Origin of the sequence: Haloplanus vescus (genome assembly GCF_900107665.1) — an archaeon.
GTDB classification, from domain to species: domain Archaea; phylum Halobacteriota; class Halobacteria; order Halobacteriales; family Haloferacaceae; genus Haloplanus; species Haloplanus vescus.
Map to the genome: position 1 here is coordinate 1 of NZ_FNQT01000007.1, position 56,827 is coordinate 56,827.

Below are 56,827 nucleotides of genomic sequence, written 5' to 3' on the forward strand. Positions count from 1 at the left end.
TAGAAGACGAGTTCGATAGACTCGGGGTGTACGCGCCGAGGCAACGAGGCGTTCAGCCCGCGAGCACTAACAGTCCAAGCCACATTCATCTGATTTCGCACTGTGACCTGATCTGACTGATTGGGTCCAGGCGTTAACTGGATCGCACGTATCATACGGTCGTTACCGACCCTGGTGTGACGACGGTTCGATTCCGTCGGTCGGCATGAAGGCGGCCAGAGCGGCAGGGACACACCCGTACCCATCCCGAACACGGACGTTAAGCCTGCCTGCGTATCGGTCAGTACTGGAGTGGGCGACCCTCTGGGAGATCCGATTCGCCGCCTCACCATTCATACTTCATTCATTGTTCGAGAGCGAGTGCTGTCTCGCTCTCCATTTTCATCATCCGCAGAGATACGTCTGTACGACTCACTAGCCGTCAGCGAGGCTGTCTCGTCGCCGACCGCTAGGCTTAAGCGACAGACACCGATAGTAGCGGACGCGCCAAGGTGGCAGAGTTCGGCCTAACGCAGCGGCCTGCAGAGCCGCCCATCGCCGGTTCAAATCCGGCCCTTGGCTTGACACGAACCCTCAGAATCCGATTTCTGAGGGCTTTTTCGCTATATTCAGCGGCCCTCGGATATCTCTCCCGGTAGTGGAGACACTACTGGTGGTATCGGGTAATTCCCCGATAGCGGACAGTTGACATCGTTTCTAAGGGCGTACACTCGATTCAGTAGACAGAACGCGATTGCTGACGTTCGAGCGAAAACTGTTAACCGCCATAATCGAGAACCGTGAACCAATGCCGACGGACGCTACCCTCGTCACCGCGGTCAGAGCCGATCTGATGTGGTTACTGACCGCGTGGCGCCAGCTCCTGTTCTCGAGTGAGTCGAACCGGCATCCCGTTCGGGCTCGCTGGAGTCCACAGACGACCCGCGAACGCGTCGGATTCTGGGTGTGGAGTGCGCTCGGGGCCGTCCTCATCGGGGTCACGTACCCGTTCGTGGTGGCTGGCTTCTGGGTCCGGTACGTGACACACCGACTCAATCAAGTCGCGACCGGACTGGGACTGCTCGCGCTCCTGGCCGCCGTCGGCGTCGCCTGGAGTGCGCTGACGGCGTTGGCGTGGGGCCAACTCCCGGCCGCGGGGTTCAAGGCCGTCCTCACCGCCAGCGTCGTCGCGACGGGGTCGGCGGGACTCGCGTGGGCAGCTGCGCGGACCGGCGGCCGACGGGTGACGTTCGTCGTCGCGTACCCCTTCGCCGTCGCGGCCATCTTCCTGCCGCCCGTGACGGCCGCGCTGTTCTCGCCCACGCTCGGCGAAATCATCCTCCCGCGGAGCACGTCGCTGGCGGCGTGGATTCTCGATAACCTCCTCGTCGTCGGCAACCTCAGTACGGTGATCCGACAGCAGTTCGACCTGTCCGGACTCGCGTTCGTCGCGATGTGGTCCGGGCTCGCCGCCCCAATCGGGTGGCTACTGGGACTGCTCGTCACCCTCGCGAACGCGGTTCGCCCGCGTGACGGCGGGCGATGAGAATGGCTGATTAACTCGCGTCGTCCTCGGTGGCCGTCGGCACCGCCTCGGCGTCGACTTCGTGTTCGACGGCGCGTCGCTGCATCGCGTCTATCTGTGGCACCTCGGTGACGTTCGAGAGCAACACCACGGCGGCGATGGTCGATGACCCACTCCGCGGGTCGTCGCCGGCGAGCACTTCGACGGTTTCCGTCTCCTCTTCGAGCCACTGGCGGGCGCTCTCGAACCCGCGGCGAGAGAGCTCTTCTGGAGGTCCGGACAGGACGACGAGTGCGCGTTCGGCGCTCGACACCTCACAGGGGAGCGTCAGCCGCGAGTTGAGCGACTGCTGGACGAGACTCTGAATCCGGCCGGCGTCGGTCCGCTGGGAGGATTCCTCGTCGTCATCGCCGGTGAAAAGCGAGAGGAGCCACGACAGGAGGCCGCCACCGGTTTCGAGTTCGGTCGCGGCGTAGCCGATGGACGCGACGCCGCCCGGCGAGAGCGTGCGGATGATGTCGCTGGAGTCCAGCGTGTTGGCGCCGATGGCTTCGGGGTCGATTTGGCCTCTGGCGAACAGCGTCAGGACGCGCGAGGCCAGCTCTTGGTTCGGCTGGTCGAACCGGTCCTCTGCGTCGGCGTCGACCCAGCGGTCGTTGTCGAAGAGGATGGTGCTGTCGGCCGCCGGAACGATGGACCTGAGCGAGCGGGCGGCGTTCACAGCCATCGAATCGGGTTCGTCGGCGCCCGGAAGCACGCCGAGGACGTACACCGGTTTGTCGTACAACTCTTGGAGTCGCTCGACGAGGACGGCCCCGGCGCCGCTTCCGGTGCCGCCACCCAGCCCTGCCACGACCAACACGCCGTCGAGTTTGCGCATCCGAATCTCGTCGAGTTCGCGCTGAATCTCGGGGAAGTCGGTCCGGGTGACTTCGACCGCGAGGTCCTGATCGCCGGCGACGCCGTCGTCGACCTCGCGGTGCGTGTCGCCGATGGTGACGTGTTGGTCACGCGGGACGTGGTCGAAGTCGTCGTCGTCGGTCCGCGAGATGTCTATCGTCAGTAGGTTCCCGTAGCACAGCTGTCGGTCGCCGTTGCTCTCGAGGCCGCGAATCGTATCGACGAGGCGGCACCCGGCGCCACCGACACCGACTAATGCGAGTTTCATCGCTGCCCTCGTCGCGTGGCTGGGTCGCGTGCAGTTCGAAACACGGTTCAGACGACGGGGTCGAGGTCGTCGTTTTCGTCCGTAATCAGGTTGTTAATCTTCTCTTCGCGCTCGGCCTGTTGCTCGGCGATCTGTTCCTGCGCGTCGACCGCTTGATTCTGAATCGTGTCGATGCGCGGGGCGTCCGAGACGTTCGAGAGGAGCACCGCCGCGGAGAGTCGCGAGGAGTTCTCCCGAGGGTCGTCGCCGACGAGTACTTCGACCGTCTCGGCTTCCTGTTCGAGCCACTGGCGAGCGCTCTCGATGCCTTTCCGAGAGAACTCGCTCGGCGGGCCGGAGATAACGACGAGCACTCGTTCGGCGCTCGACACCTCACACGGCAGCGTCAGCCGTGAGTTAGTGGCGCGGCGGACGAGCGACTTGATTTTCGTTGCCTGACTGGCGTCGTCGAGAGGGTCGTCCTCGCGGCCGCCGCCGCCCCACCTGTCGAGGAGGCCTTCGGGCTGGGCGTCGACTGCCGTGGCGGCGTACCCGATGGAGGACACTCCGTCCGTGGCGAGCGTGCGGATGATGTCGCTGGAGTCCATGGCGTTCTCCGCCACGTCCGTGTCGTCGGTTTCGCCCGCCGCAAGCAGCGTGACGATTCGGGCCGCGAGTTCGCGGTTCATCTCCTCGTAGCCCTCTTCGATGGTCTGGTCGCGGGCGCGCCAGGCGTCGTTGTCGAAGGCGATGAAGTTGTCCACCTTGTTGACGAACGACTGGAGGGAGCGAGCGGCGTTCAGCGCCGGGCGGCCGCCTTCGTATTCGCCGGGGAGGATGCCGAGGGCGTACACCGGTTCGTCGTACATGTCTTGGAGGGCGTCGATGACGACGGGGCCGCCACCGCTGCCGGTGCCGCCGCCGAGGCCCGCAGCGACGAGAATCGCGTCGACGTTGTGAATCTCGATGTCGTCGAACGCACGACGAATCTCGTCGATGTCGGCGGACATGACCTCGGCGCCGATTTCGACGTCGCCGCCGACGCCGTGGCCCTTCGACTTCTGGTTCGTGTCGCCGACCAGAACGCGCTGTTCTTCGGGGATGTATTCGGGCTTGGCGAGGTCCGTTCGGGCGGTGTTGATTGCGTGGACGTGTCGACAGAGGTTCCGGTTGGTCTCGGATTCGAACTCGACCATCCGGTCGATGACCTTGCTGCCGGCGTTGCCCACACCGATAGTAGCGAGTTTCATGACCGTCGGTTCCGTACACTGCACCGAGGGGTATAGTTAATTTGGTTCGATAGTGACACTCTTCAACACACTGCGGCGTCGACGCTCTCGGTTGACTGTCACTCGTCGTGTCCCGCGCCGGCCATCCACCGTTGTCCGTACGACCGGTAGCCGCCCAGATACGTCTCGCTCACCGCGTACCGAACCTGTCGTTTCTCGCCGGGCGCCACGTCGTCGACGTGAAACGAGTCGGGCGTGTCGGACATGGCCCGTCGTTCGCCCGGGGGCGTCGTTAACCTTCGCTCAGGCGCGGTGCTCGGCCGCGGCGCGTTCGATGGCCGTCGCGATGGCCTCGTCCCCGTCGGCGTCCGCCACCGCGTCGTCGAACGCGGCGCTGAACGTCTCCATCACGTCCTTGGCGAGTTCTCGGGCGTCCGTCTCGTTCGGCTGGACGTTCTCGACTCGTGTCGACTCCTCCGCCTCCTCGTCGACGAGCCACACCTCGAAGTTCCCGTCTCGCTCGGGCGTGGGCTGGAACTTCGCTTCGACTTCGACGGTCCGGTGCTCGTACTCGCGACGGCCGACCTTGAGCCAGCCGTCCGGAACTGGAGCCTTCGGCATGGACGCCACTCTGTCGGTGACCGAAATAAGTGTTCGTCGTCAACGCGTGTCGTGGCTGTCCAGACTCAGTCGTCGGCGACGGCGGCGTCCGCCTGTGCGCGCCAGAGGCTGGCGTACTCCCCGCCCGTCGCGAGTAGGTCGTCGTGGGTCCCCGACTCGACGACGTTGCCGTCGTCGAGGACGACGATGCGGTCAGCGTCTTGCAGCGTCGAGAGGCGGTGGGCGATGACGAACGCCGTGCGGTCCTCGACCAGTCGGTTCAGGCTCTCTTGAATCCGCTCTTCGGTCTCGGTGTCGACGTCGCTCGTCGCCTCGTCGAAGATGATTATCGCGGGGTCGTTGAGGAGGGCGCGGGCGATGGCGAGACGCTGACGCTGCCCGCCCGAGAGCTTCACACCCCGTTCGCCGATCAGCGTGTCGTAGCCCGCCGGGAGGTCAGCGACGAACTCGTGGGCTTCCGCAGCTTTCGCGGCTTCGACGACGCGTTCGCTCGCCGCGTCGTCCTCGCGGCGTTCCCCGTCGAGAGTCTCGCGGTCCCCGTACGCGATGTTCTCGGCGACGGTGCCCGAGAACAGGTAGGGCGTCTGTTCGACGACGGCGACTTCCTCCCGGAGCGCCCGGAGGTCGTACGAGCGCACGTCGACGCCGTCGACACACACTGCGCCGTCGTCCACGTCGTGGAATCGCGGAACGAGTTTCACGAGCGTCGACTTGCCGGCGCCGGTCGCACCGGCGAGGCCGATAGTCGCCCCCGCGGGCACGTCGAGCGAAATCCCTTCGAGCACTGGTTCGCGGTCGCCGTAGGCGAAGGTCACGTCGTCGAACGTCACCGCGCCGTCGACTGCCTCGGGGCGGTGCGGGTCGGCCGGCGAAGTTATCGTCGGCTCGCGCCCGAGGAGGCCGAACACGCGTTCGGCGCTCGATTTGGCCAGTTGATACTTGTTGGCCGATTTCCCAACGCGGCGCATCGGCGAGTAGAGGCGCCGGAGATAGAGGAAAAAGAGGGCGAAGCTGCCGGCGCTGAGTGCGCCCTCGACCCCGGTGATGTTGTCGAGGCCGCCGATGTAGAGCACGAGGACGAACACGACGCCGGTCAGCAGGCGGAGGGTGGCGAAAAACGCCCGGCGAATGCGGAGGGCGGCCACCTTCTCGTCGTGGTACGCTTGACTTCGCTCGGCAACGCGTTCGCGTTCGAAGCCGTAGCGGTTGAACGACTTGATGACCGCTGCGCCGCCGAGGTTGTTTTCGAGGCGGGTGTTGAGACGCGCCACGGCCTCCCGAATCGACTTGTAGCGCGGCTCGATCCACCGGAGGAAGAGTGCGCTGGCGACGCCGATGATGGGGACGGGCGCGAGGGCGATGGCGGCGAGTTTCGGCGAGTAACTCCACAGAATCGCCGCGATACCGCCGACGGTGGCGACGACGCGGATTATCTGCCGGAACTCGGTGTTGAGAAACTGCTCCAGTCGGTTGATGTCGCTGTTGAGGATGGACATCATCCCGCCGGTCTGGTGGTCGACGAAGAAGTCCATCGAGAGGGTCTGGATGTGGTCGTACGCGTCGGTCCGGAGGTCACGCTGTATCTTCTGGGCAGCCGACTGGAGCAGATACCGCGAGGCAAAGCGCGTCACCGACCGAATCACGTACGCGAGCGCCGCGATGACCACCAACTGTTCGAGCAGCGCCGTCCGCGCCGCCACGCCGCTGATGGGGTCGCCGGGCAGGAGGCCGACGCGGGCGAGCAGTCCTGGTTCCGCGGAGCCGAGAATGACGCGGTCGATGGCCGTCGCGACGAGCAGCGGTGGGACGAGACGGGCAAAGCGCGTACAGAACGCTGCCAGGATGCCGAGGGTCAGCCGCGGCCAGTACGACTTGGCGTAGGCGAGTAACTCCACCATCGGGTGACCGTCGACCGTCTCACGAACGTCTTCGAATCCGCCGTGGTCGTCGGCCATCGAGGATTAGGGTTCGTCCGGGTTCGCCCGTCGCAGTTCGACACAGACGACGGACCCCGAGGGGTCGTTGTCTTCGATCCATACGCGTCCGCCGTACGTCTGCACGAGGTTGTCGACGAGGTAGAGACCGAGGCCGCTCCCCGGGCTTTCGAGGCCTTTCTCGCCACGACCGAACACTTCGCGCTTGCGCGGGTCGGGAATCCCCGGCCCGTTGTCGGCAACCCGGACCAGGACCGTCTCGGGTCGGACTTCGACGGCGACCGAAATCTCGACCCGGGTCTTGTCGTTGTGGAAGACGGCGTTGTCGAGGAGGTTGCCGAACACCGAGGAGAGAATCGACGTCGCCAGCACGTCCACTGCCGGCAGGTCGTCGTCGCCGCTGATGTTGACGCTCTCGGTGCGGTAGTCGAAGTTCGACCGCACGCGCTCGGTCTCGCGTTCGAGCACCTCGTCGAGGCGGACCGGTTCGAGTTCGGGGTCGACCGGGCCCAGAATCTCGGCCAAGTCGCCGACCGCCTCGGTGAGCTCTTTCGTGTGCGTCGCGGCGGTCATGACGCGTTCGAGGATATCGGCCTCCTCCGGCGGGAGTCGGTCAGCGAGTTCGCTACCCCAGCCGAGTGCGACCGACATGTCGTTGCGGATGTCGTGACGGACAATCTGATTGAGGAGCGCGAGGCGGTCACGCTCGGTTTCGAGGGCCTCTTCGGCCTCCTTTCGATCCGTCACGTCTTGTTGGAAGCCGACGTAATGCGACGGCTCGCCGTTCTCGTCGTATATTGGTGCGATGGTCACTTCGTTCCAAAACTCCTCGCCGTTCCGGCGGTAGTTGCGAACCTCGACGGTCACGGGTTCCCAGTTGTCGACGGCGTGACGCATCCGGTCGACCGTCGCGGGGTCGGTATCCTCACCCTGCAGGAAGCGACAGTTGCGACCCAGCACCTCCGATACCGGGTAGCCCGTAATCCGCTCGAAGGCTGCGTTGGCGTAGATGACTGGGTTGTCCGGCTGGCTCGGGTCCGAGATGGTGATGCCGATTGGTGTGGCGTCCATCGCGCGCTCTTTGAGGTGGAGGTCCGCGTCTGCGTCCGTGCGGCTGTCGGTCGGCGCGTGCGTCAGGACCGCGTGTCGACCGTCGCCGTCGCCCAGGAGCGCGTATCGGACGCGAATCGCCTCTCCACGGGCGTCGTACAGGTACTCGCCGTCCGTCACGTCGGCCTCCGCATCGAGGAGCGCCCGCACTCGGTCGGCGAGTACGGCGGCCTGCTCGTTCGACGACTGCGCCAACGCCTCGAGATACGGCGCGTCGGTCTCCGGCGCGAGCGGATGGTCGTGGTCGTCGGCGAACGCCTCCCAAGCCGCGTTCGACTCGACGATTCGGCCGGTCTCGTCGAGGACAACGGCAGGGGTCGGGAGCGACGCGAACGCCGCCTCGGTCAGTCCGACAGGCATGCTCTCCCCGTCACGGTGCTCTCTTGTCGGCCACGGTAATAGTCCTGTCCGCTCTCGTCCCGTGTGCGACGTGCTGTCTATTCTCCGGAATGCCCGGACTTTTGCCGCCGGCTCCGCTGTATGCTCCTGCATGACCGATACGATGCGTGCAGCCATGGTTCCCGAGGCTGGTGCCGATTTCGAAGTCGTCGAGAAGCCGGTTCCGGACCCCGCCCCCGACGAGGTACGGGTCGCCGTCGACGCCTGCGGCGTCTGTCACAGCGATGTCTTCGTGAAAGAGGGGACGTTCCCCGGCGTCTCCTACCCGCGAACGCCCGGCCACGAAGTCGTCGGCCACGTCGACGCCGTTGGCGACGACGTCTCGATGTGGAGCGAAGGTGACCGCGTGGGTGCCGGGTGGCACGGTGGCCACTGTCACTCCTGTGAGGCCTGTCGCCGCGGCAACTTCCTCCAGTGTGAGAACGCGGAAATCACGGGTCTCACCTTCGACGGCGGCTACGCCGAGTACGCGACGGTCCCCGCCGAAGCGGTGGCGGCCGTCCCCGAGGACCTCGATGCCGTCGACGCCGCGCCCCTCCTCTGTGCCGGTGTGACCACCTACAACGCCCTCCGGAACAGCGACGCCAGCGCCGGCGACGTCGTCGCTGTCGTCGGTGTCGGCGGCCTCGGACATCTCGGGGTCCAGTACGCCCACGCCGCCGGATTCGAGACGGTCGCCATCTCCCGCAGCCCCGAGAAACGTGACCTCGCTCTCGACCTGGGTGCCGACCACTTCGTGGACGCGAGCGAGCGAGACCCCGCCGAGGCCCTGCAGGAACTCGGTGGCGCCAAGGTCGTCCTCTCGACGGCGCCGTCGGCAGACGCCATCGAGTCCGTCGTCGGCGGTATCGGCACCGACGGCGACGTCGTCGTCGTCGGCATCCCCGGCGAACCCGTCCCGGTCGACATCCAGCATCTCGTCGGCACCGCTGGCTCCGTCTCCGGGTGGGGCTCCGGCGACGCCCGCGACTCGCAGGACACCCTCGAGTTCAGCGACCTCCGCGACATCACGCCCGTCGTCGAACGGTTCTCTCTCGACGACGTCGACGAAGCCTACGACCGGATGGTGTCGAACGAGGCGCGTTTCCGCGCTGTCCTCGACATCGCTGGCGACGACTGAGATACTGTAACTGGGTTCGGGTGATGCAGACGGTCCGGCGACCCACCGGTCGTACGGCAAACCGTCTGCGGGCGACGCTCTCGGCCACGTGTGTCACTCGCTATCAGCCGAGATAATTCGCCCCGTAAGTATATGACGTTCTAACTGGTTGTCCGCCATATCCACATGACGGTATCCCAACCCCCCGACCAGCACGTGGCCGATTTCCCCCTCTCGTTCGACCGCATCGTCGGTCGCATCGGCGCCCCGATTTTCATTCTCGATGCCGACCACGAGGTGGTCCTGTGGAACAGCGGGATGGAGGAGTTGACGGGAAGCAGTCAGGCCGACGCGCGGACGGCCGACTCCGTCGGCGAGGCGTGGTATCAGGACGGCCGCCGCGCCAAGACGCTCGCGGACAAGGTCCTCGAAGCGCCCGAGGGCGCCCACGAGGAGTTCGACGTCGAACGCATCGACGACGGCGACCACCCGGAGTATCGCGACCAGAGCGCCTTCACCGACACGCGCGGCGACACCCGCCACATCGTCTTCAGCGCCTCGCCCCTGTACGAGGACGGCGAACTCGTCGGCGTAGTCGAACTCGTCAAGGACCGGACTGAGGAGGTCCGTCGCCGAGAGCGTGTCGAGGACTTGGTCGAGGAAGTCACCACGGCCATGCACGCCATCCAGGGCGGTAACCTCGGTGCCCGCGCCGAATTCGAGGCCGACGAGTACATCGACGAGGAACTGCTGACGGTCGTCGACTCTCTCAACGAGATGGGGTCGACCCTCGACGACCTCGTCGCCGACGTGGACGACCAGACCCGCGAGCTCCGCGAAATCACGCAGGAGGTGGCCGAGAGCGCCACCCGGATGGAGGAGATTGCGGACGAACAGGCCGAACGCACCGAGGAGGTGGCGGGCGAGGTGTCGAACCTCAGCGCGACCATCGAGGAGGTGGCCTCGACCGCCGACTCCGTCGCCGACACCAGTCGACAAGCGCGCGACCACGCCGAGGGTGGGCGCGAACTCAGCCAAGGCGCACGAGACGCCATGTCGTCGGTCCGCGACTCGAGTCAGGACGTGCGCGGCGACGTGGACGAACTCAGCGGCACCGTCGACGAAATCGACGAAGTCATCGACGTCATCAACGACATCGCGGACCAGACGAACCTCCTCGCCCTGAACGCCAACATCGAGGCGGCGCGCGCCGACCGCGACAGCGACGGGTTCGCCGTCGTCGCCAACGAAATCAAGTCACTCGCTCAGCAGGCCCAAGAGCAGGCGGGCGAAATCGAGTCGATGATCGTCGACGTACAGCGCCGAACCGAACGCACGGTCGACAGCCTCGAAGCGACCGAGGACGACATCGACGCCGGCGTCTCGGAGGTCGAAGCCGGGATGGAGAAACTCGACGACATCGTCGACGCCGTCGGCGACGCCGTGGCGGGCATCCAGGAGGTGTCGACGGCGACGGACGAACAGGCCGCGAGCGCCGAGGAAATCGCCGCCATGGTCGACGACGCCCGCGACCGGTCCGAACGGGTCGCAAACGAGGTCCGACAGGTCGCCCGCGCCGCCGAGCAACAGACGGAGAAAGTCGCTGAAATCGAGCGCAGCGTCGGCCAACTCCGCACCGACTCGCGCTGACTGCCGACCCGATTTACTGACGGCAGTCCGTCACGTCCGGCCGACCATGAACCGGAGAGCGACACTCGGTATGTCGTTTGCAGAGCGGGTGATGGTACGGGTCAGCCACGCCGTCGCGGCGCTGTGTCTCCTGTTCCTGTTGCCGATACTGCCCTTCCTCGCCGTCGCGGCCGTCGCCTCGGCGGTGCTTCGACCCGCCCCGGAGACGCCCGCCCCGAGCTATCGGCCGGGCTGGGCGGAATAAGGCTGCAAAACGAGTTCTTCGCCGCGCTCAGTGGTCGTGATCGTGGTCGTGCGAGTGGCCACCGTCGCCAGCGACGAGGGTGTCCGAGTCGCCGTCGATCATGTCCATGTTCTTCAGGTTGTCCCGCTCTTCGAAGTCCTCCACGGCATCGACGATGTCCTTCTGCGTGAGCGTCGTCCGCTCCTCGGTCAGGGCTTCGAGGACCGCCTCCCGCAGGACCATCCGGAGGTCGCTCCCCGTGAGGCCGTCGGTGAGTTCGGCCACTTCGCCGGGGTCGAACTCCGCGATGTCCATCCGTTGGGTGATGACTTCGAGGATGTCGGAGCGCATCTGGCGGTCCGGCTTGGGGAAGTTGACGATTTCGTCGAAGCGACGCCACGCGGCGGCGTCGAGCTGGTCGGGGTGGTTGGTCGCCCCGATGAGGAGCACCTCGTCGCGGATGAGGCTGATGTCGTCGATGCTCTTGAGGAGGGTGTTGACCGCACGCTTGAGCGCGGCGTGTTCGTCCGAGCGACGGGTCTTCGCCACCGAGTCGAACTCGTCGATGAAGAGGATACACGGCGAGAGCCGTTTGGCCACCTCGAAGGTCTTCTCGACGTTTTTCGCCGTCTCGCCGAGGTACTGACTGGTGATCATCGACAGTTTCACCTCGACAAAGGGCTGGCCGAGTTCGTGTGCGAGCGCGCGTGAAGCGGTCGTCTTCCCCGTCCCCGGCGGCCCGACGAAGAGGAGTTTGCCGATTTCGCGCAGGCCGATCTCCGCGAGGTAGTCGCGGTGTTCGATGGCCTTGACGATCTTCTGAATCTCACCCTCTTGGTCTGCGGTGAGCACGAGGTCGTCGAGCGTCATCTCGATTTCCTCGGGGGCGCGCACCTGCACGAGGTCGAGCATCTCGGCGTCCTCTTCCTCGTCGAAGTAGGCGTCGAGGAGGCTGTCGATCCACACGCGGTCGGCGTGGATGGGCCGGGTCTGCTCGCGGGCCTCTTCGAGGGTCACGTCCACGTCGTCGCGGCCGGCGACGACCGACGCGACCGTGGGGTTGGTCGCCAGGCGCTCTCGGTCGGCGCGCTCGACCAGCCAGTCGATGGCCATGTCCAGTTGCGTAATCGAGATGCGTCCGGAGAAGCCCTCCTGTTCGGTGAACAGCAGGTCGGAAATGGCTTCCCAGGGGTGTTCGACGCCCGTCGCCTGCCGAGCGGTCTGTTCGGTGACTATCAGCGGGCGCTCGATGCCGCCAGCGATGGCGTCGTCGTCCGTGTCGTCGTCGTCTTTGTCGGCCCAGAATACACGCCGGTAGCGTGGGGGTAGATCGCTCTCGCCGAGACTCCGGTCGTCCGTGTAGACGTGGGCGGTCAGGAGGAACTCGACGACTTCGAGAGCCGGGTCACTCATCCCTCAGCTATTCTCGTGGCAACCGTTTAAGACCGTCGGATTGCCGGACTGCACCGTCGTCGCCCGAATCGCCGCTCACTCGTCGTCGGGGTGGGCGAAGGACAGCGCCTCGAACACCGATTCGTCGTCGCCGATGAGGGTGATTCGGTCGCCGCGTTCGAGTCGACAGTCACCGTCGGGAACGATGGTCTCCCCGTCGCGGGAGATGAGAGCGATCAGACATCGCGGCGGGAGCTTCGGCCCGATGTCCGAGAGGGTCTTGCCGACGAGTTCGTCGGACGTGACCTCGATTTCCTGCACCTCGCCGTTCTCGCCGATTTCGCTCATCCAGTTGACGAGCGACGGTCGCTCAATGTAGCCGTCGAAGGCCATCGCCGTCGCGTCGACGGCGGAGATGGCGCGCACGCCGAGGTCCTCGAACGCGTCCACGTTGTCGGGGTTGTTCACCCGCGCGAGGATGGTGTCGGGCGAGAACTTCGAGTCGGCCAGCTGGGCCACCAGCAGGTTCACGTCGTCGTCGCCGGTGGTCGTGGCGACGATTTTGGCGTTCTCCGCCCCGGCGGAGCGCAACACCTCGGTGTCGGTGCCGTCGCCGTGGTGGACGGTCAGCCCTTCGTTGCGGGCTTTCTCTACGCTGTTCACGTCCCGTTCGACGAGGACGACGTTCTCTCCACGTTCTTCGAGGCGCCGAGCGAGGGTCCGTCCCACGTCTCCGGCGCCGATGATGATTACACGCATTGGTATCACGTCCAGGAATTCGGCGATCTGTCTGGCGAAACCGGCTTCGAATGCGACCGTGAGGAAGATGACGAGGAAGACGGTGCCCACGAGGGCGTTCGCCACCTCGGGCATCCCTTCGGCGCGGAACTCAACGGCGAACAGCGTCGCGACCGAGGCCGGGATGATGCCGCGCGGCCCGACGAAACTCATGAACAGGCGCTCTCCGCGGGTGAATCGGTCGCCCGCCGTGCTGATGAACACCAGCGCCGGGCGGATGACGAGGGCGACAACGACGGCGACGAGGATGCCCGCCAGCCCCAGAGCAGCGAGATACTCGAACTGGAGCAGCGCCGCCAGCGTGATGAAGACAAAGGAGAGGACGATGAGCGTTATGTCGCCCTTGAAGTCGGTAATCTCCTCCTCGTAGGGCACGTCGGCGTTCCCGAGGAGGATGCCCGCGGTGGCGACGGCAGCGATGCCCGCCTCGGTGGCGACGGCTTCTGCCGCCCCGTAGGCGACGAGTGCCCCGCCGAGCACCAGTAGGCGAGCGTTCTGTGGCGCGTTCCCCGGCGAGAGGTCGATGTATCGCAGCGCGTAGAAGACGATGCCCGCGACGATGACGCCGACGATGAGGCCCGTGCCCAGTCGCTGAGTGAAGAGCGCGAGCAGTTCGGCCGGCGCGCGAACGTCCTGAATGATGGCCTCGAAGATGACGACGGCCAGAATCGCCGCGGTCACGTCGTTGACGATACCCTCCGTCTCCAGCGCGGTGCCGACGCGGTTGCGCACCGGCACCACTTCGAGGATGGGCGCGATGACAGTCGGCCCCGTGGCGACCAGCAACGCCCCGATGAGCGCCGAGACGAACCAGTCGACGCCGAGCAGATAGTGGATTGTGACGGCCGTCCCGACGAGCGCGATGACTGCGCCGAGGGTCACGAGTTTGAACGTCGCCGCCGGCGCTTCGCGCAGGCGACCGATGCGTAGGTGGAAGGCCCCCTCGAAGACGATAATCGCCACCGAGAGGCCGACGATGACCGAGAGCGCGTTCCCGAACGAGTCGGGACCGACGATTCCCAACACCTCGGGGCCGAGAATGACACCCGACGCGAGCAGGAAGACGACACTCGGGATGCGGAACCGATCCGAGAGGATCTGTGCCACGACCCCGACGCCGATTAGCGCCGCGACGAGCGTGATGAGATTGCCACTGCCGGCCGCCATCAGCGCACCTCCATAGTGTGTGACCACACGGCCAATCGGGATAAAACCCGTCGTTTTAGTACCGATTTACGGCGATAAAATTCTGTTAATATCTACTTTCTCGGTGGATAAGCGGACAAAAAAAAACTCTTGCTGGTCGAGGTATCGAAGCACGCCCTTGGTGTTGAGGCGCGCCTCCGCGCGACTCTTGCGCTCTCCCCACGGTTCGATGAGCTCTGCCGTTTCCACGAAGTGCTCGATGACTGCGTCGTCGTCCGCCAGTTCCGCGCGCTTCTCGCACACCGAGTCGACCCACGACGAGAGCACGTCCACGTACTCGTCCATCAGGGCGGGCGTGAACGCCACGGCGCCGAAGTGGCCGAAACAGAGGTAGTCGGGATTTCGCTCGGCGATGGTGTCGGCGTCGTCGAGACAGCCCTCTAGGTCGAAGTTGACGGGCGGTGAGGTGGGAACGAGGCGGTCGGAGTCGTCGGGTCGGATGCCCGCCGCGTCCCCCGAGAAGAGGACGTCGTCGGCCCGGTCGTGAAAGAGGACCTGATGGGGTGCGTGGCCGGGGGCGTGAATCACGTCGACCGTCCGGTCGCCGAGGTCGATTTCGTCGCCGCCTTCGATCCCCTCGATTCGGTCTTCGGGCACCGGTTTCGGGTCATCGTAATACTGCCACTGTTCACCGACGGCGGCTTTCGTCCCCTCGACGAGTCGCGAGGGGTCGATCAGGTGGCGCACGCCGATGTCGTGAATCAGCACCGTCGCCTCGGGGTAGATATCGGCCAGATAGCCCGCACCACCCGCGTGGTCGAGGTGGACGTGCGTCGCCAGGATGTACTCCAGCGAGTCGATTCCGATTTCGTCGAGGGCGTCGACGATGACGTCGACGTTCGTCCCCAGTCCGGTGTCGACGACGGCGGGGCGGTCGGCGTCGAGAATGTAGACCGACCCGTAACCGGGCACGTCGTACGCGCCCACGTCGACGTAGTAGACGTCGGTACCCTCGACTGCGGTGAGGTCGCCAGTAGCCATGGGCACACGCCGACGGCGGCGGTGAAAAACGTTCTGTCGGTCGCAAGTGTCCCGACACGGTTTTGTCGCGCCCACGAGAAGGTCGGCCAAATGCTCAGCAGGCAGTATCTCCGCGAGAATCCGGACGAGGTGCGACAGAACCTCGCCGACCGGGGAATGGCCGATGACGTTGACCTCGACCGACTCCTCGACATCGACGAGGAGTGGCGGTCGCTCAAAAGCGAGGGCGACGACCTGCGCCACGAGCGCAACCAAGTCAGCGACCGCATCGGCCAGCTGAAGGCCGACGGCAAGGACGAGGAGGCCGAGGAGGCCATCGAGCGCTCCCAAGAGCTCAAAGAGCGTTTGGAGGAGGTCGAAACCCGTGCCGACGAACTCGAAGCCGAACTCGAAGCGGGCCTGATGGAGATTCCGAACGTCCCCCACGAGGACGTGCCCGTCGGCGAGGACGAGAGCGACAACGTCGAGGACCGCCGCCACGGCTTCGACGACCTGCGCGACCTGCCCGAGACGGTGACGCCCCACTACGACCTCGGCGAGGACCTCGACATCATCGACGAGGAACGCGGCGCCAAGACCACCGGCGCGGGCTTTTACTTCCTGAAGGGAGAGGGCGCCCGCCTCGAACACGCGCTCATCCAGTTCATGATGGACGTCCACCGCGAACAGGGCTACGTCGACCTGTTCCCGCCCGTCCCCGTCAAGTCCTCCTCGATGGAGGGCACGGGCCAGCTGCCCAAGTTCGCCAACGACGCCTACCGCATCGGTGGCGAGGAGACCACCGAGTACGACGACGACGACCTGTGGCTCTGTCCCACCGCCGAGGTGCCCGTCACCAACATGTACGCCGACGACATCCTCCTCAGCGACGACCTGCCGCTCAAACATCAGGCGTACACGCCCAACTTCCGACGCGAGGCGGGCGAACACGGCACCGAGACGCGCGGCATCGTCCGCGTCCACCAGTTCAACAAGGTGGAACTCGTCAACTTCGTCGACCCCGAGGAGAGTTACGACCGTCTGGAAGGCCTCGTCGACGAGGCCGAGGAGGTCCTGCGTCGCCTCGGCCTCCCCTACCGCATCCTCTCGCTCTGTACGGGCGACCTCACCTTCGCGTCCGCGAAGACCTACGACATCGAGGTGTGGGCGCCGGGCACCGACGGCGACGACGCCCCCGAGCAAGGCGGCCGGTGGCTCGAAGTCTCCAGCGCCTCCAACTTCGAGGACTTCCAGTCGCGCCGCGCGGGGCTTCGCTACCGTCCCGAGCGCCACGAGTCGGCGGAGTATCTCCACACGCTCAACGCCTCCGGCACCGCCGTCGGGCGCGTGATGGTCGCCATCCTCGAATACTACCAGAACGAGGACGGCACCGTCACGGTCCCCGAGGCGCTCCGCCCCTACATGGGCGGGCTAGAGGTCATCGAGGGCCACGAGAAGGTGGGCGAGAGCGCCCTCGGCTCGGGCGACCGCGACTAGTTCGTGTAGGTCGTCAGCGACTCGATTCGCTCGCCGACGCGGAACACGTCCACGAACCCGAACAGGTCGTCGCCCTCGGCGCTCCGTAAGCGGCCGCGGGCGAACACCGCCCCGTCCCCTGCACACACCTCGGACAGTACGTGTTCGGTGTCGGTGCGGGGGCGGTCCTCGCGCATGAACCGCACGAACGCCGCTCGCCCCTCGAAGGTTCGGTCCGGCCGTTCCTGCACGAAGTCGGGGTCGAGGAGTCCGCGGAGACGCTCGTCGTCCCCCTCGTCGATGGCCTCGTAGTACGCCCGCACGGCGTCGCAGTCGTCCATGCACGTTCGTTTCGTCGGCACCCGCATCAAGGCGCCGACGACAACCCATTTATTCGACGCCCGCCTGCCTCTGGCGTGGACCTCCACGTGCGCTACGCGGGCGACGACGACCCCGAGAAGTGTACGGCCCGCAAACTCGCGCGGTTCGACCTCGTCGACCTGCATCGCTCGGACCGGGCGACGCCCTACGGCGTCGTCCTCAACCCGCACGCGGAGCAGGCGCTCTCGCCAGCGGACGCGACGGAGACGCTCGTCGCCCTCGACTGCTCGTGGGAGTCGGCGGGCGAGGCGCGCTTCTCCCTCCCCGGCGAACACCGTGCGCTCCCCTACCTTGTCGCCGCCAACCCCGTCAACTTCGGCAAGCCGTTCCGCCTGACGACGGTCGAAGCGCTGGCGGCCGGACTGGTCATCCTCGGTGACCGCGACGCCGCCGAGCGCATCCTCTCGAAGTTCACGTGGGGCGAGACCTTTCTCGAACTCAACGACGAACCCTTGCGCCGGTACGCCGACTGCGAGGACTCCGCCGAAGTCGTGGCCGTCCAGGGCGAGTATCTGGACCGGTAGCCCCAGCGTTGATGTCAGCGTAGCTCGAAGTGGCGCGCATGCAGCGCCGCCGATTGGTCCCCATCGTCCTCGCTCTCGTCGGCCTCCTCGCCGTCCTCGTCGGCGTCCGGCAGGGCCTCGTTCACGTCGCCCCGGGCTACGAAGGCACGATTATGACCGGTTGGGACGGGCCGCTGAACCACGAGGAGCAACTACTCACTCGCCTCGCCGTCCTCGGCGTCGTCGGGTCTGTCGCCGCACTCCGGTGGCGACGCCTCGCCGTGGTTCCGGCCGCGGTGGGCGGCGTCGTCCTCTTCTACGCGCTCCGGGCTGCGCTCCACTACGCGCTCGACCCCGGCTTGTACGTCGAGGTGTCGACCTACGCCGGCCCGAGTCGCTTCGTCCTCGGCGCCGAACCAGTTTTGCTCGTCGCGGGTGGCGCCCTCCTCGTCGCTGCCGGCATCGTCCGCTGGCGCGCGGACACCGACGACGAATCCCCGGACACGCGCGTCTCGACGGCGTAGCGACGAACGGACGACCTTTTATCCGCGCGTGTCGAAGCGTCGACAATGATTTTCGAAGGCCTTCCGACCACGCCCTGGTCGGAGGAACTCATCGACAAAGCGTTCTCGCGCGCCGCTCGCTCCGGGCGCGCGAAATCGGGGGTGGAAGCCCAGCAGTCGATGCTCCAGACCGCTGGTAACATCCTCTCCGACAACTTGGAGAACGTGGTGACGGAGTGGCCGGACTTCGGCGTCGTCGCCCCGTTCTACCGCGACCTCGCGGACGCGGTGTTGCGACGCGAAATCCCGTCACGCACCGGCGACGACGGCACTGAACAGGTCGGCCTCGACGCCCTCCGGGCCAGTCTCTCCGAGGTGACGTGGGCCAGCCGGCAGGTCGAGGAGATTCAGCGCGAGTACAACTCGAAACTCCGGAAGACGGACGCCGAGACGGCGCGCAAACACCGCAAGCAGGCCTTTGCGCGCATGGCCGACGTGGTCGAGGAAGTCTCCGAGGACCTCCGCCGCGTCGGCGAGGCACGGGACGCCCTCCGTGACCTGCCCGACATCCGCTCCGACGAACCGACCATCGTCGTCGCCGGCTATCCGAACGTGGGCAAATCCTCCTTTGTCAACGACGTGACCCGCGCCGACAACGAAATCGCCCGCTACCCGTTCACCACCCGCGGGATTCAGATTGGGCACTTCGAGCGCGACCACATCCGCTATCAGATTATCGACACGCCCGGCCTGCTTGACCGGCCCGAAGCCGAGCGAAACGACATCGAGAATCAAGCGGTCAGTGCGCTCTCTCATCTCGCCGACGCCGTCCTCTTCGTCGTCGACGCCAGCGGAGCGTGTGGCTACCCAATCGATGTCCAACTCGACCTGCGTGACGCCGTCGTCGAGCGCTTCGACGCGCCCGTCATCACCGTCTGTAACAAGAGCGACCGCTCGCGGGATGTGGAGGCCGACGCCTACATGAGCGTCACCGAGGGCGAGAACGTCGACGAAGTGCTCGATTTGGCCGTCGAGACGGTCGATTGGGAACCCGACCTGCCGTCGCGCTAGGCTGGCGTCTCGGTGACGCCCGCGCCGGTTTCTCTCACACCTGTTGACGCGTGCGGCGCTGACAGGCGTGCGCGCTCGCTCCGCGCCACGTCCACGACGACGTACTGCACCTCGACGGTCACGTCGCTCTCGGCGCGGAACGCCGGGTCTTCGAGCGCGTCGATTCGTTCGGCGAGCGTGCTGGCGAGCCGTGGCGTCTCCTGCCCCGGCGGGTGGCCGACGGTGACCGTGACTCGCTCCGGGCGGGTGAAGGGGAAGCGCTGGTCGTAGGTGACCCTGACCGAGAGTCGCTCCAGCCCCGCATAGTCGGCCAGCGTGTCGTCGACGGTGGTGCGGACGTTCTCCTCGAACGCCGCCGTCTGGTAGGTGCCGTACGTGACGCCGGCGAGCAGCGTCGAGAGGACGAGCAGCGCGACACCGAGGCTGGCGATGCGCTTGAGGGTGGCCGAGCGGGCCTCCTCGCGCCGGAACCAACTCTTCGGCCGGTAGCCCATCAGCCAGAGGACGGCCAGCGCCGCGAAGTTGATGGACAGGAAGTTGACGAGGACGAGGACGAGCGCACCCGAGACGGTCTGGGGCGACCCCCACGCGAGGCCGATGCCGACGACGGCCGTCGGGGGGACGAGCGCCGCGGCAATCATGACGCCGACGAGCGCCGTCGAGACGCCGGTCGAGAGGCTGAGTGCACCCGCCGCGCCGGCCCCGAGGGCGATGGCCAGCGAGAGCACGTCGGGGACGAGGCGCTCCCGAACCTCGTCGATGGCGAACACGTCCGCCGCCTCCAACGGGACGACGTGGGCCGTCCGCAGGAGGATGGCGAACGCCGCGGCGGCGACGACGGCGAGGACGCCGCCCGCGACCTGCAGTTTCACGCCGCGAAGCAGGAGTTCGCGGTCGTCGACGACCGACCCCGTACTCGTCGCCATCGCCGGGCCGATGAGGGGCGCGATGACCATCGACCCCACCACCACCGCCGCGGAGTCGAGGAGGAGGCCCGCCGTCGCGACGACGGAACTGATGGCCGTCATCGTCGCGAACGTCCGCCACTCGGGGGCGAGCGACCGCGCCCGCGCCGCGAGTTCCTCGCGAGCGATTCGATTCCCGTTCTCCTCGTCTTCTTCGTATCGCTCCACGAGTTTCTCGAATCGACGCGAGATGACCGTCTCGGCGTCGAGGACGACGGTGTACGCCTCCCGGTCGAGGCCCGCGTCGTGCAGCTGTTCCAACACCGGTTCGACCGCGGATTGTGGCAACGGAAACGTCACCATCGCCGTGTACTCGCGGTCGCTCGTCTCGTCGGTGACGACGTAGTCGATGTCCTCGTCGTCGAGCGTTCGCAGGATGGTCTCCCGTTTCCCCTCGGGGACCATCACCTGAACGAGTCGCACGGCCGCACGTCACGCCCGGCGACCAAATAGTCTGCGTCGCGGCCGGGGCGTCGGCGTCGACTGACGCCGTTCAGTCCGCCGTCGCGACGGCGTCGTCCGACGCCTCTCCGTCGCGCCACGTGAAGTAACTCGCGAGCGCCGGGCCGGTGACGTTGTGCCAGACGCTGAACAGGGCGGGAATCAGGGCCGCGGACGGCGAGAACAGCGACGTGGCCAGCGCGACGGCGAGGCCGCTGTTCTGGAGGCCGACTTCGAACGTACAGGTCCGCACGCGGTCCTCGGACATGCCCGCGGCGCGGCCGACACCGAACCCAGCGCCGAGGCCGATGGCGTTATGCGCGACGACGGCGAGGAGGACGAGCGCACCCGCCGTGAGGATGTTCTCGACGTTCGCGCCGACGACACCGGCGACGATGGCGACGATGGCGACGACGCTGATGACCGGGAACACGTCGACGCCGATTTCGGCCGCCTTCGGCGCCTTCCGGTCGAGCAGGTAGCGGATGGTGAACCCGAGAATCACGGGGATGATGACGATTTGGACGATGCTCGTGAACATCTCCATGAACGTCACGTCGATGCCCTCGCCGAGGATGAACAGCGTCCACGCGGGCATCACGATGGGCGCCGCGAGCGTCGTCAGCGTCGTGATGGCAACCGACAGCGCCACGTCACCGCGCCCGAGGTAGGACATCACGTTCGACGCGGTGCCGCCGGGTGCCGCCCCGACGAGGACGAGGCCGACGCCGATGGCGTCGGGCAGGTCGAGGAGGATATACAGCCCGTAGGCCGCGAGCGGCATCACCAGCCACTGGGTCACGGCGCCGATGCCCACGTCGACGGGGCGGTCGACCAGTCGCTTGAAGTCCGCGGGCTGGAGCGTCAGGCCCATCCCCAGCATGATGAGGCCGAGAAGCGGCGTAACGTAATTCAGGATGGGCACAAACGGGTCGGGATTCGCCAGCGCGGCACCCGACGCCAGCACCACCCAGACGACGAAGTACTTGCTTGCGACGCGACTCGCACGTGAGAGTTGGTCAGTCAGGGACACACCCACAGAATCGGTTGCTACCCCGGGAAATGTCTATCTATTCCGGCGTCACAGCCGCGGAGACCCGCTATGTGCCGTCGGCGTCGTCGGGTCGAAGCCGCTCCAGTATGGGCATCTCCTCGGTTCGCTCCCCCAGCCCCGCCCAGTCGATGCCCGACGGCTTTGCCCCCGCCTCCGTTCGGACCGTCCGCGACGGCGTCACGACGAGGTCCATCGGTACGTCGTGGGCCGCCGAGTCCGGCGTCTCGACCACCTGTTTCTCGTGGACCGTCGTCGCCGTCGTCGTCTCGTCGCCCACGAGGTCGAACCCCCGCAACACCGCGAATTCGAGGTCGCTGTACCCCTCGCCCTTGCCGACGCGGGCGCCGTCCTCGTCGACGGCGACGCTCCCGCTGACGATAAGGTCGATTGGGGCCATCTCCTCGGGGCCCACCGGGACGCCGTACTCGTCGATGCCGCTCACGGTCGTCGCGGCGTCGACGTCGTCCACGCCGGGGTCGATGCGCCGGAAACACTGCTCGTCGCGCAGGCGCGGCACGGCGACGTAGAGAGTCTTCCCCGCCCGGAGCGCCGCGCGCCGCACGGGCAACTGCGGAGCGTCGGGATTCGCTTTGACCGTCGTCGCCGCGGCCCACTCGTCGGTCGCCGCGAGGCGCTCTGCGGCCTCGCTCGCCCCCGCGAAGTTGGGGATGCGCCCGTGGGGCGGGAACGGGAATCGGGCTTCGCCGCTCTCCTCTAGCTCGTCCCAGACGCGTTCGCGGAGGGTGTCCTTGTCCATACGGGTCGTCGCTCGCGCCGCCTCATAGTCTCTCGGCTCGACACGCCGAATTTAAACCCCTCAGCCGTCTACGTCGCCCATGTTCGAGGACCGCCCTGACTGCGACGAGGTCGTCCTCGTCGGCCGGTCGAACGTCGGCAAGTCGACGCTGATGCGTGAACTGACCGGCCACTCCGTCTCCACGGGCCGCAAACCGGGTGTCACCCGCCAACCCAACCACTTCGACTGGACCTCGGAGAGCTTCATGTTCACCGACCTCCCCGGGTTCGGGTTCATGTCCGGCGTCTCCGAGGAGCAACGCGAGCAAATCAAGACCGACGTGGTGCGGTACGTGGAGGACAACGCCGACGACATCTTGGTCGGCGTCCTCGTCGTCGACGGCAAGAGCGTCGTCGACATCATCGACCGCCACAGCGGCGACGACGAGATTCCCCACGACGTGGAGCTCTTCCACTTCCTCCGCGACCTGGAGATTCCGACCGTCGTCGCCGTCAACAAGATGGACAAGGTCGACGACCGAGACGACCGCCTCGACGACCTCTGTGACCGCCTCGGCCTCTATCCGCCGTGGAAACAGTGGCAGGACACCATCGCCCCCATCTCCGCGAAACGGGGCAACATCAGCGCCCTGACCGACACCCTCGGCGACCACTTCCACGACCAGAAGCGCGACGACCTGCTGAAGTTCCTCTAAACGACGCGGTTCGTCAGCGATTCGCCCGCGCCGAGTCGCCGGAGGTTCTCGCGGACGATGGTCGCTATCCGCTCGTAGTAGTCGTCGGTGAAGGCGGCGGCGTGGGGCGTGACGATGACGTTCTCCCGGCCCCAGAGCGGCGAGTCCTCGGGGAGCGGTTCCGTCTCGAACACGTCGAGGCCGGCGCCCGCGATGCGCTCTGACTCCACCGCATCGACGAGCGCCGACTGCTCGACCACCGGCCCGCGCGCGACGTTTATCAGGTACGCGTCGTCGCGCATGGCGTCGAACTCTGCGGCTCCGATCATGCCCTCCGTGTCGTCGGTCAGGGGGACGGCGAGGGCGACGAAGCGCGCGTCGGCGATGGCCTCGTGGAGTCGTTCGGGCGGGTACACCTCGTCGACGCCGTCGACGGGCGTCGGCGTGCGCTTCACGCCCGTCACGTCCATCCCGAGGGCCGCGGCGCGGGTGGCGATGCCCTGGCCGAGCGTTCCCAGTCCGACGACACAGACCGACGCCCGCCGGAGGGGGAAGGCGTCGTCCCACGCGGGTTGGCGCCACTCGCTCCGTTCCTGGTTCGAACGGTGGACGTGCAGGCGGCGGGCGAAGGCGAGCATCAGGCCCATCGTCGTCTCGCCCACCACGTCGCCGTGGATACCCGTGCTGTTGGTGAGGGCAATCTCTCGCTTGCGCAGGTCGTCGAACGGGAAGCGGTCGACGCCCGCCTGAATCGAGTGAATCCAGTCCAGATCGGCGTCGAGAAAGCGGTCGTCGTACGCGAAGGTGACGAGGGCGTCGCAGGCGTCGATGTCGTCCGTGCCGACGATGCGGACTGTCGGGTCCGTGTCCGAGAGGGAATCGCGAAACACCGTCGCGGGGAACACGTCGCCGACCGATTCGTGTACGCCGAGCGTCTCGGGTGCGTGCATACGCGTCGCTACCGGCGCGGTGACGAAAAGTGTGTGTGAGATGGTGGCTCGGGAGTGGGCCTCGTCACACGGGGCTCGGAGGGGGTAACCGTCGTCACTGCCACCGGTAGGGTCTACACCCTTCGACACAAAAAGTCGTCCGTTGTGTGGGTCAGCCCTGAGAACGACGACTCGTATTTCGAGATTTGTGGTCGACCGTCCCGTGGTGTCTCACGACGAGCACAGCCAAGCACTGATATTCTTATGTGTGCTCGTCCAACGCCGACTGTGAGCACTTTGACGGGCAATCGAACCGAGTGTTCCGGATTGCTTCCGGCGACGCGAAGGGGTCGGATTCTCTATCCGGTGAGCGAATATGACGTGTATCGGGTGGCCGAGAATGTGTGAGGAGCGCGTCGCAATCGTCCACGACCGATTTCCTGGTATGGGTGGTGGCGAGACGTTCGCGGTCGAGGCCGCGCGCGTGCTTGATGCCCCCATATACACCATGTACGTCGCAGAGGGAACGGCACTCCCCGAGGACGTGACGGTGTATGCAATGCGGCAGTCGAAGTACACGAGTGGTCTCTCGGGCCAGTTGTTGGAGTGGAAGAATAGTGGCATGAATCCGTTCGAGACGACGAGCGTGGCCATTGACATGACACAGGGCGTCGACGAACTCGGCGAGTACGACGTCCTGCTGGAGAGTGCGCCCCTCTCGAAATATTACGTCCCGGACACTCATCAGCGAGTCGTCCACTACCCTCACAGTCCGCCGCGGTGGCTCTACGATCTCTTTCGGGATCGGATGGACCGAGTCGACTACCCATTCGTCGGATTCGCCGCGCGAGCGTACGCGAAACTGTGGCGTGCGCTCGACAAGGAGGCTGTCGATTACGTCGACACGTTCGTCGCCAACAGCGAGGTCATCCGAGACCGTGTCAGGCGTTACTACGACCGCGACGCAGAAGTCGTGTATCCCCCCGTTACTGGTGATTGGCGGAATGAAGGGGATGACGGGTATTTCGTCACGTGGTCGCGCCTTGATAAGGAGAAACGGATGGACTTGATTGTGGAGGCATTTCAGGGACGGGATGAACGACTGATCGTCGCGGGTGATGGGGAACAGCGGGAGAAACTCGAACGAATGGCCCGTGGCCACGACAATATCGAAATCCGGGGCTTCGTCGAGGATATCGAATCCCTCGTGGCGCGCGCTACGGCCGTGGTATACGCACCTCAACAGGAAGACTTCGGCCTCGTTGGGGCCGAGGCGTTAACGGCTGGAAAGCCGTTGCTCGGCGTAAACGAAGGGTTCACCCGGTATCAGGTTGAGGAAGGCATCACGGGCCTGCACTTCGACCCGACCGTCGACTCGCTCAAAGCGACGCTCGACGAGTTTGATTCCGCGGACTTCGACGCCAACGAGATTCAGCGCTCCGCCGAGCAGTATAGCTACGAGAATTTTGAGACGAAACTCGAGGCTATCGTCCGGGAGCGCTGACTCAGCGCAGCGACTGGTAGAGGTCAATATACTGTCTTGCCACCTGCGAGAAGTCCCGTTCCGCCCCGAACGCCCGCATCGATTCTGCCCGACCAGTAGCCTCTGCGAGCGCTGTGTCGACGGCTTCGTCGATTGACGGGTAGTGCCCGCTCTCATCGAACAGCACTAGCGGTGCGCCCCGTGCGGAAAGTGCCTGGAAGCGGTCGATAGCCCGGCAGACCACCGGGACCCCGTATGCGAAACACCAGTTCAGGATGCCACTCTGACGGATATCGTGGTAGGCGAGAACGGCGACATCGGTGGCAATAAACGCCGCGTGAAACATCTCGTCGGATAGCACGCCGGTCGTGTGGACGTTTGCTGGAGCCATCTCGACGGCATCCTGAAAATACGGTTTGTCTTCGTCCCGGAGTGGGCCTCCAGCGAGGAGGAACTTGTATTCAGGATGGCGACCAGCCAGACGCAAAAAGTCCTCCGTCCCTTTCCGAGGAGATACGTATCCGATCTGGGAGATCACGGTGTCATCAGAATTGTACCCAAAGGCCGCTCGTGCCTCTTCGGGTTCGATGTCCCGGACTTCATCCGTGTCGACTCCGTGGGGAATTCGCTGGTCCGCCACCACGTCGCGCGGCCGGAAGTCAGTCTCTGCGGCCTCAGTCATGAACACGAGGCGCGTTGCAGTAATCGCGAGCAACAGCTGCACTAACCACACGTAGGCGTACTGGACGCGACCCACTACGTCCGGGGTCCACACCTCATGAACGGTGACAACCACTGGAACGTCACGAATCCGGGCCCCGAGGAACAGTGCTGAGAAGAAGATCCACGCGTACAGCAGTTTCGGACGGAAAAACCCGTACTCGAACTGGATATGAACCACGTCGGATTCGGTAGCGTGGAGCGCTGCGCGAACGTAGTCGGTAACGCCGAGTTCCGCATAGAGTGGGATATGTGTAGCATCGATGGTGTCTGCCATCCGCGCTTGGAGCTGCGCGGCGTAGTGTCCGATTCCGCCGTGGTCCTCGGGTGGTGCGAGGATGCTGACTGTGGGGGCGTCCATTAGTCGATGACGTTGTCGGCGGTCTCTTTGTCAAAGAGTGCGCGGCCACGGGGCCCGACTGCCGTCCAGTCGATATCGATATCAAGGCGGTCTTCCATCTGCTCGGCGGTCATGTGAACGTCCCGGAGTGCTTCCTTGTATCGACCTATGTCTCGGAACTCCGGTGGCGCGTCGTACTGGGCTTTCGTAAGCGACAGCGCGTACGCGAACGGCGCGAGAATGAGGTGCGCAAGGCCACGGTGGCGCTCCAGCTGGCCGCCCTCATTGAGTGTCTCATCGAGCGCCCACTGCATATACGGAACGAAGTCAAGGCCACTCTGAAACTGGACTACGATCGTCTCGACCCCGACGCGGAACTTCTCCTTGAGAGAGCGATCGTAGCCGATAGAATGTCGGACCGGAATGTGGCTGAGACTAAGAAGTGCTTCTCTGGCAATAAGCCGCCTATAGAAGTCTCTGTCCTCGCCGTAGCCGAGGCTTCGGTACGGCACGTCCAGCACGAGTTCCCGGGGTGCCATATAAATGCCATCTCCTAGTAATAAGAAATCTGACTCCCGCCCTGCCTCAATTTGGTGGTAGAAATCGACAAATTCCGGGATGCAGTGCGTGAATTGGTCGTCTGTGTCGATGGCTGCGAGAACGTAGTCGCCCTCCGCCACCTGGAAGGAGTGATTCCGGGCTTCGCCAAGATTGTCGTTGCCCGCGTCGTATACTGTGCGGAGACTGCCGTACGCGGCTTCGAGGCGTTCGAGAATATCGACACTCCCGTCGGTGGAGCCGTCGTCGATTACGACGACCTCGAAACGTCCATCCAGTTGTTCAAGAATACTCGTGAGGGACACTGCAAGCGTCTCGGCCATATTGTAGTTGCTCACAGCGATCGTGTATTGCGGCTCCGACATGAATTGGTTCAAGAGGGGGAGTCGTAATCGGTGTTACGTTCTCACCACTTCAGGTGGTCAAGTCTCGAACTGTTCTGTTACTTGTTGGTCTCTGTGTCTACTACTGTCTCCAGGATGCTTCTTCCTTGGATGTGGCGGTACAAATCGACTCGTCTTCTTGATTATGAGACTGTCATAAAACCGGGTAGTAAAGCTCTCAAGAATAGAATAGCTGCTATAGGAACACTCAAAGCTAATCGACGAATAGCTCCTGGTGTTCAACGGTGAAACCCCGACTTACTGTTGTTGGCATCTTCCAACTGACGTGTGTTCACGGACATCGTTGAGTGTATCCTTGTACCTCTCCGACGTTATTCCAAGTAATTCCTATCTCAGGGTTGCTCGTCTAAGTAATGTAGTTAGTTCATCTCACCTTCGGACTTGACAGGACTGGCCGGGTGGTTGACGCAGATCATCTAGGTTATTCCCTTCTACCGTGATCTCCCCTAGAATGTTATTTATTCTATGTATCTCGATAATATCGTGGAAGGGGGACAGTGCTCCTTGTCCAACCCATGGGTTCGCCGTGACGCAGACAGTATCGCCAAGTTTTCGGTTGGCGAAGTTGGCAGCAATCCAGTCTAGTGAGGAATTCCATGAGAGCGTACTGTCTCGTACGCATCGAAACATTCGGTGTCGGCGACGGCCTTGAACATGTCCGCCCGGCAGGCGTCGAGTATCAGGAGGTTGTCCCAATCCTGGTCAATCACGTCTACTCCGTCACGGCCGTGGAGTGCCGCGAGCACGGGGCTGACCAATCGCCCTTGGAAACGCTCTCGCCACCAGTATCTACCGTTATAATGTTTCACTATTTCTAAAAGTGCGTATGAGGAATTCATAGGTATCCGAGATCTCGGAGTTTTTTCTCCCTGGTAGCTCCGATCTCAGTATCTGATCTGAGATCATCTATATTATATTCTCCCGTGTCTCGTCCCGATGTAATCGCCCATGGTACTTTTCGTAGAACCGGTATCGGAACTCGACTCGGATGTTCATAAATTCCGAATTCTCCGAACGCTTCACCATGGTCTGATGTTATCGCTACTTGATCAGCAGTAATTGCCTGTAGTAATGTTCTGTGTATGTGATCGATTATATATTCTAAATTATCTGAATACGCAGCAATATGGTCTGATTTAGATATCTCTCCTCTGTTTTGTAAATCAAACGCATTTTCTGCTTTTTCATTGTTTATCACCGTCCTCGGATTGAATCCGCCCTCTATTGGATTAGTCACGTACGGCCAGTGTGGCTGCATATAGTGGACGATCATGCGCTCGTAGTCCCCGGTTCGCCAGTGTTTGACCGCTTGGTTCGTCAACGGCTCTGGAGGGATTGTGCCGAGATCGTCGTCCCAGACGTAGCGCCACACCTCATCGAGGAGTGCAAGTTGATTCTCGGTCACATGGTCCTCCGAGTACGGATTGCCGGTGACGTACGCAGTGGACGCCAGCTTGTCCTTGTATTCGGTAGTGAACGTCTTATCCATCCACTCCGGAGACGCACTTCCGACGGAGGTAATCGGTTCGACAGTTTCCAACCAATCCGCATCGCCGTAGTTCTCCGAGAAGACGTCCCATCGACAGGCATCGAGTATGAGGAGCACGTCCCATTCCCGTTCCCAGATTGAATCTCCCGCCGGACCGGGTACGCGCCGTAGCGCCCCTGTCAGTAGTTCCTGTCCGGACCGTTTGGCCGCGAATCGGGGTGATTGATCACGGAACCGTGACGCGGTCTCCGCGGCCCAGTCGCTGAAACCCATAAGACCCGTTCAACGCATCCACACTTATGCTTCACTCAAGATATCCGAGGTCAGCAAGACGGTCCTCAACTGCCTGATCTGTGTCCGTCGGAACTGTACTGTGGTCCTCCTCGCGGAGTCGGTCTGGAATCTCCTTTCGGAACGCTCGCACACGGTCGCCGTAGCGGTCAACCACGTTCGACATCTCGTCCGGGTCCGCGTCAAGGTCGTATAGCTCCCGTTCCTCGCCTGCTTCGATGTACTTCCATCCCTCCCAGCGCCCAGCGACTACTGGCTCCGTATCGCTGAACGACCCAGTCGCAACGACACGACGAGAGCTCCCTTCTCCAAGGGGCTGCCCGAGGAATTCTGCCGGAGGCTCAACATTATGAGCCTCACAGATTGTCGGTGATATGTCGAGGAGTTCGCGCTGGTCTGCTACACTCTCACCGGTCGTCTCCGGTCCACGTACGAGGAGCGGGACGTGAATCAGCTCGTCGTACGGACGATTTCGGTGGAAGTAGTAGCCGTGCTCGCCGAACTCTTCACCATGATCAGCCGTGAATATAACCTGTGACTCCTCCCATCTGTCCTGTTCTCGAAGTCCATCTGTGAGCCGTCGTATCTGCTCGGATGTGTAGCGAAGTTCCGAGTCGTAGAGGTCTCGGAGGAGTTCGCGGTCTGACTCGGACAGAGACTTGGGGCTGACACCCGTCCGTGACATCAGGTCGTGTATCTCGTCGCTGGATAGGTCCTTGTCGCTGTATGCCGGATCGTCGATGTGCATACAGAATGGGCGGTGTGGATCCATGTAATGCACCCACAAGAACAGATCACCGTCTACCTCGGCGGCCATCTCCAGCGCCCGATCAGTCGTCCGCTCACCGGTCTCGTACGCTGTCGACTCGTGAATTAGTCGCGATGGGAAGATAGTCCGCTGGATTCGCTCGGCGAAATCGCGCACGCCCAGACGCTCGACTGCTGGTCGAACTGTATCCATCGTCCGACGGAATACGCGGTGGGATATCGAGCGGACTGCCTCCTCCTCGTCACTCCCCGTGACGTCGAAGTCCTCGAAGTGGTCGAACCCCGACGGACGGCCGACGCGTGTAGCGAAGTACGTATTGGAGTGGACACCGACGGTCGTCACTCCGTCGGGTAGGGCGTCTGCGACAGTCGGCCCTTCCATCGCCGGACGGTCACCGAGGTAGCGGGACGTGAGCATCGAGGGGAGCGAGATACCGGTATGGGTGCCGTTCGAGAAAGCTTGCTCGTAGCGGTTCGCATCCTCTGCCAGCAGATCATCGAGGATCGGCATCGTCTCGCGGTGGTAGCCATACTGGCCGAGGTGGTCCGCACGTAGTGCGTCAACCGTGATGAGTATCGTATCCATGTCAGCTCTCACTCCGTGTATCCCAGCGCACTGAGCGTCTGTTCCACGGACTCGGTAACCTCTGACTCGGCTGCTTGCGTGACGTTTGCTGGTGATAACGCATCAATCTCGCTCTCGATGGCCGGTGGGATTTCCGCGTCCAGACAGTAGGCGTCTCGCGGGGTGGGGACGTGTACGGACCACGATTCACTGCCGTTCTGGACGTACTTCCGGACACCGTGTGACTCGTGTGACCCGTACGCTGCGTCGATTGGATCGCCGTCCTCGAATCCGCCCGCGAAGACGGTTCGGTCGGTGACGAACGAAGGGCCATCGACATCACCGGTCGTTGCTCGCTCGATGGCGACAGGAGTATCTACGATACCGACTGGCTCGGACACAGTCCGTCCTTTAGATTGTCCTGGCTCTTTCACGACGAGGGGAACGTGTAGGAGTGGTTCGTCCACGGCGTCGCCGTGACCGATAGAGGGATGGTCGTCGATGGGACTCCGCTCGCCGAACCCCTCGCCGTGGTCTGCGGTAACGACGACGTAGGTGTTCGATAACTCTCTGTCTTCTTTGAGCGCCGTAAGTATCTGCTCGACGACGGCGTCGGCCTGCCGAATCGTCCCGTCGTAGCGGTCTTCGAGGAGTGCGAACTTCCACCGTTCGTCGTCGCCGATATTCTCCATATCGGTGCGATTTTGCGCATTCTTCCCGTCAGATGTCGCCCATCTGTCGTACTCCTCACCCGGACGGAATGGAACGTGCGTATCCATGAGATTGATACATGCTGCCCACGGACCTTTGCGATCGGTGCGCCACTGCGCAAACCGTTCGGCATACGTGAAACCACGCGAGAATACGGTGCCTTCAGGTGCGAGCCGGGGGTACCGCCACTTCAGCATCCACGAGACGCCGTTGGCGAGAGATTTGATTGGAGCGTCACTCCGGAGCGCACGGGTGAGGAATTCTACCTTGTCCAGCGACTCCTCCTCGACGAACGCCGAAGGGGACTCACCGTCCTCGTACAGATCCCTGTCGTTGAAGACGGTCTCGAAACCAGAGGAGAGCCCTGTATCGAGGTCCGTCAGATAGGGGTTGTCCGTGAACAGCCCGGTGTCGTAGCCATTGTCAGCGAGACGGGCGAACACGTTCGCTTCGCGCTCGAGTTTGTTCTCAAGGTCGTTGATCCCGTGTTCTTGGGGAAGATAGCCGGAGAAGATGCTGGCGTGGCTCGGGAGACTGCGGCCAGCAGGCGCGCGGGCCTGCGTGTACGTCGTGGCCGACGACGCGAACTCCTCTAGAAATGGGGTCGTCTCGCGGTGGTAGCCGTGGAGACTCGTGTTTCGGGCCCGAGCGCTATCCAAGATGAGAAGAAGAACGTTTGGTGGTGTGTCGATCATTTGGATTCTACTACTCTCGACCAGACAAAAATGCTTGTTTTAGATGGAGTCATCGTAGCTACCGTGTGGTGTGATTGTAGCCGGCAGAGACAAACCCATTTAGTTATTAATAGTTCTATACTCTTGAATTAATCGCACGGAACTCAGGACAAACAACGCGAGAGCCCAATAACGCCGGCTGGAGTGCCGGAATAATCTTGAACAAAAGAGCTAAGTCCGTTGCGTGCGCGAGGTAAAGAAGCCCTCGCATTGCGAAGTAGTGAATATGCACGCTCAATGCCGCCAAGATCGGTACTACGAGTTTTCCATCTTCGCGTAGAGCCTCTTCGTTAAACACAACAAGGAGTGCGGGGACAAGCGTCAGCAGTGAGTATTTTTTCACGCCGGGTGCAAAGAGCGCAAGCGTTGCGATACCCAACACGAATAGATACTTATCGACTCGATCAGACGGTATTTTGGCAACGGCGGCGGCGAAGACTGCGACCGTAGCTACACCCACGACCCGAATCACATCTGAGAATCCTCGGACGACGAATAGTGGCCGGGGCAGGCTACATAGGTTACCAAACGTCTTGTTGGCTGTCGAAATTCACGCGGATGGACGAACCGGATCCTACAGAGTGGGCCCGCTTGTGGAGGCGAATCTTTGATCGTCTGTTCCTACCGTTCGGTAAGAAGGCTGTGAGCCGCCATCGCCCCGCTAAATGGAATCAAATGCTATTTCAGTTAGGGATTAGTGACGCAGTAGTATTGGGCGCTATCGGTGCCTATACGCTCTATTCAGGCACCGTCATCGGAGCCATGCTCGTCTCATACTACTCGATGGGGGTCTGCTCCAGATCTGTCGCATCTCATTCAGCCAGGGGCGGCTTTCATCCTGCTACTGGCTATTGCTGTTATTTTCTACGCCTCGGACAGAGCCGTCGAACAGTATGATCCGGCACCTAAACAGCGGTATTAGAATTGCTATCCGTTTAATTCGACAAGAACGGGGTTGCCGCTATACTATAAGTTCTAATAGACAAACGCTGATTCCGTCGAATTATATGTTCTCAAGGGCTGAAGACAGGTATTAGGAGTAGATGGGCGCGATGCTGTCAGCGGCTAGTGTAGAGGTCCGAGATCACTAACCAACCCGTAACAAGACCTACTAACGGGAGAGCTGGCAATCTTCGCGGACTGTCGATCGCCGGTTAGCTGAGCCGATCTCTAAGTAGAGATGGGTTACCTGGCTTACGAGGCTGACAGCAGTCGCGCTTCGACTTGGTCCCAGTGCCGTAACCTCACCCACGAAACTGTAGACCGTCCCTTAATTCTCGAACATGTCAACCTCTACCTGAGATATTAGTAAGGGTCAGGGCTCCTCGGTAGAGTCGTCGGATTCCGGTGCGACAGCCATCCAGCAGACCAGCTTTACCTCCTCTTCTGCTTCGAGCTGCATCCGCCGCGTGGAGGCGTACCGTCTAGATCACTGGTCAGAACGAGGGCAGGTCGGAAACCTGACTGGGGGGCTTCGGTGGGGCCGAATCACCGACCGAGCAGTGAGAGCGCGTCGTTGAGTTTCGTCGCGACGTGGCCGGAGAGGTATCCATCCCTACCCGCGGCCGTGGACTTTCCCGACCGGATCGCTTCGAGAAGCGGCCCTTCACACCGAGTTACTGCACGGCCGACCTCCATCGGAAAGTGTGCGTCGCTTCCACCAGTTACGGGCAGGTCGTGTTCGTCGGCGAATACTTCCGCACGGGTGTTGAATCTGGTGAGCAGGCACCGTGAGTTCTTGACCTCGACACCGTCCACAGCGTCGGCAATCGCTTCCAAGTCTGCCTGGTACGTCTGTCGGAAAGAGTCGAACGGGTGTGCGAGCACTGCCACACCGCTATGGTCGTGCACGAACTGAATAGCATCCAGTGTCTCGGTTCCCACCGGAGGTGTCTCGTCGATTCCTAGGGCCAGCAGATGGCCCTGTGAAGTTGTGAGTTCGGCACCGACAATGATCTCTAACTCCGGTGGCGCGAGTGTGGCGACATCGACACCGCCCTGCACCGAATCGTGGTCAGTGACTGCGATACCGTCCAGCCCGGCTGCTACCGCACGGTCGATGATGTCCTCGGGCTCGTTCCGAGAGCACGGGGAGACTCGGGTGTGTACGTGTATGTCGTATGTTCGCGTCATCCGAGCACCCCGACGAACAACTGTCTCAAGTATATCGCTATGAGGATCGCAGCCACCCACAGCGCGAGGTTCACGATGAACGAACGATCGAACAGTATCATACGCTCTACGGTCCGCGCCTCATCGTCAAGATAGATCAGGTGATAGAATCGGAAGGTCGCGAAGTACGCGAACGGGAGGGTCAGCATCATTAACTGATTACCGCCGTTGAACGTGTACAGCGAGTAGGCCATCAGAAGGGTAGAGATAACTACCACGAGGAGCCGGTCGATGACCTGTATATCGTAACGCTCCAGACTGGTGCGCGTGTCGTCGGACTCAGGGTGTTTCAGTTCTTGATACCGCTTTCCAAGTCCGAGCAGCAGCGCCGCCAGCAGTGTGCAGACGATGAGCCACGGACTCGGTAGGCCGACGTCCGTCTGAATCGCATAGACTCCCGCGAGTGCCCTGAGAACGAATCCGATTGCGATAATCAGGATATCCACGAACAGGACATCTTTCAGGCCCAAGTTGTAGAAGACGTTGTTTAAGACGTAAGCTAACAGGATAGCGAGTACGAGGACATCCACGTAGTATCCCAGCCAAAGGCCCACAACTCCGACAAAGCCACCGAAGATGGTAGCCGTCGGAATCGAGACCGTACCACTAGCGATAGGCCGGTTGCGTTTCTCGGGATGCTTACGATCCTGTTCCACGTCGCTGATATCGTTGAACACGTACACGGCTCCCGCGACCATTGAGAAGGCGCTGACGGTTAGGAGGGACTGGACGACAGCACTGACATCGAATAGGCGCCCAGAGAACGTAACACCCAACAGCACCATACTCTGTTTGTACCACTGCCACGGCCGCATCTCCCAGAGAAGTCCCTTAGCCTGCGACGCAATGCCCCCCGTTTCACTCTGATACATCAGTATTAAGTTGGGGAACTGCCTCCGCACACATAATGTTGACCGGTCGGGGTCTCCGAGGGCTAAAACGGGGGCTGAGCGACGACCCATGGCGACTAGCCCTCATCGCGGCGACGATTTCGGTGTTCGCTATATCGATGGTTCGGACGGCTCTGTTTTCGCCGACACTCATCAACTACGACGGTGCGTTCTACGCTCACGCCGGCTGGTATACGACAAAAGGAGCAATCCCGTACGTCACGTTCTGGGACGTGAAGCCACCGCTGGTGTTCGAGTGGACGGCGTTGCTCGCGTTCTTCGCGTTCGACAATATGTTATTATTGCACGCGTACCACGTCGCGACCACAAGCGCTGTCGCGGCAGGTTCGGTGCTCCTCGTCGGTTACCTGACGACGGAGTTGACCGAGAGCAGCCTCGCAGGGTTCTGTGCTGGTGCCGTGTTGCTAGCCTATCCTGGTTTCCACTACCTAGCAGCCCACGGCTTCCGGCCGAAATACTTCACCCTGTTCTTCGGGCTGGCAGCCCTCTACCTCCATTACTCGGGACAGTCGCTGGCGAGCGGAGTAGCCGCCGCAGCCGCGGCAGGATTCTGGCAGTTCGGAGCCGTCTTCCCGGTAGTCGTGCTCGGATTGGAGTACCAACGGACGCGAACCGTACCGGTACGGGCCCTGACCGGGATGGCAGCGACCACGCTCGTCGTCGTCACACCGTTCGTTTTCTGGGGGGCCATCGAGCCGATGTTCGTTGAGGTCGTCGTTGCCCCGTTCCTGCTCTCAGAGACCTTTGAGCCGTTCGTTCGACTGTGGAAAGGCTTTCGCTTCCTAGGGTACCTCATCCCGATAGTGTTAATCGGGGCGGCCGGTATCGTCGGAACCCTGCGAAACGAGTTTGACACACGGTGGTGGGTGTTCGTCGTTGGCACGTGGTACGGGCTTCAGATATTCTACTTCGATTTGGATGGTTTCCCAGACCTGTTCCTCGGTGTCGCTATCGTCGGTATCGGGTTCGGGCTCATCGTCGCCGAAGTCTCTCTGCCGACCCAGCGTGGCATCGTTGCTGTGGTGGTGACTGTCTTATTCATCAGCGGCGTATTCCTCGGTGGGATTGGCCTCGTCGCAGAGCCGCTTACTACGACAGAAGACGGAGTAACGTACGGTGATAAGTCGGTGGCGACCGACGCATTAGGCGACGTGGGAAAATGGCTTTTCGGCCCAGTTGGCTCGGGCAGCGAGGCCGAGAGCGCAGCAGGAGCGGGCCCAACGAACCTGTACGACCCTCCCGACGCCCGGAGCCTGTACTGGAATCAGCATCGACCATGCCACTACTTTATTGGGACTATGGGTGCTAATTGGATCAAACAAACTGACGGTCGCTACGTTGAGATGTCCTGCTACGAATGAGCAGGCGTATTAAAATCGGCAAAATAGCTCTCCGATACGGCTTCACGCTAATCGTCGTCGGAATCGCATTTTATTATCTGATCCAGGAATTCGACATTCAGAGCGCGTTTGACACGTTACGCCGTGCCGACCCGTTGCTGTTCGCGGCGGCGATGCTGGCGTTCTACGTCTCGTTTCCCCTCCGCACCGAAAGATGGCGCTGGTTCCTCTCGGCCATCGACGTGGAAGCAGGACGACTCTCGGCGAACCTCATCCTCCTCGTCGGTTACTACCTGAACACACTCGTTCCAGCTAAACTGGGGGACATCTACCGGAGTTACTTGGCAGCGGGCCGCTACGACGATCGGGTGTCCAGTATCGCAGGAACGATTGCCGCTGAGCGAATCATCGACCTGTGCCTCTTGGCGGTCGGGCTCGTCTTCGCCTTGCCCATCGTCTTGACGCGGCGAACCGAATTCGTATCACGCGTGACGACCTGGGCAGTCGTGTTGCTGGTCGTTGTCGGAGTCGGGACCGTAGCTCTGCTCCGGTTCGATGTCATTCCACTTCCGGAGCGTATGAACTCGGCAGTCACGAGTTTCCGTCGTGGCCTCAGAGCGGCTAGCGGGCGTTCGCTCGGTGATCGCGTCTCCATCATGGCTCTCAGCGTCTCCGTGTGGAGCACGAACATCATCAGAACGGCGCTCGTCGCTGCCGCACTCGGCATTAACCTCTCGTTAGCCGAAATCACGCTCTTAGCGCTGCTAGTCGCCTTCTTATCGGGACTCCCGTGGGTGCCGGCGGGCATCGGTCTCGTTGAAGTGATCAGCACGAGCGTTCTCCTGAGCCTTGGTCTGTCGGCCGAAAGTGCACTTGCGTTGATACTGCTCGACAGAACAATCACGGTCGTCACGCTCGTCCTGCTTGGGACGCCGATATACGTGCTCGTTCTTCACTTCGACCAGTCGAAGCTGTCGGGAACCGTGGTGGCCGATGAGAAAACTCAGTAGTTCAGTTCGCGTACCCGAGACTCTCTAGTTGGGACCGCAGTTCTTCACGTTCCTCGTCGGTTATGTCGTCACCGCGACGCTCGAACTCAAGATCGAACTCTCTGAACGTTGGTTCGGAAGCCTCTTCGAACAGTTCTAACACGTCGCCGTCGAGACACGTCGGTATGTCTTCTGACATCGCGTACATCAACGTCGGAAGAACGTCCTCGAGCGACGGTTCGGAAAGTGCAGCGTCGGCATCGATACCTGACCCGGTCGCGAAGAACACACCCTTCTGCTTGTGCTCTGCATCGCGACCGATTATATGATCGGTGAGGACCTGGTCCGTAGCGAGAGCGAACCCGCGGGCGGTAAGGTAGCGGTAATCGGGTGTCTCGATCATGAGGTCCGGCGCAAGGTCGATGGCGTCACCATCGAAATGCTCGGACGCACGGTGGACATTGGCGATGATGTATTCGCCGTCGACAGTGTAGTCGAGCAGCCCTTCTACGAGTGCATCGGTCCGATTGTCGTCCTCCACGAAAATCTGTCCGTAGTTCCCTCGGGAGAAGCAGGCACTACGGTCGGTATCGATGTCGTGTGTCCCGATCAACAACGCGTTTCGGAGCCCGGACAGCAGTTTTGCCTTCGATGACTCGTCGTCGAAACCGACGGACATCAGCCGCTCTCCCAGGCCTAGTAACGAAGCGACCCGATACGCGTTCAGCATATTGAGGCCCGCCTTTGAGAGCGTGTCGCGCATCTTCGTGCCGAGGCCGCTCTTCAGTTCGAGGAAGCCGAGGTCACGGAGGACGTTGTTGAGGAACAGCGTCTTGTCCACCGGACCGAACCCGTGGTCGCTGAGTATGATGAGCAGGTACTCCTCATCCATCGCCTCCAATCGCTGGCGAGTCTCTCGTAGTACGCGATCAGCTTCTTGATAGATATCGTGCAGTTCCGGGTCGTCCCACGCGACGTGGGCGATGTCGTCGGTCTGTTTGAACACAGTGACCAGGAGGTCCCACTCTTTCTCGTCGAGTGCGTGGTTGTGAAACCGTTCGATGGCGTCGAACTGTCTGAACTGGTCTTCGATGAAATCCTCGCGGTTCGTGCCGTCGAAGTGTACCTTCGCGTGCATCTCACCTGGATCGACTGGGGACGTCTCTTCCAGTTCGGGGGGCCAGAATGACTGCTCGCGATGCGGTGTAGGGTAGCCACTCACCGCGAACCCGTCGAACTCGTCAACGGGGTAGGTCACGGGCATCCCGACAACACCGACGCGTTTGCCGACGGCGTTGAGATAGTCCCACATCGCCGGGGCTTGTCGCGTGTTCGACGTCGTGAGATCGAACTCCGCGGAGTCGGGTGCCGAACGAGAGATGAAGTCGTACACCCCGTGCTTTCCTGGGTTCACCCCAGTGAGAAACGAGCTCCACGCCATCGCCGATATCGGAATCACCGTTGAGTCCAGTTGCGAGTAGAGTCCGTCCCCGCGGAGATCTTCGAAGCCGGGCATCTTCCCCTCTGACTCAAGTCGGTCGAGCAACGTCGGCTCAACGCCATCGAATCCTAGTACGACCGTCTTCATTTGTCTGTCTGGAGAGTAAGAGTCTATATAATCCTTGTTACGCACTTCTCCTCGCAAACATCGGTAGTCCCCATCACGTCAGGCAGTAGTCATGATAGCCGTGATTAGATTCTCAGAGAACGCCCCGCTCGTTTTTTCAGGGGCGACCCGTCCGTGACTCAAGAAACATAGATGCCATACAGACACTTGATATCGGCGTGTGAAATAGATTGGTGCGAAATAATGCTAGAGTCTGCCGATTACTGTCAGGGGTGCGGATAACTCCTAGCTCCGGCCCGAACCTATCGCTGTCCTCTATAACGTGCCGGAGGTAGCGTTGGAGGCCATCAAATGAGGCGCTACGATCTGCAGGTACACACCGACGCGTCCCCCTGTTCCAGAGCCGCACCGGAAGAGATAGTTACTGCTGCCATCGAAGCGGGCCTCGATGGCGTCGCGATTACCAATCACGATACGCTTGACGGCTACGCGGAAGTGGTTGCTCAGGCTCCTGAACGACTGGATATAATTCCCGGTGTCGAAGTGACGACGACGCAAGGACATATGCTCGCTCTCGGTGTGTCGACGGTCCCGCCGCAAGCCGACCCCTGTGCCGTTATCGACCACATTCACGAGCAGGGTGGTGTCGCTGTTCTCTCACATCCGTTTGATACCTTCCGCGAGTCCTACATTGATTCACTTGACGAGATCGGCGATAAGGTGGACGCCGTCGAGGTGACGAATTCCCGGTGTATTCTCCCACGCTTCAATCGACGCGCTCGGGAGTTTGCTGACCGTCGTGGACTCTCCGTCACTGGTGGAAGCGATGCACACTTCGCGATGGAAGTGGGACGCGCTGTCACCGAGTGTAGTGGCCCGGTTCTCGACGCGATTCAAGCGGACGAGACGCAGGCTGGCGGTCGGGGTGGTTATCTGTCCGGTCATGTCGCGACGAAATTGAACGACGCACTCGCAGTACTGAACGTATGACCGGCTATCTCGCCGCTATCCGGCGTGCGGTTCGGTCACACGGCCTCTGGCTGACCGCGCTCCTGACAGTTGCGGTGTTTCTGGGGCTGTTCGCGTTCGGACAAGCGGCCGCAGTCGCAGACGCAATCGCCTCGCTCCACCCGTGGCGGATAGGTGCCGTCTTCGGACTCGTGGCTATGAGCTACGCTATCAGGTTCTTGAAATGGGAGTTCTATCTTCGAACGCTCGGAATTGACGTCCCACCCCGCCGGAGCTTCGTCGTCTTCGTCAGTGGACTTATGATGGTCGTAACCCCCGGCAAGGCAGGCGTGGTGTGGAAGGCGTGGTTCCTGCGAGATCTGGAGAGCATCCCGGTCAGCCGTACTGCACCCATTGTCGGAGCGGAACGCGTCACCGATTTGTTAGCGCTCGCCACGTTTGCGCTCCTCGGGCTAGTCGTGTTCCAGCAATCGTCCACAGCTGTCGTCGTCGTGACGGCAGTATTCGTCTCTGGGCTAGTACTTCTTCAGTGGTAGACGTTAGCACTCCACCTTCTGCAGGCCTTGGAGCGGATACCGGTTATCAGTGATTATGCCGACGAGCTAGAGGAGTTCTACCAGAATGCGTACACGCCCTTCCGTCCTCAACCACTCGTCGCAGCAATGATCATCAGCCTCCTCGCGTGGGGCCTAGAAGGAGTGGCACTTTGGTCGTTCTGGGCGGATTCAGCCCCAGAGCGTCGTTGCTCTCGGCTCTGTTCGTGTTCGGACTTGGATCGGTCATCGGTGCTGCGAGTTTACTTCCAGGGGGATTGGCCGCTGCCGAGGCGAGCATGGTCAGCACACTCGTCATTCTCGGCTACTCACGAACCATCGCAGTCAGTTCCACGCTGGTCATCCGCGTCGGTACGCTATGGTTCGGTGCAGTAATCGGGACGCTAGTGTTCCTGTCCTATCGGGCGTACCGTCGACGCAGTTAGAGCTCTCCGTCTCGATAGGCCCTCGCCACACGGTAAGCCGGCTGTGCGAGAATCAGTGCGGAAGCGAGCGATGCCCCGACCAGAAAGAGGACCCCAGTCCCTGAGATTGCCCCCAATGCAAAGCGATGTATAGACTGTCCGAGCAGAACGTAGAACAGGGCCCACGGCAGTTCACCCAGTAATGTCCCGATCGCGAAGGTCGTCGTCGAAACTCCGGCGACACCCGCAGTGTACGACACTGCATCCGCCGGCGCAGGCGATATCCGCGCTGCGATCATTCCGCGTACCTCCCCGGTTGTGTCGGCGACGGCAGCGCCTCGTTCAGCGAAGTGAGCGAAGTAATCTGATCGTTCTCGGAAGTGCGTCGCCACGATGTACGGCGGATAACTGGTGAACAACGTGCCGCACAGGGCAACGAGCAATCCTGCCGGAACACCGTACATGTAGCCGACGAACACCGAAAACGGACTAAGCGGCCACAGCAGAAATGGTCGTACGAGGTATAGCACGAATATCACGACGAGAATGGTGGTCCAGTGGTGGTGTCTCGACTGGATAGTATCCAGCAGCTGTGTCGGTGAGGTCCATAGACCGACCGCTCCGAGAAGAATCAGGAGAGTGAACGCGAGGAGCGCAAAGAGGGGTTGTCGGGAGAACGGCGACATCAGTAGTAATTCCGACGTGACGCTATTCAACGTTGTGTGACACCGGAAGCCACGGGAGCTACGACGTTCCGACGAGCGTCCGTAACGTGTCCCGACCGATATCGATAGCGGCGTGGCGCAGATACTCGTCGAGAACGAACATAAGCGAGACGTAGACTACCGCTCCGACTCCGACGACGGCGAGCAGTGATAGCCAGCCAGTAATCGGGTAGCTGTCGGCAAGATAATTGACTATACCCCACATAATCACCCCGCTACCGAGCTGATACGCCACTCGCGTCGGGGCGGCGATGCGCCCGAACTCGGAGCGGAGTAGCAGTGCGACGATGCTGAGGTCGACGATGTGCGAGATCACGACGGCGACGGTGACAGCCGTGATTCCGAACCGGGGGAGCAGCGTGACGATCAAAGCGACGCGAACGGCGAGCGCGACGGTCCTCGTCTTCATCGAAAGATCCGGACGGTCGCTACCGTCGAAAAAGGAGTCTGCGATGGTATCGTACGTATTGACGACGTGATAGAGACTGAGGACCGCGAGGACGGCACCCGTCCCGCTGAACGTCGGCCCGAAGACAGTCACCATTAACGCATCCGGGATGGCGAGACTCCCGAACATGATGGGAATCGCCAGAACCGCGGCATAGGCGGTTGAGAGTCGGAAGTCGTCGAGAGAAGAATCTGCATTCCCGTCGCTTGAGACGGCGGACACACGCACCATCAACGCCGGTGCGATGCTACCGCCGACATAGCTCCCGAGCATCAGCAGTCGCATCGCTGAGGTGTAGTACCCAGCGACGGCTTCTCCGAGGAACGTCCCGAGGATGAGCACCGGAAGCCTGTCATATATAGTGCCGAGTCCGGACGTGACGACGCTCCACTGGGCGAAGTCGGCGATCGACCGTAGCGTCGCCACGGACGGTCGTTCGACACTCACTTCGGAAGCCCACAGAACGACGAGTGCGACGACCATCGTCGTAAGAGCCGTGCCGGCGAGCAGACCAATGACGCCGAAGCCGGCGAGCAGGAACGCGACCTGTGCACCCGTCTCCACGATTCCGTGGGCGTTGTCAGTGAGCGTCGCAAAACCCGTCTTTCCCCGGCTCCGGTACGTGTCGAGTAGGAGCATATAGAAGATGCGGCTGGCGAAGACGGCGAACGCGCCGGCGACGATTGCGGGGCCGTATTGGAGCAGGGTGGGAGCGACAGCAAACACCGTGGCGACGATGGCCCCGATGGCCAGCGCGTATACCGCCCCATACGCGAGGCCCCCACCGAAGAATGTCGCGGGATCAAGGTCGCTCTCGCTCCCACGTTTCATCACCGACTGGCCGATGCCGGCGATTGGGAATAGACATACCTTCACGATGGCGAGAATCACGTAGAACTTCCCGAGGCCGTCGGCACCGAGGACGTTCGCGAAGAGGACGAGACCGAGAAAGCTGATACCCGCGTCGACGAAGTTCCCCGCGAGGGAGAGGCTTGCCTGATTACGGATGTTGATGAACTGACTGGAGTCCGAGTCGTCCTCGCGATCATCCATGTCTGGTCAGATGTAGACCACTGATACCGTGTTCACGTATCCTGCCCACAGACTCGCTTGATACCGTCCCCGATGCCCATCTTCCGCACCCAATCAACCTTGCTCGTCGCCTTTGAGATGTCGGCTATCATGTCGTAGACGTAGATATCGTTGGCGGATTGTGCGATGATATTCCCAGATACACCGCGACATTCGTCGTCAAGCGCGATAACGTCGTTGCCCGGGGCCAGATTGTTCGTGAGGTTCGGACCAATAAAGCCAGCATCGCCGGTAACGAGAATGCGCTTCTTCGGCATAATCCGCGATTTCGTCTTTTCGTCAATAAGCATGCTGTTTCAGTATAATCCCTGATGTTGTTAATTAGCCGGTAGCCGGAATATCTCCGGCTATGTGGAAAATATTCTTCATACATCGAAATGCTGCGTGTCGTATACGGCGTTCGAAAGAGAATAGATTGTTGTCGAAGATCTGACCGACCTCTCGAGATATATGAGAGCGAATCGGCACGAATAAACGAAGTCTGAGAGCTACACAAAAGTGTGCACCTCACCCAGGTCGCCCCCTACGTCACCTACCCACCACGGTTAGGCGGCGACCACCGCACCCACGGCCTGGTGAAGGAGTTCCCCCAACACGGGGACACGGTCACCCGCTTCTGTCAGGGGGGGTCGCCCGCGATGTACAAGTCACTCGACCTGCGGCGGACGGTCGAAATCGCGGAGCGATACACCGAATACCGCCATCTCCACCCGCTACACGAACTGTTGAAGGCGCCGATGCTCGTCGGCTACCCCAACGTCTTCCAGGGGCAGGCGCTGTCGGTGGCAAGTGACGGTCTCGGCACGCTGCTCGCCGACGCCGACGTGGTGCTCGCCCGCGAACCGTGGCAGACGCCGTACGTCCTCGACCACGTCGACGAGTCGACGCCCGTGGTGTTCTCCAGTCACAACGTCGAGACGGAGCGATTCGGAGACATCGACCAACCGCTGTTCGAGGGGTGGGTCGAGCGCCGGGTCGATGCGCTCGAACGCCGGTCCGTCGAGGGCGCGGACGCCATCGTCTGCACCAGCGAACGCGACGCGAACGTCTACCGCGAGACGTACGACCCCGGCGGTCCGATTCTCGTCGCGCCGAACGGCACCTACGAGGACGACCTGCGCGACCACCGCCCGGATACCGAGGCGGCGACGCGCGTCCGCCGACGCTACGGTATCTCACCGGACGCGACGGTCTGTCTGTTCATGGGGAGCAACTACAAGCCGAACGTCGAGGCCGCGGAAACCGTCGTCGACGTCGCCCGCGAGTTCGACGCGTCGGTTCACTTCCTCGTCATGGGAACCGTCGGCAACGCCCTCGAGGAGGCGGCCCTTCCGGCGAACGTCACCACGGCGGGGTACGTCGAGGACGATTTCGAAGCCCACTTCGACGCCACGGACATCGCCCTCAACCCGATGCAGTCGGGCGGCGGGACGAACATCAAACTCATCGACTACTTCGCGCGGAGCCTCCCTGTCGTCTCGACGCCATTCGGCGCCCGGGGACTGGACGCCACGCCCGACGAGCATCTCGTCGTCGCCGAGTGCGACGCGCTCCCGGCGGCGATTCGGCGCCTCGCCGACGCGCCGGAGCGGCGTCGAACGGTCGGAACCAACGCCCGCGAACTCGCCGCTTCGACGTACACGTGGGAAGCCTCGTCGCGCAAGCTCCGGCGGTTCGTCGTCGAGAAGTTCGGCCCGTTTTAACCCCTGTTTCCGACCCAGTTCATGCGCCGTTATCCCAGCTTATCTCGATTATATCCGGATTTAAGCCGGCTCAAACCGCAGAAATCCGGGTTGACGGGATGGGGGATTCAATACTCCTGAGCCACACGCACTGAGCGCAACGGTGACCCGAACGAAACTCATCGCGGTCGTGTTCGCCGCACTGGTGGTGGCCACCGGAACGGTCGCCGCAGTGCCCGGGAACGCGCCCGTGGACGTCGGTGCGGACGACCAGCGCGACGACCACCCCGAGGACGCCGATGACGCGAGTGCGGACGCCGACGATGCGGACAACGAGTCGGCAGACGGCCAGCCCGCTGATACTCCCGTGAGCGACGACGCTGACGCGGATGCGTCCGACGAAGCCGATGCAGGCGCGGCTGACGAGGCCGACCGTCGCGGCCCGCCCGCCGACCTGCCCGCAGCCGTGCCCGACCACATCGGCGAGATTCACGACGCCATCGGGTCGTTCCTGAGCGGTGACCTCGATGGCTCGCTCGGCGACGCCGTCAGCGACGCCACGCCCGACGAGGGTGACGAGGCCAGCGCCGACGCATAACTGACACACGCTCCCAACCCCCTGCGCCCTACTCCTGCCGTTCGTCCCCCGATTCGGCCCTTCATATTCGGCCGCGGCCGCCTCGACACCCGTAGTGTTGAGACTGCCCCGTTCAGTACACACCTCGCTCACCAGATTGGCGGATCGCCCTCGACAGAGCCCGAAATCTCCGCCCAGCGGCCGGTACCTGCCCGCGGCGTCGCTCCACCGACCGAGCAGTACCGCCGTCCGGCGGCGACGGAAGCAGGTGACGGCGTGTGTCACTCCGACTTCGCAGCCCGACGACACGAACGTTGGGACAACGATTTCACGCTCGGCGCCGACGGGCGGGTATGGAGTTGGCGATAATCAGCGACACGCACGTCCCCGGGCGGGCCGGCGGCGTGCCGGACTGGGTTCGGGCGCGGGTCGAGGCGGCGGACCACGTCGTCCACGCCGGCGATTTCGCGACCGAATCCGTCGTGGACGAGATACGGGCGCTCGCCGGCGGCGAGTTCACGGGCGTCCGCGGGAACGTCGACGACCGAAGCGTCGACCTGCCCCCCGTCGCCACCGTCGAGTGCGGCGGCGTCGAGTTCGTCGTCACCCACGGGACCGGCGACCGAATCGGCTACGAGGGCCGCGTCGCCGACGCGGTGACGACCCACGGCGGCCCGGACGCCGTCGGCATCGCCGGCCACACGCACGAACCCCTCGACGAGGTCCACGACGGCGTTCGCATCCTCAACCCCGGGTCGGCGACGGGCGCCGACCCCGCGACGGAGACGACGATGCTGACCGCCACGGTCGAGTCCGGCACCCTCGACGTGACGCTCCACAGCGGGGGCGACTGATGGCCGACGCCCCGTCGGAGGGAATGACAGTCTTTCCCGTCCCCGACCTCCCCGAAATCACGCCCGAGGACGACATCGCCGCCCTCGTCTCCGACCGGGTCGACCTCCGCCCGGACGACGTGGTCTGTGTGGCGAGTACGGTCGTTTCGAAAGCCGAGGGACGGGTCGCGGACCTCGAAGACTTCCCGGCGGGGCCGCGCGCCCGCGAAGTCGCCGCACGCCTCGAACGCGCGACGGGCGAGGAGAAGGACCCGCAGTTCGCGCAGGCGGTCCTCGAAGAGAGCACGGACCTCCTGATGGAGGCGCCCTTCCTCCTCACGGAGACGCGCTTCGGTCACGTCACGGTCAACGCGGGCATCGACCGCTCGAACGTGCCCGGCGGCGACCTGTTGCTCCTTCCCCGGCGACCGGACGAGAGTGCGGCCCGAATCGCGTCGGGACTGGATGCCGAGCGCGTGGTCGTCACCGACACCTGCGGGCGACCCTTCCGACACGGCCAGCGCGGCGTCGCGGTCGGCTGGGCGGGCACGCCCGCGGCCCGCGACTGGCGGGGCGAACACGACCGCGAGGGGCGCGAACTCGGCGTCACCGTCCAAGCCATCGTCGACGAACTCGCCGCCGCGGCCAACCTCGTCGCCGGCGAGGGCGCGGGCGGCACGCCGGTCGTCGTCGTCCGCGACTTCGAGTTCGGCGACCACGACGGCAGCGACGCCCTCTTTCGGGACGTGGAGGGCGATTTCGTCCGGCAGGCGCTTCGTGGGTGGTCGTTCGAGGACGATTGAGCGTCACCGTTCGCGGCAGACCCCGCGGACGACGAACGCTTTTTGCACGTCGACACTAATCCACGCACCCTATGATTCCGACGCGTTCGTCGCCGGGGAGGTACCGCCGCTGATGTTCGGATTCGAGCTCACGCCCGAGCATCCGCTGGACCGACTGGTCGACCTCGGCACGACGGTCGAACGCGCCGGCTACGACACGCTCTTCGTCTCCAGTCACTACAACAACCGCTCGCCCTTCGCGGCGCTCGCGCGCCTCGCCGACGCGACCGACACCGTCCGCCTCGGGCCGGGCGTCGTCAACCCGCTCGAACGCCACCCCGTGACGCTCGCGGGCGAGGTGGGGACGCTCGCCGAGGCCAGCGACGGCCGCGCCGTCTTCGGCATCGGCCCCGGCGACCCCTCGACGCTCCAGAATCTCGGCCTCGCCGACGACCGGGGCCTGCGCCCCGTCCTCGAGGCGTTCAAGGTCGCCCAACGGCTCTGGGACGGCGAGCGCGTCACCCACGACGGCACCTTCACCGCCGAGGACGCGGGCCTCAACTTCGAGGTGCCGACGCCGATTCCGACCTACGTCGGCGGCGAGGGGCCGCACATGTGCAAGATGGCGGCCAAGCACGCCGACGGTCTGCTGTTCAACGGCTCCCACCCCGCCGACCTGCGGTGGGCGCGCGACCAGGTCGAGGACGGACTCGACGACCGCCTCGACGGCCTCGGCGAGTTCGACCTCGCCGCCTACGCGAGCGTCAGCGTCGCGGAGGACGGCGAGGCCGCCCGCGCGGCCGCTCGACCCCCCGTCGCCTTCATCGCCGCCGGCGCCGCCCCGCCGGTCCTCGACCGGCACGACCTGGACCACGACCGCGCCGCGGCCATCGGCGACGCCCTCAGCGCCGGCGACTTCTCCGAGGCGTTCGACCGCGTCTCGCCCGCGATGGTCGAGGCCTTCTGCGTCGCGGGGACGGTCGACGAGGTGGCCGACCGCCTCGCGGCGGTTCTCGACCACGCCGACAGCGTCGTCGTCGGGTCGCCCATCGGCCCGGACCTCGACACCGCCATCGACCTCGCGGCGACGGCGCACGACCGCGCGACGGAGTGACAGATGGCCGACCACACAGCCGATGCCGACGCGCCCGCCCCCGCCACCCCGACTGCCCGGTGGACTGCCGACGGCACCTGCGACGCCTGCAGCGCCGTCGTCTCTTGGCGCTGGCGCGACGGTGAGCGGTACGTCTGTGCCGACTGCAAGGAGTGGTGAGTATCCTGTCGGCTGTGAGTCGATACAGACGTTCGGCACTCCGGGGTGCCGAACGTCTCGCACCAGTTACAGCCGACAGTATCAGCCGCGCCGCGGGTGGCGCTCGAAGGCGTTCGCGAGATGCGTTTCGTCGAGCGCCAGTACCGTCGGCCGGCCGTGCGGGCAGGCGAAGGGTTGCTCGCAGGCTCCGAGTCGTTCGACGAGTGCCGCGGCGTCGTCGCAGTCGAGCGTGTCGCCCGCCTTGAGCGACGGGTGACAGGCCAAGTCCGCGAGGAGTTCGTCCCGCGGGTCGGCGTCGCCGCCCTCGCGCAGCGCCGCGAGCGTCGTTTCGAGTGCGTCGGCGTCCGCGACCCGGCCGAACGGGGCGGGCACGGCCCGAATCCGGACCGTCCCGCCGCCGAAGGGGTCGCAGTCGAAGCCGAGGGCACTGAGTTCGTCCGCGTACCGTTCGACGGCGGCCACCTCGCTCGGCGAAAGCGCCCGCGTCACCGGCGGGTCGAGCGTCGCCGACGGCGCCTCCGTGCCGTCGAGGGCGTCGCGCAGGCGCTCGTAGTTGACTCGCTCGTGGGCGGCGTGCTGGTCGATTACCAGCAACTCGTCGCCCGCCTCACAGAGCAGGTACAGGTCGCGAAACTGCCCGACGAACGTCGCGTCGCCCAGCCGCGACGACTCGCGCTCGACGGGGCCGAGCGCCGCGTCGAGGTCCATCGCCACGTCCGCCGACCGCCGGAGGTCCGCCGTTTCGAGTGCGTCCGCCACGGCGTCTTCGACTGCCGACGCGACGGCGTCGGCCGCCCGGAGCGCCACCGTCTGCTTCGTCGGGTGGACGTTCTGGTCGACCGCCTCGGGCGGAAGTGACACGTCGAGCGCCGCGACGGGGTGGCGGTCGTTCGGCAGGAGCGACCCGTAGCCGCGCTCGACTGCTCGGCGGAGCGACGGGACGGCGACGGGTCGGCCGTTGACCGCGAGGCGGGTGTGCTCGCTCGCGGCACGCGTGACGGACGGGTAGGCGAGCAGGCCCCGGATTCGGACTGCCAGCTCCCGGCCGTCGACGGACAGCGTCGTCTCGGCGTCGAGGGTCGTGCTCTCGCGAGCCACCTCCCGGCCGTAGACGGCGAGGGCGGCGTCGACTGGGTCGCCCGACCCCGGCGTCGCGAACACTCGCTGCCCGTCGTGTTCGAGGACGACGGCCACCTCGGGGCGCAGGAGGGCGTAGGCCGACACGCGCTCGCTGAGTTGCTCGAACTCCGTCGCCGGCGCGGCCAGCGACTCCTTCCGCGCCGGGCGGTTGTAGAACAGGTCGCGCACCTCGACGGTCGTCCCTCGGCCCCGCCCCGCGTCCGCGACGCTCACGTCGTCGCCGTCGACGCGCACTCGCGTCCCGCGCCTGCCGCCGTCGTTGGTCGTGAGCGTGAGTCGCGCCACGTCCGCGATGCTCGCCAGCGCCTCGCCCCGGAAGCCCAGCGTGTCGACGCCCGTCAGGTCGCCGTCCGGGAGCTTGCTCGTCGTGTGGCGCTCGACGGCCATCGGCGCCTCGGACTCGCTCATCCCTCGCCCGTCGTCGACGACGCGAATCCGCTCGGTGCCGTCGCCCGCCACCTCGATTTCGACTCGCTCTGCGCCCGCGTCGAGGGCGTTCTCGACGAGTTCGACGACGACGCGGGCCGGCCGAGTCACCACCTCGCCCGCGGCGATGCGGTCGACCGTCTCCCGGTCCAGTCGCCTCATTCTCCCACCCGGTCTTGCAGCTCCGCGAGGAGGGTCAGCGCCTCGATTGGCGTCGTCGTCGCGAGGTCCGTCTCCCGGAGCGTCGCCGCCACGTCGTCGAGGGCGTCGTCGGCCGTCGTCGCCTCCGCTGCCGTCGCGCCGTCGAGTGTCGCTTGGACGCGCTCGTCGTGACCGTTCGTCTCGGGAGTCGTTTCGTCGCCGCTGTCCACCAATCCTCGCGCGCGCTCGACCACCGGGTCGGGGACGCCCGCGAGGCGCGCGACTTCGACGCCGTACGACGACGAGGCGGGTCCCTCGGCGACGCGGTGGAGGAAGGTCACGTCGTCGCCGTCGCGTTCGGCCGCGAAGTGCAGGTTGCGGACACCCTCGTGTGCCGAGGCCAGTCCCGTCAGGTCGTGGTAGTGTGTGGCAAAGAGCGTCGTCGCACCCACCTCGTCGTGGAGGAACTCGACGGTGGCGCGGGCGATGGCGCGGCCGTCCGCTGTGCTCGTCCCGCGCCCAACCTCGTCCAAGAGGACGAGCGACGCCGGCGTCGCCTCGTGGAGAATCGACGTGAGTTCGGTCATCTCGCGCATGAACGTCGACTGCCCGCCCGCGATGTCGTCGCTCGCGCCGACGCGGGTGAACACCCGGTCGACGACGGGCAGGCGCGCGGCGTCCGCGGGCACGAAACTCCCCACCTGCGCGAGGACGACGACCAGCGCCACCTGCCGCATGTACGTCGATTTCCCGCTCATGTTCGGGCCGGTGACGAGCGTCACGCTCCCCGGCGGGAGCGCGGCGTCGTTCGGGACGAACCGCGCCTGCGTCTCCTCGACTACCGGATGCCGCCCGGCCTCGATTTCGACGCCGCCGTCGTGGAACGTCGGCCGAACGTACTCTCGCTCGACGGCCACCGTCGCGAGCGTCGCGAGGGCGTCGAGTTCCGCCAGCGCGTCCGCAAGCGCCTGGAGGAGGTCCGTCTCCTCCGCGACGCTCGCCCGCACCTCGCGGAAGCGCTCGTACTCCAGCGAGTCGGCGCGCTCGGCCGCGCCCAGAATCTCGTCCTCGCGCTGTTTGAGTTCCGGCGTGTAGAACCGCTCCGCGTTCTTCAGCGTCTGGCGCCGGGTGTAGTCGTCGGGCACGCGGTCCAGGTTCGGGTCGGTCACCTCGATGTAGTAACCGTGGACCTGATTGTGCCCGACCGAGAGCGAGTCAATGCCCGTCCGCTCCCGTTCCCGGGCTTCGAGGTCGGCCACCCACGCTCGACCCTCTCGCTCCGTCGCCCGCAGGTCGTCGAGTTCCTCGTCGAACCCCTCGCGAATCACGCCCCCCTCGGTCACTTCGACCGGGGGGTCGGGCTGGATTGCCCGGTCGATGAGATTCCGCACCTCGTCCAGTGGGTCGATGCGCTCGCGCAGGTGATCGAGGCGCGCCGCATCGTCCGCGACTGCCGAGAGCCCCGCCAGCACGTCCGGGACGGCGTCGAGCGTCGCGCCCAGTGAGCGCAGGTCGCGGGCGTTCGCCCGCCCGCGCGACACCCGCCCAGTCAGGCGTTCGAGGTCGTACACCTCGGCCAGCGCGGCGCGAATCTCCTCGCGGGCGAGGGCGTCGTCGTCGAGGGCCGCCACGGCGTCGTGACGCGCCTCGATGGCCTCGCGGTCGATCAGCGGGCGGCGGAGCCACCCGTCGAGCGCTCGCCGACCCAGCGCACACGCCGTCTCGTCGAGCACGCTGAACAGCGTCTCGCTCGCGCCCGCGCCCCGGTTCTCGAAGAGTTCGAGGCTCCGAATCGCCGTCGCGTCGAGGCCGAGCGCCTCCCGCGGGTCGTAGTGGGTGATTCGCGTGACGTATTCGAGGGGGCCGTCGTCGCCCTGCGTCCACTCGGCGTACGCGAGCACCGTCCCGCAGGCCCGGCGCTCGGCGTCGCTCTCCACGACCGCGTCGGGGTTCGAGACGTAGGATTCGAGCCGTTCGGTGGCCTCGTCGTCGCTCATCCCCGCCGCCTCGTGGTCGGTCGCCATCGGCGACACCGACAGCGCCTCGCGGTCGACGGACGCGTCCGGGCCGACGAGTAGTTCGGCGGGCGTGAGGCGGTCGAGTTCGGCCGCCAGACTCGCGTCGTCCGCGACGCTCGTCACCAAGCACTCGCCGGTCGCGGCGTCGACGGCGGCGACGGCCCGCGTCTCGCCCACTCGACGCACCGCAGCGACGTAGTTTTTCGTCCCCGTGCCCAGCAACTCGTCGTCGAGGACGGTCCCCGGCGTCACCACCTGCGTCACCGCGCGGTCGACGAGGCCCGACGCCTCCTCGGGCGTCTCGACCTGTTCGGCGATGGCAACGCGGTAGCCCGAATCGAGCAGTCGCTCGACGTACGTCGCGGCGTTGTCGACAGGAATCCCCGCCATCGGGTAGGTGCCCGTGCTGTCCTCGCGTTCGGTCAGGGTAAGTTCGCAGACGCGCGCCGTCTCCGCGGCCGCCTCGCAGTAGGTCTGATAGAAGTCACCGTTCTGGAAGAGGAGGAGGGCGTCCTCGTACTCGGCACACAGGTCGAAGTACTGACTCAGCATCGGCGTCAGTTCCTCGCGGACGTCGACCATGCCGTCCGGGGGGCCGGTCACCGCGTCGGCATCGACGCCGACGCCCCCACTCGCGTCCGAATCCGCGTTCATGTCCGCTACCGGGCGGTCGAGGGATAAAAACCGTCAGGTTGGGTCAGCCGAACAGCCGTTCCAGCAGCCCTCGGTCGCGCTCGCGTTCGGCCAGCAGGACCGAGCAGTCCACCTCGTCGACCACGTCGAGTGCGAGGGCGCCCCGCACGAGTCGGTCGAGGAGGCCCCGCTCCGTCGCACCGATGATAAGCATCGTGGCGTCCGCCGCTTCCGCTTCGATGGCTGCCTCCACGTCGCCCGAGCGCACGACGAGCTCCGCCCCTTCGAGGCCGTGCTCTGTCGCCCACTCTTCGAGGAACGCTTCGCCCGCCGCAACGTCGTCGGCGACGTGGAGCACCCGCACCTCGGCGTCGCGGGCCGTCCGTAGGAGCGCCGCCACCTCCGCGGCGAGTTCGGAGTCCGGGCCTCCGGCCGTCGGCACGACGATTCGGGACGGGTCGAAGCCCCGGTCTCTGAGCACAAGCATGTCGCAGGGCAGGGAGCTGACGAGTTCGTCCATCGTCCCCTCGACCCGCCCCGGGGCGCCGTGGGCGCCGGGGTTCCAGCCCATCACCACGAGGTCGGCGTCGTGAGTGCGCGCCGCGTCGAAGACGCCCTCGTAGGAGCGATGCGAGAGGATGGTGTGGGTCTCCACGTCGACGCCGAACGTCTCGGCGTCCGCCCGCGCCCGGTCGAGGAGGAACTTCGAGGTTTCGTCGATGTCGTCGCTCCGGCCGCGGGCGCGTTCGAGTGCCGTCTGGTCCGGCACCGTGATGATGTGGGTGGCGACGACCGTCCCCCCGTGCGCCTTGGCGATGATGCTCGCGAGCTCTATCAGTTCGGCCTCGTGCTCCGGATTCGCCAGCGGCACCATCACTCGGTACTCGCCGCCGTCCGGTTGCACGCTCGCGGCGGCGTCGACGGCGGCGTCCGGCAGGTCCTCGGCCCGGTTGAGGATGTACTCGGAGAGGACGCCCTGCTTGGTGGCGCGGGACCGCGCGTAAGCGAAGTACCAGACGATGGCACCCGCGACGAGCAGGGCGCTGAACGCGATGACCAGCGGCGCGATGAAGACGATGAGACCGAGAGCGGTGAGCGCGCCCAGAATCGGCACCACCGGATAGAGCGGCACCGTGTAGTCCGGGTCGTAGTCCGACGGCTCGGCCTCCCGCATCACGATGAGTGCGACGTTGAGGAGGGCGTAGATGAGCAGGTGGAGGACACTCCCCATCGCCGCCAGCGTCTCGACCGTCCCGGCGGCGATGAAGAAGACGATGAGCGCGCCCGTGATGGCGATGGCGCGATACGGGGTGGCGAAGCGCGGGTGAATCTCGTTGAGCGACTCGCTGACGATGCCGTCACGCCCCATCGCGAAGTTGATGCGCGAGGAGGCGAGGATGGAGGCGTTGGCGCTGGAGGCGGTGGCCAGCAAGCCCCCGAGGAGCATGGCGATGGCGCCCGCCGGCCCGAGCAACAGGCGCGCGACTTCGACGACGGCGATTTGTTCGTTCGGGAGCGCGTCGATGAACCCCTGTTCGACCGCGGCGGCCATCGTCACCAGTACGAGCACGTAGATGACGGTGACGAGGAGGACGCTGCCGATGACCGCCCGCGGCAGGTTGACGCCGGGATTCTTGATCTCCTCGGCGACGCTCGTAATCTGGACGAAGCCGAGATAGGAGACGAAGACGATGCCCGTCACCGCCATCGTGTCGCTGAACGTCGCCGCGGGCGGCAGGTTCGCCGGGTCGGCGCGGAGCGCACCGTAGGCGGTGAAGACGGCCAAAATCCCAACCAGTAGGATGACGATGATGTTCTGCAGCCGCCCCGTCTCCTTCGCGCCGACGTAGTTGATGGCGATGAAGAGTATCGCCCCCGCGAGCGCGATGACCTTCACTGGGTCGAGAGCGATTGGGCCGACGCCGACCGTCCCCGTCAGCCCGAATATCTGCTGGATGTACTGGCCGAAGCCGACCATGTAGAACGCGGAGGCGAAGGCGAGGCCGAGCCAGTTGGCCCACCCCGCAATCGACCCGAACAGCGGGCCGAGCGCGTGGTTGACGTAGTAGTACGCCCCGCCCGACTTGGGCATGGCCGTCCCGAGTTCGCTTGCCGAAAACGCCGTCAGCAGGGCGATACCGCCGCCGAGGAGGAAGGCGACGACGGCGAACGACCCCGCCTGACTGATGGCCGTTCGCGGCAGGACGAAGATGCCCGCGCCAATCATCGTCCCGACGCCGATGGTCAGCGCCGCCAGCGGACCGAGGTCTTTCGCGAGTTCTTCGTCGCTCACTGCTCGGCCTCCACGTCCGGCAACACGACCACCGGTCGGTCGCTCTCGCTGACGAGTCGGTCACGCACGTTCCCCGTCAGGAGGTCGAGCAGCCACGACCCGTCCCGGGGGTGGAAGACGATGGCGCTCGCGTCGACGTCGGTCGCGGCGTCGATAATCGTCGCCGCCACGTCCGTCCCGTAGCGAATCTCCGTCTCCACGTCGACGCCCGCGTCGGCGGCGGCCTCGCGGACGACGGCGAACGCGTCTTCCGCCGCCGCCTCACGCTGTTCGACCGAGGCCTTGTCGGGCGCGCCGCCGGCTTTCTCGACGACGTGGACGACGACCGGGCGGCCGCCTTCGGCGGCGATGCGAGGGAACGCCGCCCGGCACGTCTCGCGCGCGTCGTCCTCGCTCGCGACGGGGATTAGTGGACGCGACAGGAGGGACGGCGGGTCGGCGGTCTCGCTCACGTCGCGTCACACCTCGTTGCGCGCCTGACGTGATTTCGTCCGTTCATACAGGGAGTCCGGGGCGCGACGACCATCACGTTTCCTATACCGACGAGTCCCGGTCGATGGGTGCGTCCCCGCCGCTCAGACCTGTGTCACCCACGCCCGGTAGTCGTCGTCGAGTTCGTAGGTGGCCTGGAGGGCGCGGTCGGCGAACTGCCCCAGTCGGTTGGCGTCCGACCGGGCGGTGATTCGGACGTTCGCCCCCTCGGCCTCGTCGGGGCGTTCGATTTTCTCGATGCGACACTCGGGGAACTCCGAGAGTAGCCCCTTCAGGCGGTCGAGTTCCGCGTCGGAGCAATCGAGGTTGAACGTCTCGTCCGCGAACTGAATCCACGGGACCGGTTCGGGGTCGTCGGCGTCCGGGTCGATGCCCGGCGCGTCTTCGGCGTCGACTTCGATAGTCAGGAACTGGCTCCCGCGGTTCCGGTGGGCGAGCACCGCTTCCGCGAACAGTTTGCACCGGGCGCCGGTGTCGGCGGCGTCGAAGCGTGTCATGGATGCCCTTTCTGGCGCCACGGGAAAAAGCCGCGCGGGTTCCGAATCGCCGCCACCGCGTCTCTCTTTACGCCGCCGCTCCTATCCCGCCGCGTATGCCATCCGCACTGTTCGTCGTCAGCGAGGAGGGGGGTACTGGGGAGAGGAATGCATCGAGCCGTTGACGACGCTCGACGCGGCGGGCGTCGACATCACCGTCGCGACGCCGACTGGGTCGCCGCCCGTCGTCGACGAGCGGTCGGTCGACCCGGCCAACGTCGGCGAGGAGACGGCGGCCCCACGTCCGAGACGTCCACGAGACGGACGCGCGACTCAACGACCCCGAATCGATTACAGCGGTCGACGCCGCCGACTACGACGCCGTCGTCTTCCCCGGCGGGCACGGGACGGAGTGGGACGTCAATCAGGACCGCCACGCGCGGGCGCTCCTCCGAGACACCGTCGAGGGCGACGGGACGGCGCTCGTCGTCTGCCACGCCGTCGGCATCCTCGCGTTCACCCGGACGAGCGACGGCGACTTCCTCGTCGACGGGCGCGACGTGACCGGCTTCCCGAACGAGTGGGAGGAGGGAATCGTCGACGACCACGACCTGATGCCAGACGGCCGGAAGCTGCCGTACTGGGTCGAAGACGAGGTGAAAGCCGCGGGCGCGAACTGGGACGCCGAACTCGACGCCGACACCTCCGTCACCGTCGACGGGTCGCTCGTCACCGCCCGCGGCCCGGGGTCCTCGGCCGCCGCGGCGCGGACGCTGCTTGCCGAACTCGGTATCGACGCCCC

At 64.2% G+C, this 56,827-nt stretch carries 53 protein-coding genes, 1 tRNA gene, 2 rRNA genes and 1 pseudogene (1 of these 57 cut by a window edge); 25 read left to right on the top strand and 32 right to left on the bottom strand.

What is annotated here, in order from left to right; all coding sequences use genetic code 11:
• From BLU18_RS15055 to BLU18_RS14000, 4 genes are all read left to right on the top strand, one after another.
• Positions 1–90 (top strand): 23S ribosomal RNA (locus tag BLU18_RS15055); the annotation flags it as partial.
• A 117-nt stretch (positions 91–207) separates the two neighbouring features.
• Positions 208–329 (top strand): 5S ribosomal RNA (rrf, locus tag BLU18_RS13990).
• 156 nt (positions 330–485) lie between these two features.
• Positions 486–561 (top strand) — tRNA-Cys (locus tag BLU18_RS13995).
• A 226-nt stretch (positions 562–787) separates the two neighbouring features.
• Positions 788–1,525 carry a hypothetical protein gene (locus tag BLU18_RS14000; protein WP_092635983.1) on the top strand — a complete coding sequence of 246 codons (738 nt, stop codon included), beginning with the start codon at positions 788–790 and terminating at the stop codon, positions 1,523–1,525.
• Positions 1,526–1,535: 10 nt separating this feature from the next.
• On the opposite strand, the gene BLU18_RS14005 is transcribed toward BLU18_RS14000, so the two are convergent.
• The 6 genes from BLU18_RS14005 to BLU18_RS14025 form a co-directional block, all read right to left on the bottom strand.
• Entirely contained in the window at positions 1,536–2,672 is a 1,137-nt protein-coding gene (locus BLU18_RS14005; RefSeq protein ID WP_092635985.1) for a tubulin/FtsZ family protein, read from the bottom strand.
• 47 nt (positions 2,673–2,719) lie between these two features.
• A complete protein-coding gene (locus tag BLU18_RS14010; protein ID WP_092636084.1) occupies positions 2,720–3,901 on the bottom strand; it encodes a tubulin/FtsZ family protein in 1,182 nt (393 codons plus the stop codon).
• Positions 3,902–3,999: 98 nt separating this feature from the next.
• Positions 4,000–4,146, bottom strand: coding sequence for a hypothetical protein (locus BLU18_RS14985; protein WP_176791254.1), 147 nt, complete (start codon positions 4,144–4,146; stop codon positions 4,000–4,002).
• Between the two features lie 37 nt (positions 4,147–4,183).
• Positions 4,184–4,501, bottom strand: coding sequence for a hypothetical protein (locus BLU18_RS14015; protein WP_092635987.1), 318 nt, complete (start codon positions 4,499–4,501; stop codon positions 4,184–4,186).
• Positions 4,502–4,566: 65 nt separating this feature from the next.
• Complete coding sequence (locus BLU18_RS14020; protein ID WP_092635989.1) at positions 4,567–6,456, bottom strand: ABC transporter ATP-binding protein; 1,890 nt, start codon at positions 6,454–6,456, stop codon at positions 4,567–4,569.
• A gap of 6 nt (positions 6,457–6,462) precedes the next feature.
• Positions 6,463–7,905, bottom strand: coding sequence for a PAS domain-containing protein (locus BLU18_RS14025; RefSeq protein WP_176791255.1), 1,443 nt, complete (start codon positions 7,903–7,905; stop codon positions 6,463–6,465).
• A 142-nt stretch (positions 7,906–8,047) separates the two neighbouring features.
• Between BLU18_RS14025 and BLU18_RS14030 the strand changes: the two genes are divergently transcribed.
• From BLU18_RS14030 to BLU18_RS14990, 3 genes are all read left to right on the top strand, one after another.
• The gene (locus BLU18_RS14030) at positions 8,048–9,064 is read left to right on the top strand and encodes an alcohol dehydrogenase (protein WP_092636086.1); all 1,017 of its coding nucleotides are present in this window, start codon (positions 8,048–8,050) and stop codon (positions 9,062–9,064) included.
• Positions 9,065–9,229: 165 nt separating this feature from the next.
• Entirely contained in the window at positions 9,230–10,693 is a 1,464-nt protein-coding gene (locus BLU18_RS14035) for a methyl-accepting chemotaxis protein (RefSeq protein ID WP_092635993.1), read from the top strand.
• Between the two features lie 70 nt (positions 10,694–10,763).
• Positions 10,764–10,937, top strand: a complete 174-nt coding sequence (locus BLU18_RS14990) for a hypothetical protein (RefSeq protein WP_176791256.1) — start codon at positions 10,764–10,766, stop codon at positions 10,935–10,937.
• A 27-nt stretch (positions 10,938–10,964) separates the two neighbouring features.
• Here BLU18_RS14990 and BLU18_RS14040 read toward each other — a convergent pair whose 3' ends face one another.
• The 3 genes from BLU18_RS14040 to BLU18_RS14050 all read right to left on the bottom strand — a co-directional run bounded on the left by BLU18_RS14040 (position 10,965) and on the right by BLU18_RS14050 (position 15,293).
• Positions 10,965–12,329: an ATP-binding protein gene (locus BLU18_RS14040; RefSeq protein WP_092635995.1), complete on the bottom strand. Its 1,365-nt coding sequence runs from the start codon at positions 12,327–12,329 to the stop codon at positions 10,965–10,967.
• Between the two features lie 75 nt (positions 12,330–12,404).
• Positions 12,405–14,273 carry a cation:proton antiporter domain-containing protein gene (locus BLU18_RS14045; protein WP_092635997.1) on the bottom strand — a complete coding sequence of 623 codons (1,869 nt, stop codon included), beginning with the start codon at positions 14,271–14,273 and terminating at the stop codon, positions 12,405–12,407.
• 66 nt (positions 14,274–14,339) lie between these two features.
• Positions 14,340–15,293: an MBL fold metallo-hydrolase gene (locus BLU18_RS14050; protein ID WP_092635999.1), complete on the bottom strand. Its 954-nt coding sequence runs from the start codon at positions 15,291–15,293 to the stop codon at positions 14,340–14,342.
• Positions 15,294–15,383: 90 nt separating this feature from the next.
• Here BLU18_RS14050 and serS point away from each other — a divergent pair, with 90 nt between their 5' ends.
• Positions 15,384–16,769: a serine--tRNA ligase gene (gene serS / locus BLU18_RS14055; RefSeq protein WP_092636001.1), complete on the top strand. Its 1,386-nt coding sequence runs from the start codon at positions 15,384–15,386 to the stop codon at positions 16,767–16,769.
• Here the strand turns inward: serS and BLU18_RS14060 are convergent.
• A complete protein-coding gene (locus BLU18_RS14060; protein WP_092636003.1) occupies positions 16,766–17,089 on the bottom strand; it encodes a nuclear transport factor 2 family protein in 324 nt (107 codons plus the stop codon). The two genes, serS and BLU18_RS14060, sit on opposite strands and share 4 nt — an antisense overlap.
• A 75-nt stretch (positions 17,090–17,164) precedes the next feature.
• Between BLU18_RS14060 and BLU18_RS14065 the strand changes: the two genes are divergently transcribed.
• The 3 genes from BLU18_RS14065 to BLU18_RS14075 are packed head-to-tail and all read left to right on the top strand — an operon-like array spanning position 17,165 to position 19,206.
• Positions 17,165–17,653, top strand: coding sequence for a DUF367 family protein (locus BLU18_RS14065; RefSeq protein ID WP_092636005.1), 489 nt, complete (start codon positions 17,165–17,167; stop codon positions 17,651–17,653).
• 38 nt (positions 17,654–17,691) lie between these two features.
• Positions 17,692–18,156: a hypothetical protein gene (locus tag BLU18_RS14070; protein WP_092636007.1), complete on the top strand. Its 465-nt coding sequence runs from the start codon at positions 17,692–17,694 to the stop codon at positions 18,154–18,156.
• Positions 18,157–18,201: 45 nt separating this feature from the next.
• On the top strand, positions 18,202–19,206 hold the full coding sequence (locus BLU18_RS14075; protein ID WP_092636009.1) for an NOG1 family protein: 1,005 nt from the start codon (positions 18,202–18,204) through the stop codon (positions 19,204–19,206).
• On the opposite strand, the gene BLU18_RS14080 is transcribed toward BLU18_RS14075, so the two are convergent.
• The 3 genes from BLU18_RS14080 to BLU18_RS14090 form a co-directional block, all read right to left on the bottom strand.
• Complete coding sequence (locus tag BLU18_RS14080; protein ID WP_176791258.1) at positions 19,203–20,594, bottom strand: TIGR00341 family protein; 1,392 nt, start codon at positions 20,592–20,594, stop codon at positions 19,203–19,205. The genes BLU18_RS14075 and BLU18_RS14080 overlap by 4 nt on opposite strands.
• 70 nt (positions 20,595–20,664) lie before the next feature.
• The gene (locus BLU18_RS14085) at positions 20,665–21,645 is read right to left on the bottom strand and encodes a bile acid:sodium symporter family protein (protein WP_092636011.1); all 981 of its coding nucleotides are present in this window, start codon (positions 21,643–21,645) and stop codon (positions 20,665–20,667) included.
• A 67-nt stretch (positions 21,646–21,712) separates the two neighbouring features.
• Positions 21,713–22,423 carry a 5-formyltetrahydrofolate cyclo-ligase gene (locus tag BLU18_RS14090; protein ID WP_092636013.1) on the bottom strand — a complete coding sequence of 237 codons (711 nt, stop codon included), beginning with the start codon at positions 22,421–22,423 and terminating at the stop codon, positions 21,713–21,715.
• A 79-nt stretch (positions 22,424–22,502) separates the two neighbouring features.
• Here BLU18_RS14090 and engB point away from each other — a divergent pair, with 79 nt between their 5' ends.
• Positions 22,503–23,117, top strand: a complete 615-nt coding sequence (gene engB, locus BLU18_RS14095) for a GTP-binding protein EngB (RefSeq protein WP_092636015.1) — start codon at positions 22,503–22,505, stop codon at positions 23,115–23,117.
• On the opposite strand, the gene ddh is transcribed toward engB, so the two are convergent.
• Positions 23,114–24,046, bottom strand: a complete 933-nt coding sequence (gene ddh / locus BLU18_RS14100; protein ID WP_092636017.1) for a D-2-hydroxyacid dehydrogenase — start codon at positions 24,044–24,046, stop codon at positions 23,114–23,116. The genes engB and ddh overlap by 4 nt on opposite strands.
• 379 nt (positions 24,047–24,425) lie before the next feature.
• Between ddh and BLU18_RS14105 the strand changes: the two genes are divergently transcribed.
• A complete protein-coding gene (locus BLU18_RS14105) occupies positions 24,426–25,529 on the top strand; it encodes a glycosyltransferase (RefSeq protein ID WP_218124118.1) in 1,104 nt (367 codons plus the stop codon).
• A 1-nt stretch (position 25,530) separates the two neighbouring features.
• On the opposite strand, the gene BLU18_RS14110 is transcribed toward BLU18_RS14105, so the two are convergent.
• From BLU18_RS14110 to BLU18_RS14135, 9 genes are all read right to left on the bottom strand, one after another.
• Positions 25,531–26,589: a glycosyltransferase family protein gene (locus BLU18_RS14110; protein ID WP_092636019.1), complete on the bottom strand. Its 1,059-nt coding sequence runs from the start codon at positions 26,587–26,589 to the stop codon at positions 25,531–25,533.
• A complete protein-coding gene (locus BLU18_RS14115) occupies positions 26,589–27,464 on the bottom strand; it encodes a glycosyltransferase family 2 protein (protein ID WP_176791259.1) in 876 nt (291 codons plus the stop codon). Before BLU18_RS14115 ends, BLU18_RS14110 begins: the two co-directional genes overlap by 1 nt.
• A gap of 647 nt (positions 27,465–28,111) precedes the next feature.
• Positions 28,112–28,240 carry a hypothetical protein gene (locus BLU18_RS15215; RefSeq protein ID WP_281241044.1) on the bottom strand — a complete coding sequence of 43 codons (129 nt, stop codon included), beginning with the start codon at positions 28,238–28,240 and terminating at the stop codon, positions 28,112–28,114.
• A 125-nt stretch (positions 28,241–28,365) separates the two neighbouring features.
• Positions 28,366–29,292 (bottom strand): alkaline phosphatase family protein, encoded by a 927-nt coding sequence (locus BLU18_RS14645; protein WP_143025281.1) that lies wholly within the window; start codon positions 29,290–29,292, stop codon positions 28,366–28,368.
• Positions 29,293–29,323: 31 nt separating this feature from the next.
• A complete protein-coding gene (locus tag BLU18_RS14120) occupies positions 29,324–30,664 on the bottom strand; it encodes a sulfatase-like hydrolase/transferase (protein WP_092636024.1) in 1,341 nt (446 codons plus the stop codon).
• Between the two features lie 8 nt (positions 30,665–30,672).
• A complete protein-coding gene (locus BLU18_RS14125) occupies positions 30,673–32,049 on the bottom strand; it encodes a sulfatase-like hydrolase/transferase (RefSeq protein ID WP_092636026.1) in 1,377 nt (458 codons plus the stop codon).
• A gap of 115 nt (positions 32,050–32,164) precedes the next feature.
• Positions 32,165–32,560 carry a hypothetical protein gene (locus tag BLU18_RS14650; RefSeq protein WP_143025282.1) on the bottom strand — a complete coding sequence of 132 codons (396 nt, stop codon included), beginning with the start codon at positions 32,558–32,560 and terminating at the stop codon, positions 32,165–32,167.
• 1,016 nt (positions 32,561–33,576) lie between these two features.
• Entirely contained in the window at positions 33,577–34,221 is a 645-nt protein-coding gene (locus tag BLU18_RS14130) for a PHP domain-containing protein (protein WP_092636028.1), read from the bottom strand.
• Positions 34,218–35,132: a decaprenyl-phosphate phosphoribosyltransferase gene (locus BLU18_RS14135; RefSeq protein ID WP_092636092.1), complete on the bottom strand. Its 915-nt coding sequence runs from the start codon at positions 35,130–35,132 to the stop codon at positions 34,218–34,220. The genes BLU18_RS14130 and BLU18_RS14135 overlap by 4 nt, the downstream gene beginning before the upstream one ends.
• Before the next feature lie 35 nt (positions 35,133–35,167).
• On the opposite strand from BLU18_RS14135, the gene BLU18_RS14140 reads away from it, so the two are divergent.
• Together BLU18_RS14140 and BLU18_RS14145 are read left to right on the top strand one after the other, a co-directional pair.
• Complete coding sequence (locus tag BLU18_RS14140) at positions 35,168–36,532, top strand: DolP-mannose mannosyltransferase (RefSeq protein WP_092636030.1); 1,365 nt, start codon at positions 35,168–35,170, stop codon at positions 36,530–36,532.
• Positions 36,529–37,521, top strand: coding sequence for a lysylphosphatidylglycerol synthase transmembrane domain-containing protein (locus BLU18_RS14145; protein ID WP_092636032.1), 993 nt, complete (start codon positions 36,529–36,531; stop codon positions 37,519–37,521). Before BLU18_RS14140 ends, BLU18_RS14145 begins: the two co-directional genes overlap by 4 nt.
• 1 nt (position 37,522) lies before the next feature.
• Here the strand turns inward: BLU18_RS14145 and BLU18_RS14150 are convergent, their stop codons facing one another.
• Positions 37,523–39,088, bottom strand: a complete 1,566-nt coding sequence (locus tag BLU18_RS14150) for an alkaline phosphatase family protein (RefSeq protein WP_092636034.1) — start codon at positions 39,086–39,088, stop codon at positions 37,523–37,525.
• Positions 39,089–39,418: 330 nt separating this feature from the next.
• On the opposite strand from BLU18_RS14150, the gene BLU18_RS14155 reads away from it, so the two are divergent.
• The 3 genes from BLU18_RS14155 to BLU18_RS15240 all read left to right on the top strand — a co-directional run bounded on the left by BLU18_RS14155 (position 39,419) and on the right by BLU18_RS15240 (position 41,015).
• Positions 39,419–40,057: a PHP domain-containing protein gene (locus BLU18_RS14155; protein ID WP_092636036.1), complete on the top strand. Its 639-nt coding sequence runs from the start codon at positions 39,419–39,421 to the stop codon at positions 40,055–40,057.
• Positions 40,054–40,572 carry a lysylphosphatidylglycerol synthase domain-containing protein gene (locus tag BLU18_RS15060; RefSeq protein WP_218124119.1) on the top strand — a complete coding sequence of 173 codons (519 nt, stop codon included), beginning with the start codon at positions 40,054–40,056 and terminating at the stop codon, positions 40,570–40,572. The genes BLU18_RS14155 and BLU18_RS15060 overlap by 4 nt, the downstream gene beginning before the upstream one ends.
• Positions 40,573–40,796: 224 nt before the next feature.
• The gene (locus tag BLU18_RS15240) at positions 40,797–41,015 is read left to right on the top strand and encodes a hypothetical protein (RefSeq protein ID WP_394327343.1); all 219 of its coding nucleotides are present in this window, start codon (positions 40,797–40,799) and stop codon (positions 41,013–41,015) included.
• Here the strand turns inward: BLU18_RS15240 and BLU18_RS14165 are convergent.
• From BLU18_RS14165 to BLU18_RS15300, 3 genes are all read right to left on the bottom strand, one after another.
• A complete protein-coding gene (locus BLU18_RS14165) occupies positions 41,012–41,680 on the bottom strand; it encodes a TVP38/TMEM64 family protein (protein ID WP_092636038.1) in 669 nt (222 codons plus the stop codon). The genes BLU18_RS15240 and BLU18_RS14165 overlap by 4 nt on opposite strands.
• A gap of 58 nt (positions 41,681–41,738) precedes the next feature.
• Positions 41,739–43,058, bottom strand: a complete 1,320-nt coding sequence (locus BLU18_RS14170; RefSeq protein ID WP_176791260.1) for an oligosaccharide flippase family protein — start codon at positions 43,056–43,058, stop codon at positions 41,739–41,741.
• A gap of 194 nt (positions 43,059–43,252) precedes the next feature.
• Positions 43,253–43,516 carry a hypothetical protein gene (locus tag BLU18_RS15300; RefSeq protein WP_394327344.1) on the bottom strand — a complete coding sequence of 88 codons (264 nt, stop codon included), beginning with the start codon at positions 43,514–43,516 and terminating at the stop codon, positions 43,253–43,255.
• A 243-nt stretch (positions 43,517–43,759) separates the two neighbouring features.
• Between BLU18_RS15300 and BLU18_RS14180 the strand changes: the two genes are divergently transcribed.
• From BLU18_RS14180 to BLU18_RS14995, 6 genes are all read left to right on the top strand, one after another.
• On the top strand, positions 43,760–44,962 hold the full coding sequence (locus tag BLU18_RS14180; protein WP_092636044.1) for a glycosyltransferase: 1,203 nt from the start codon (positions 43,760–43,762) through the stop codon (positions 44,960–44,962).
• A gap of 142 nt (positions 44,963–45,104) precedes the next feature.
• On the top strand, positions 45,105–45,539 hold the full coding sequence (locus BLU18_RS14185) for a hypothetical protein (protein ID WP_092636046.1): 435 nt from the start codon (positions 45,105–45,107) through the stop codon (positions 45,537–45,539).
• Positions 45,540–45,871: 332 nt separating this feature from the next.
• Positions 45,872–46,372, top strand: coding sequence for a metallophosphoesterase family protein (locus tag BLU18_RS14190; RefSeq protein ID WP_092636048.1), 501 nt, complete (start codon positions 45,872–45,874; stop codon positions 46,370–46,372).
• A 23-nt stretch (positions 46,373–46,395) separates the two neighbouring features.
• Positions 46,396–47,154 carry a coenzyme F420-0:L-glutamate ligase gene (locus BLU18_RS14195; protein WP_092636094.1) on the top strand — a complete coding sequence of 253 codons (759 nt, stop codon included), beginning with the start codon at positions 46,396–46,398 and terminating at the stop codon, positions 47,152–47,154.
• 112 nt (positions 47,155–47,266) lie between these two features.
• Positions 47,267–48,247 (top strand): 5,10-methylenetetrahydromethanopterin reductase, encoded by a 981-nt coding sequence (locus tag BLU18_RS14200; protein WP_092636050.1) that lies wholly within the window; start codon positions 47,267–47,269, stop codon positions 48,245–48,247.
• Between the two features lie 3 nt (positions 48,248–48,250).
• Positions 48,251–48,406 carry a DUF7573 domain-containing protein gene (locus BLU18_RS14995; RefSeq protein ID WP_176791261.1) on the top strand — a complete coding sequence of 52 codons (156 nt, stop codon included), beginning with the start codon at positions 48,251–48,253 and terminating at the stop codon, positions 48,404–48,406.
• Between the two features lie 81 nt (positions 48,407–48,487).
• On the opposite strand, the gene mutL is transcribed toward BLU18_RS14995, so the two are convergent.
• The 5 genes from mutL to BLU18_RS14225 all read right to left on the bottom strand — a co-directional run bounded on the left by mutL (position 48,488) and on the right by BLU18_RS14225 (position 56,046).
• Positions 48,488–50,134, bottom strand: a complete 1,647-nt coding sequence (mutL, locus tag BLU18_RS14205; protein ID WP_092636052.1) for a DNA mismatch repair endonuclease MutL — start codon at positions 50,132–50,134, stop codon at positions 48,488–48,490.
• On the bottom strand, positions 50,131–52,785 hold the full coding sequence (gene mutS / locus BLU18_RS14210) for a DNA mismatch repair protein MutS (RefSeq protein WP_092636054.1): 2,655 nt from the start codon (positions 52,783–52,785) through the stop codon (positions 50,131–50,133). Before mutS ends, mutL begins: the two co-directional genes overlap by 4 nt.
• Before the next feature lie 43 nt (positions 52,786–52,828).
• On the bottom strand, positions 52,829–55,057 hold the full coding sequence (locus BLU18_RS14215; protein WP_092636056.1) for an amino acid permease: 2,229 nt from the start codon (positions 55,055–55,057) through the stop codon (positions 52,829–52,831).
• Positions 55,054–55,509: a universal stress protein gene (locus BLU18_RS14220; RefSeq protein WP_092636058.1), complete on the bottom strand. Its 456-nt coding sequence runs from the start codon at positions 55,507–55,509 to the stop codon at positions 55,054–55,056. The genes BLU18_RS14215 and BLU18_RS14220 overlap by 4 nt, the downstream gene beginning before the upstream one ends.
• A 123-nt stretch (positions 55,510–55,632) precedes the next feature.
• Positions 55,633–56,046: a DUF7975 family protein gene (locus BLU18_RS14225; protein WP_092636060.1), complete on the bottom strand. Its 414-nt coding sequence runs from the start codon at positions 56,044–56,046 to the stop codon at positions 55,633–55,635.
• Between the two features lie 95 nt (positions 56,047–56,141).
• On the opposite strand from BLU18_RS14225, the pseudogene BLU18_RS14230 reads away from it, so the two are divergent.
• A pseudogene (locus BLU18_RS14230) lies at positions 56,142–56,827 on the top strand (type 1 glutamine amidotransferase domain-containing protein) (it continues 10 nt past the right edge of the window).

Excerpts from the sequence above, each read along its gene's own strand:
- BLU18_RS14075 (WP_092636009.1), top strand. The coding sequence starts at position 18,202 with ATGATTTTCGAAGGCCTTCCGACCACGCCCTGGTCGGAGGAACTCATC.
- BLU18_RS14225 (WP_092636060.1), bottom strand. The coding sequence starts at position 56,046 with ATGACACGCTTCGACGCCGCCGACACCGGCGCCCGGTGCAAACTGTTC.
- BLU18_RS14105 (WP_218124118.1), top strand. The coding sequence starts at position 24,426 with ATGTGTGAGGAGCGCGTCGCAATCGTCCACGACCGATTTCCTGGTATG.
- BLU18_RS14125 (WP_092636026.1), bottom strand. The coding sequence starts at position 32,049 with ATGATCGACACACCACCAAACGTTCTTCTTCTCATCTTGGATAGCGCT.
- BLU18_RS14015 (WP_092635987.1), bottom strand. The coding sequence starts at position 4,501 with ATGCCGAAGGCTCCAGTTCCGGACGGCTGGCTCAAGGTCGGCCGTCGC.
- ddh (WP_092636017.1), bottom strand. The coding sequence starts at position 24,046 with ATGCACGCACCCGAGACGCTCGGCGTACACGAATCGGTCGGCGACGTG.
- BLU18_RS14120 (WP_092636024.1), bottom strand. The coding sequence starts at position 30,664 with ATGGATACGATACTCATCACGGTTGACGCACTACGTGCGGACCACCTC.
- BLU18_RS14140 (WP_092636030.1), top strand. The coding sequence starts at position 35,168 with ATGTTGACCGGTCGGGGTCTCCGAGGGCTAAAACGGGGGCTGAGCGAC.
- BLU18_RS14060 (WP_092636003.1), bottom strand. The coding sequence starts at position 17,089 with ATGGACGACTGCGACGCCGTGCGGGCGTACTACGAGGCCATCGACGAG.
- BLU18_RS14195 (WP_092636094.1), top strand. The coding sequence starts at position 46,396 with ATGACAGTCTTTCCCGTCCCCGACCTCCCCGAAATCACGCCCGAGGAC.
- BLU18_RS14130 (WP_092636028.1), bottom strand. The coding sequence starts at position 34,221 with ATGACGCGAACATACGACATACACGTACACACCCGAGTCTCCCCGTGC.
- BLU18_RS14025 (WP_176791255.1), bottom strand. The coding sequence starts at position 7,905 with ATGCCTGTCGGACTGACCGAGGCGGCGTTCGCGTCGCTCCCGACCCCT.
- BLU18_RS14035 (WP_092635993.1), top strand. The coding sequence starts at position 9,230 with ATGACGGTATCCCAACCCCCCGACCAGCACGTGGCCGATTTCCCCCTC.
- mutL (WP_092636052.1), bottom strand. The coding sequence starts at position 50,134 with ATGAGGCGACTGGACCGGGAGACGGTCGACCGCATCGCCGCGGGCGAG.
- BLU18_RS14990 (WP_176791256.1), top strand. The coding sequence starts at position 10,764 with ATGTCGTTTGCAGAGCGGGTGATGGTACGGGTCAGCCACGCCGTCGCG.
- BLU18_RS14050 (WP_092635999.1), bottom strand. The coding sequence starts at position 15,293 with ATGGCTACTGGCGACCTCACCGCAGTCGAGGGTACCGACGTCTACTAC.
- BLU18_RS14090 (WP_092636013.1), bottom strand. The coding sequence starts at position 22,423 with ATGGACAAGGACACCCTCCGCGAACGCGTCTGGGACGAGCTAGAGGAG.
- BLU18_RS14005 (WP_092635985.1), bottom strand. The coding sequence starts at position 2,672 with ATGAAACTCGCATTAGTCGGTGTCGGTGGCGCCGGGTGCCGCCTCGTC.
- BLU18_RS14145 (WP_092636032.1), top strand. The coding sequence starts at position 36,529 with ATGAGCAGGCGTATTAAAATCGGCAAAATAGCTCTCCGATACGGCTTC.
- serS (WP_092636001.1), top strand. The coding sequence starts at position 15,384 with ATGCTCAGCAGGCAGTATCTCCGCGAGAATCCGGACGAGGTGCGACAG.
- BLU18_RS14165 (WP_092636038.1), bottom strand. The coding sequence starts at position 41,680 with ATGTCGCCGTTCTCCCGACAACCCCTCTTTGCGCTCCTCGCGTTCACT.
- BLU18_RS14110 (WP_092636019.1), bottom strand. The coding sequence starts at position 26,589 with ATGGACGCCCCCACAGTCAGCATCCTCGCACCACCCGAGGACCACGGC.
- BLU18_RS14070 (WP_092636007.1), top strand. The coding sequence starts at position 17,692 with ATGCAGCGCCGCCGATTGGTCCCCATCGTCCTCGCTCTCGTCGGCCTC.
- BLU18_RS14030 (WP_092636086.1), top strand. The coding sequence starts at position 8,048 with ATGCGTGCAGCCATGGTTCCCGAGGCTGGTGCCGATTTCGAAGTCGTC.
- BLU18_RS14010 (WP_092636084.1), bottom strand. The coding sequence starts at position 3,901 with ATGAAACTCGCTACTATCGGTGTGGGCAACGCCGGCAGCAAGGTCATC.
- BLU18_RS14135 (WP_092636092.1), bottom strand. The coding sequence starts at position 35,132 with ATGTATCAGAGTGAAACGGGGGGCATTGCGTCGCAGGCTAAGGGACTT.
- BLU18_RS15060 (WP_218124119.1), top strand. The coding sequence starts at position 40,054 with ATGACCGGCTATCTCGCCGCTATCCGGCGTGCGGTTCGGTCACACGGC.
- BLU18_RS14190 (WP_092636048.1), top strand. The coding sequence starts at position 45,872 with ATGGAGTTGGCGATAATCAGCGACACGCACGTCCCCGGGCGGGCCGGC.
- BLU18_RS14150 (WP_092636034.1), bottom strand. The coding sequence starts at position 39,088 with ATGAAGACGGTCGTACTAGGATTCGATGGCGTTGAGCCGACGTTGCTC.
- BLU18_RS14040 (WP_092635995.1), bottom strand. The coding sequence starts at position 12,329 with ATGAGTGACCCGGCTCTCGAAGTCGTCGAGTTCCTCCTGACCGCCCAC.
- BLU18_RS14000 (WP_092635983.1), top strand. The coding sequence starts at position 788 with ATGCCGACGGACGCTACCCTCGTCACCGCGGTCAGAGCCGATCTGATG.
- BLU18_RS14995 (WP_176791261.1), top strand. The coding sequence starts at position 48,251 with ATGGCCGACCACACAGCCGATGCCGACGCGCCCGCCCCCGCCACCCCG.
- BLU18_RS14645 (WP_143025281.1), bottom strand. The coding sequence starts at position 29,292 with ATGGGTTTCAGCGACTGGGCCGCGGAGACCGCGTCACGGTTCCGTGAT.
- BLU18_RS15300 (WP_394327344.1), bottom strand. The coding sequence starts at position 43,516 with ATGCCGAAGAAGCGCATTCTCGTTACCGGCGATGCTGGCTTTATTGGT.
- BLU18_RS14985 (WP_176791254.1), bottom strand. The coding sequence starts at position 4,146 with ATGTCCGACACGCCCGACTCGTTTCACGTCGACGACGTGGCGCCCGGC.
- BLU18_RS14020 (WP_092635989.1), bottom strand. The coding sequence starts at position 6,456 with ATGGCCGACGACCACGGCGGATTCGAAGACGTTCGTGAGACGGTCGAC.
- BLU18_RS14200 (WP_092636050.1), top strand. The coding sequence starts at position 47,267 with ATGTTCGGATTCGAGCTCACGCCCGAGCATCCGCTGGACCGACTGGTC.
- mutS (WP_092636054.1), bottom strand. The coding sequence starts at position 52,785 with ATGAACGCGGATTCGGACGCGAGTGGGGGCGTCGGCGTCGATGCCGAC.
- engB (WP_092636015.1), top strand. The coding sequence starts at position 22,503 with ATGTTCGAGGACCGCCCTGACTGCGACGAGGTCGTCCTCGTCGGCCGG.
- BLU18_RS14045 (WP_092635997.1), bottom strand. The coding sequence starts at position 14,273 with ATGGCGGCCGGCAGTGGCAATCTCATCACGCTCGTCGCGGCGCTAATC.
- BLU18_RS14155 (WP_092636036.1), top strand. The coding sequence starts at position 39,419 with ATGAGGCGCTACGATCTGCAGGTACACACCGACGCGTCCCCCTGTTCC.